We start from the raw sequence: 54,245 nt of genomic DNA, 5'->3' as shown, positions 1-54,245 counted from the left end.
TCCACACGACCACGCCGAACCTCGCCCGCGACATGGACCGGCTGCGGGAGGCCCTCGGCGTCGAGCGGATCTCGTACTACGGCACCTCGGGCGGCACGACCCTCGGCACCACCTACGCCTCGCTGTTCCCCGACCGCGTCGACCGGATGGTGCTCGACAGCGTGGACGACGACACCGTCGGCAGGCAGGCGGCCTTCCGGGCCGCCGACCGGGCGATCGACGCCCGGTTCGCGCAGCTCCCGCTGCCCGGCCCCGATCCGCGGGCCCGCTACCTCGCCCTGCTCGCGCGGCTGGACCGCGAGGTCGTGCTCTTCGACGGCGTCCGCGCCACCTCCGACGCGCTGCGCTCGCTCCTCGCCGCCGCCCTGCGGTCCGACGCCGCCGTCCCCCTCCTCGTCGACGCCGTCCGTCACCTGGACGGGCTGCCCGGCGCCCCGACCGAGGCCGAGCCGGCGCAGCGCCTCGGGCCCGAGCCCGCCCCCGATCCCGGCGCCGAACGCGTCGCCTCCGCCTTCCTGGGCATCACCTGCGCCGACCCGGACTGGTCCCACGACCCCGCCGACTACCGCGCCGCCGTGGCCGCGGACGCCGCCGCCTACCCGGTGAGCGGGGGCGCCCGCGCCGTGATCACGGCCTGCGCGTACTGGACCGGCCCCCCGACGCCGCGGGTCCCGCTCACCGACTCGGGCCCCCGGAACATCCTGATCCTGCAGAACGAGGTGGACCCCGCCACCCCGCTCGACGGCGCCCGTGCCACGCGCGCGGCCCTCGGAGACCGCCCGGCGATGATCACGACCGGAGTGGGTGGCCACGGGGTGCTGGGACGCTCGCCCTGCGCCACGGACGCGGCGGTCGCCTGGCTCGTCGGCGGCGAGCTCCCGCCCGGGGACCGGAGGTGCTAGGCCTCCCCTTCGCCCTGTCCGCTCAGCCGCGGACGGTCAACCCCACCCGCTGGAACTCCTTGAGGTCCGAGTAGCCGGTCTTGGCCATGGCCCGGCGCAAGGCGCCGAAGACGTCCACGGTGCCGTAGGGCGTGCTCGACGGCCCGAAGAGGACCTGCTCCAGGGTCCGGTCGCTCGGGGCGAACCCCGTGACGTCCGAGCGGGGCAGGCTCGGGTGGGCGGCGCTGGAGGTCCAGTACAGGCCGTCCGCCGGGGAGTCCGCGGAGTCGGCGAGCTGCTCGCCGAGCATCACCGCGTCCGCGCCGCAGGCGATGGCCTTCGCGACGTCCCCCGAGCCGTTGATGCCGCCGTCCGCGATCACGTGGACGTAGCGGCCGCCGGTCTCGTCGAGGTAGTCCCGGCGGGCCGCGGCCGCGTCGACCAGGGCGGTCGCCATCGGGACGCCGATGCCGAGCACCTCGTCCGTCGTGGTCGCGCTCGACTCGCCGTAGCCGACGATCACACCCGCCGCGCCGGTGCGCATGAGGTGCATCGCGGTGCGGTAGTCGCCGACCCCGCCCGCCACGACCGGGACGTCCAGGGAGTTGATGAACTCCTTGAGGTTCAGCGGCTCGCCCTTGCTGACGTGCTCGGCGGAGATGATCGTGCCCTGCACGAACAGGATCTCCACCCCGCCCGCCAACAGCGCCGGGGTGAGCTCGCGGGCGCGCTGCGGGCTGACCCGCGCCGCGACCGTGACCCCCGAGTCGCGGACAGTCCGCAGCGCCTCGGCGATCAGGTCCGGCTGGATGGGCGCCGAGTGCAGCTCCTGCAGCATCCGCACCGCGGCCGACGGGTCGTCCGAGTCCGCCGCCGCGACGACCTTGGCGAGCGCGCCCTCGGCATCGGCGTGGCGGGCCCAGATGCCCTCGGAGTTCAGCACGCCGAGGCCGCCGAGCTTGCCGACCGCCACCGCCGTGGCGGGCGAGACGACCGCGTCCGTGGGGTGGGTGACCAGCGGGATCTCGAACCGGTACGCGTCGAGCTGCCAGGCGGTGGAGACCTCCTTGGAGCTCCGGGTCCGCCGCGACGGCACGATCTCGACCTGACTCAGGTCGTAGGCACGACGGGCCTCTCGGCCCATCCCGATCTCCACGAGGTCACGCACGTTGCGAGACCCTATCTCGCGGCGTAGTTCGGCGCCTCGACGGTCATGGTGATGTCGTGCGGGTGGCTCTCCTTGAGCCCGGCCGCGGTGATCCGGACCAGCTGCGCCTGCTGCAGCTCCGCGATCGTGTTGGCACCCGCGTAGCCCATGCCGGACCGCAGCCCGCCGACGAGCTGGTGGATCACCGACGCCAGCGGGCCGCGGAACGGGATCCGGCCCTCGATGCCCTCGGGGACCAGCTTGTCCTCGCTGAGCACGTCGTCCTGGGCGTAGCGGTCCTTCGAGTACGACTTGCCGGAACCGCGGGACTGCATGGCGCCGAGCGAGCCCATGCCGCGGTAGGTCTTGTACTGCTTGCCGCCCACGAAGATCAGCTCGCCCGGGGACTCGGCCGTGCCCGCGAGCAGGCTGCCGAGCATCACCGTGGACGCGCCCGCGGCGATCGCCTTGGAGATGTCGCCCGAGTACTGGATGCCGCCGTCCGCGATCACCGGGACGCCCGCGGGCGCGCAGGCCCGCGCGGCCTCGTAGACCGCGGTGATCTGCGGCGCGCCGACCCCCGCGACCACGCGGGTGGTGCAGATCGACCCCGGCCCGACGCCGACCTTCACCGCGTCCGCCCCGGCCTCGACCAGCGCCTGGGCGCCCGCGAAGGTCGCCACGTTCCCGCCGACGACGTCCACCGACTCGCCGACCTCGGCGCGCAGCTTGGCCACGGTGTCCAGCACCCGCCGCGAGTGCCCGTGCGCGGTGTCGACCATCAGGACGTCCACCCCCGCGTCCACCAGGCCCATCGCGCGGGAGTACGCGTCCTCCCCCACGCCGACTGCGGCCCCGACGACCAGCCTGCCGTCCGGGTCCTTCGTGGCCAGCGGGTACTTCTCGGTCTTGTTGAAGTCCTTGATGGTGATCAGGCCGCGGAGCACGCCGCCGCCGTCGACGATCGGGAGCTTCTCCAGCTTGTGCCTGCGCAGCAGACCCAGCGCGGCCTCGGCGGTGACCCCGACGCGCGCGGTGATCAGCGGGGCCTTCGTCATCACCTCGTGCACCGGGCGCTCGAAGTCCACCTCGAACCGCATGTCCCGGTTGGTGATGATGCCGACGAGCTTGCCCTCGCCGTCGGTCACCGGGAGGCCGGAGATGCGGTACTTGCCGCACAGCTCGTCCACCTCGCGCAGCGTGGCGTCCGGCGAGCAGGTGACCGGGTCGGTGACCATGCCCGCCTCGGAGCGCTTGACGACCTCGACCTGCGTGGCCTGGTCCTCGGCCGAGAGGTTGCGGTGCAGGACCCCGAGGCCGCCCGCACGGGCCATCGCGATGGCCATCCGCGCCTCGGTCACCGTGTCCATGCCCGACGACACGATCGGCACCTTGATCCGCACGCGCCGGGACAGCTGGGTGGAGGTGTCGACCCCGCTGGGGATGACGTCCGACTCCGCGGGGAGCAGCAGCACGTCGTCGAAGGTCAGGCCGAGCATCGCGAACTTCGGCGGTAGTCCCGTGATCTCGCTCGTCATGGCTGGTCGTGCACCCTTCACCGACGTCTCACGCCCGGAGGGGGCGTCACACCATCCCATCGTATCCGCGCGAGACGGTCGTTCCGGGAGTCGCCCGCCACACCGAGTTGTCCACAGCCGGGGTGGTTGTCCACAGGCCTGTGGGTGGAGCGGTGGATACCCCGGCCGACGCGGTACCGTGTACGCGTGGCGTTCGACGGCCTACCCCCTGACCCCTTCGCGGGCGACCCCTACGACCCTGCCCTCTCCCTCGACGAGGAGGCGGGGCCCGAGGAGCACGACGAGCTGTCCGCCGCCGAGCGCGAGGAGGTCGTGGCCGACCTGGCCGACCTCGCCGTCTACCAGGCGCTGCTCGAGCACCGCGGGATCCGCGGGATCCTGGTCGACTGCGCCGACTGCGGCGAGCAGCACTTCCACGAGTGGAACCTGCTCCGCGCGAGCCTCCAGCAGCTGCTCGACGAGGGGCAGATGCGCCCGCACGAGCCCGCGTTCGACCCGGACCCGGCGCACTACGTCACCTGGGAGTACTGCCGCGGCTTCGCCGACGCGGCGCTGGGCGAGGACTGACCGCCCACCGAGCTCCGCGGGCCCCGACCGTTCGGTCGGGGCCCGCTGTCGTTCCGGGGCCCCGCGCCCGCCCGACGCCCATGATCCACACTCAGGGAGCGGGACGGTCGATTCCCGACCGAACCGCTCCCCACAGGTGGATCATGAGTGCGAGGCGGGCGGTGCCACCCCGGCCGGCCCGACGGTCACCCCGCCCACCACCCATGATCCACCCCCCGGGAGCCCGGCGGTCGAATCCCGACCGCCCTCCTCCCCACGAGCGGATCATGCGCGATCACGGACGGGTGAGCGGGGCGGGGCGGGTGACGAGGGCGCCGAGCTCGTCGAGCAGGGCGTGGGCGATCTGGTCGAACGGGCGGGACTCGGCAGGGTCGAGCCACCGGCCGAACGTCGCCCCGAAGACCATGACGGCGGTCCCGGCGGCGAGCGTGGCCGCCGGGTCGGGGATGCCGCGGTCCCGCAGGGCCGCGGTGAGCAGCCCCCCGATGGTGGCCAGCTTCGACAGCTCGCGCTCCTGCAGGGCGGGGTTGGCGTCGATGACGGCCTGGCGGGCGCGCGACCAGGGTCGGCGTTCGTCGGAGAAGAAGGAGGCGACGCCCTGCAGGGCGCCCGCCACCAGGTCGACCGGCGAGGCGTCGGCCGGGCAGCGGCGCACGCCGCCGAGGAACGCCTCGAGCAGCACCTCCTGGCCGTCGAACAGGACCTCGCGCTTGTCGCTGAAGTGTCGGTAGAAGGTGCGCTCGGTGACGCCCGCGGCCTCGGCGATCTCGGTCGCGGTGGTCTGCTCGAAACCGCGGGTGGCGAACAGCTCCAGCGCGGCCTCCTGCAGCCGTTCGCGCGTGCCGGGTCGCCACCGTGCCATGCTCCGATGATAGGCGATGACAGTCACTGACTTTGCGGCGTACAGTCGACGTCAGTCACTGACATCGGAGGACATCATGCGCGTTTTCGTCACCGGGGCCTCGGGCTGGATCGGGTCGGCCACCGTCACGGAGCTCCGCGCCGCGGGGCACGACGTCACGGGGCTCGCCCGGTCGGACGCCGCAGCGGCCGCGCTCGAGGGCAAGGGCGCGCGGGTGCTGCGCGGGGACCTGGACGACCTCGCCACGCTGCGGACCGGCGCCGAGACGGCCGAGGCCGTGGTCCACCTCGCCAACAAGCACGACTTCAGCGATCCCGCCGTGTCGAACCGCGCCGAGCGGGCCGCTGTGCAGACCTTCGGCGAGGTCCTGGCGGGCAGCGGCCGTCCGCTGCTCCTGGCCTCCGGCGTCGCCATGCTCGCCCAGGGCAGGCCCGCCACCGAGGCCGACCCCGCGCCGTTCCACGGCGTCGACTCGGCCCGTGGCGGGGCCGAGAACCTGGCGCTGGAGTTCGTGGAGCGCGGGGTGCACACGGTGAGCCTGCGGTTCGCCCCGACCGTGCACGGCGCTGGCGACCACGGGTTCATCTCGGTGATCACCGCGGTGGCCAGGGAGAAGGGGGTCGCGGCCTACCCGGGCGACGGGACGAACCGCTGGGCCGCGGTCCACCGCTCGGACGCCGCCCGGCTCGTCACGCTGGCGCTGGCGAAGGCCCCGGCCGGGTCGCGACTGCACGTCGTGGCCGAGGAGGGGGTGTCCACCAAGGACATCGCCGAGGCCATCGGCCGGGCCCACGGGCTGCCGGTCCGGTCGCTGCCCGCCGAGGAGGTCGGCGCGCACTTCGGCTGGATCGGGGGCTTCTTCGGGCTCGACCTGGCCGCGTCCAGCGACGCGACCCGCGAGCTCCTGGGCTGGACCCCGACCGGCCCGACCCTGATCGAGGACATCGACGGCGGCGGCTACTGACCGCCTGAACGCCGCGAAGGCCCCCGGACACCGGGGGCCTTCGTGGTCAGCTCGGGGTGGTCGTGGCCTCGGCGCTGTCCGAGGTCGTGGCCCCCATCGAGGTGGTGGACGTGCCGGGCGGCGGCGTGGTGGTCGTGGTGGCCGGGTCCTGCCCGCCCTCCGTGGTCGGCGGCCGCGTCGGCGGGCTCGTCTGGGTGGACGAGCTCGGCGGAGCCGGGTTGACGGCCGGGTTGCCCGCGACCCGCGGGTCCTGGGTCTCCGGGCCCGGCTTGGTCGGGTCGTTGCCCACCGGGCCGGAGGACGGCGGCGGCGCGCTCGGCGACTCCGACGTGCTGGACGCCGGGTTCGACGAGCTGGACTCGGCCGGGTCCTGGCTGCCCTCGGTGACCGGGGGCTTGGGCCGCGGGGTCCCGTTCTGCAACGGGGCCTGCGGGTCCACCGGGACGCCCGGGGGCGTCTCGGCAGCCTTCGCCGCGAGGAAGGTCTGCTCGGAGGCGAGGTAGGTGCGGCCCTCCTCCGGGCGGATCTGCTCCAACAGCGGCGCGAGCGCTGCCAGGTCCTGCTGCGCGCCCACGGTGTCCCCGCTGGCGAGCTTGGCGTTGACCTGCTGGATGCGCTGCTGGACCTCGACCTTGGCGACCTTCGAGTTCGCCGCGTCCTTGTAGAGCACCTGCGTGACCGGGAACAGCGCGTCACCCGGGTCCGCGCTCTGCGCGCCGATCGAGACGCCCGCGATGCTGAAGACCAGCAGCGCCGCCGCACCCGCGAGCGGGATGAGGTGCCTGCGCCTGCTCGACGGCCGGGCGGCCGGGGAGCCGGACTCGATTGCGGCGACCGCGGTGTCGAGGTCCATGAGCTGCGGGATGGGGTCGTCGTCGACCTCGGCCTTCCAGGCGGCCAGCATCGCGACGACCTTGTCGTCCGCGTCGTAGCCGTGCCTGCCGGGGGCCGAGACGGTCATCCCCGCGGCGAGCGCGCTGATCAGCTCGTCGTCCGCCTGGACGGCGACGAGGTCCAACGGCTCGTCGGCGAAGTCGTCGTCGAACTCGGGGCGCGATCCGCCCCTGCCGCCCACGGGGAACTGGATGGGCCGGTTGGGGATGCCGTGGGGCCGCCCGGAGCCGTTGTGGCCGTTGTGGCCGTTCGAGCCGCCGTTCGCACGGTGCCTACCGAAGGGGTGGTCGGGGCCACCGGGGTTGCGCGGGTCGCTCATCTCAGACCACCTCCTCTTCGGGCATGTTCTTGCGCAATCGGGCGAGTGCCCGGTGCTGGGCCACGCGGACGGCGCCGGGTGTGGACCCGACCGCGTCCGCAGTCTCCTCCGCACTCAGTCCCACGACCACCCGGAGGACGATGATCTCGCGCTGCTTCTCGGGGAGCTGGTCGAGCAGCCGCGACATCTGTTCGGAGAGCTCCACGCGCAGCGCTCGCTGCTCGGGGCCGTCTCCGTGGTCGGTGGAGTCGGGGACGTCCGCCACCGGCTCGGACTTGTTGCGCCCGGCGGCGCGATGGGCGTCGATCACCTTGTGCGAGGCGATCCCGTACACGAACGCCAGGAACGGGCGCCCTTGTACGCGGTATCCGGGCAAGGCCGTCAGCACGGCCAGACACACCTCCTGCGCGACGTCGTCCGCCGAGACGGACGACCGGTCCATCCGTCCGAGGCGCGCGCGGCAGTACCGCACGACCAAGGGCCGGATGGTGGCCAGTACACGTTCGACCGCTCCGCGGTCACCTGCCATGGCAGATGCCACCAGCTCGTCGAGAACGTCTGTCGGTTCACTCATCGCGCAGAGTCGTCCAGGCGTTACGCAGCATGTTCGTCTTCATCCGTTCGGTGAGGCCGACTACGGAGAGTGCTGAATCGACCTCAGTGCCGACCACCGTAGCGAAGCCCCGGGGGGATACGGGAACCGCTCTCACCGGTGTCGACGAGCGACCACGCTACTAGTTGCGGTCCGTAGACGCCGGGACGGCGATCTGCGCCGGGCGGTCGGCGAGCGGTCGACCGTCCGCGTGACGCACGCGCGGAGGGTGAGCGAGCAGTACCCGGACGAGTCGATCACTCGCGAGGACGCGCGGACCGGGCGTCGTCACGGTCCGCAGCCTCCCGGGGGCTCTGGCCCGCACCGGGGAGGCGATGTCGTCGGGCCCGCCGGGGCGAGGGCGGGCCTGGCCGTCGTCGGCGACGGCCGCTGTCGGCGGTGCGCACACCGCGCGGGTCCGCGGCGGCACGGCAGCCGGCCGTCGAACCCGATCCTCACCCACCGCGCCCGCGAACGGCGCGGTGGTCGTTGCCTCCCGGACCGGAGGTCCGGGCCGTGCGTGGCCTCCGCCTAGGAGACGAGACCGCGACGGAAGCCGTGGGCCACCGCCTGGGCGCGGTCACGGACGCCGAGCTTGCGGAACAGCCGCCGCGCGTGCGTCTTCACCGTGTCCTCGGAGAGGTAGAGCTCGCGGCCGATCTGGCCGTTGCTCTTGCCCTGGCTCATCCCGCGCAGCACCTGCAGCTCGCGCTCGGTGAGCTGCACGCCCGGGTCCGCCGGGGTGCGCGGGGTGGGCACGGCGGTCGACGCCAGCGTGTGGGCCAGCGCGGCGACCAGCTCCGGGCGGGACGCGTCCCACCGGAGGTAACCGCGTGCGCCGCCCGCGATGGCGGCGGCGATGCTGCCCGCGTCGTCCGGGGCGCCGAACACGATCACGTTCGCCTGGGGGTGGGCCGCGACCAGTCGCCTGGTCGCCTCCACCCCGGTGGGCACCGCACGCTGGGTGCCGACCAGGACGACGTCGACCGGCTGCCGGGAGAACCGGGCCAGCAACTCGTCCCCGTGGGCGACGCAATCGATCCGGTGCACTCCGGGCACCGCGGACATCACGCGGGTGAGACCTTCGCGGACGCTGCGACGATCGTCGCAGATGAGTACCGTCGTCACGACGATTCCTTCCTGCAGCTTCCTGCAGCCGGGTGATGTGTCACCCTCCGCATCGGCGAGTGACCGGACCACCTTGACACGATCAGGGCCACTTTGTGGCCTCCATTCGAGTCCCTTGCGCCGAGTGGCACTCGTCATGTGGGTGACTAGAGACCGAATGGAGTAATTACATTACCGCGAGCCTCTCAGGCTCCGACGCCGCCTCCCCCCATCAGGCGCCGCCCACGTGCTTCGGACCGATCGAGGATCACGCTCAGCGCAATACTCGCGGCGTGTCGCCGGCGTGGCGCGCCGTCGGGCGCACCGTTCGTCGATTCACGCACCTCTTCACGCCTCCGATCGTGGGACTCATCCGACCCGATCGGACGGATGGACGGTCGCCCCGGGACTCCCGGCGGACCACCGTCCGCCGTGGGGCAAACGATCACCGAAGGGTGAGGTTTCGCCCCGGAACGGCGCAGGGGTGACCGCACGCCCGGCGGGGCCGCGGTTCCGGCGTCCAGCGCGTCCGCCGCGTCCGCCGCCGCCAGCGACGCGGCCCAGCGGAGCGGGACGAGCCCGGCGTCGGCCGCCTGCGCGGCCACCGCGTCGAGGTCGGCGAGCGCGGCCGCGCGGGCCGTCGGGTCCGCCGCCCGCAGCCGCGCGGTCACTGCAGCGAGGAGCCGGGACTTCACCAGATGGCGGCGCGAGCCGGCGGCCGCGGACTCGGCGACGGCGGCCGCGGACTCCCGGGCGGCCGTGTCGAGGTCCCCGCGCGCCAGCGCCACCTCCGCCCGGACCCAGCGCAGCCGCACCCGGGGCCGCCAGCCGACCGCCCAGGTGTCCGCCCTGGTCAGGAGCCGATCGCTCGCGCCGAGATCGCCCTGCCCCAGCGCGTCGGCGGCCAGCCCGACGAGCGCGTCGGCCCGCGCGGAGCCCAGGTCGACGCAGAGGTCCGCACCGGGCTGTGGCAGGTCGGCCGCCGCCCCCGCACTCCCCTCCACCGCGAGGCCCAGCGCCCGCCCGTCGACGCGGGCGGCGCGGGCGTGGCCGCCCTGCTGGCGCAGGTGCGAGGCCCACGTCACCAGCGCGTGCGCCCGGATCACGACCGGTGTGCGCGGGTCGCGCACCAGTTCCTTGAGCAGGGCCGCCGCGGCGGCGTAGCGCCCCTGCCCGCCGAGGGCCACGGCCGCCGTCCAGCGCGCGAGCGGCTCCGCTCGTCCGGTCCCGACGACCGACACGCCGGGATGGGGCCCCATCGCGATCGCCCACCACGGGTTATCGGCCATATGGGTGGCAGGTCTCAGAGAGTGCGCCATGAAGCAACCCACATGGGCTAGTTCCTGTGGGTGACACCCAGGAAGACGCACAGGGTGTCGACGGCCTCGCTCAACGACCCCAGATGCGTGACGGACGCCGGGCTCGACTCCCACCCCGGCCCTGCGGTGAACGAGCGGAAGGCCGGACGGGTTCGGGGGAGCCCGTCGATCGCGGCGGGATCGGCCGTGCGCCGGTCCTGCGCCCAGAGCACGACGGCGGCGGGGGCGCTGCGTTGCACGGCCGCGACCAGCGCGTCGAGCGGGAGATCCGCTCCCAGGGGCCTGCACGGCACGCCGCACTCGGCGATGACCGCGGCGAGCACCGACAGCGGGAGGCTGTGTCGCTCCCCCGGCATGCAGGCCAACAGCACCGGCCGCACCTCGGCCGGCGGTCGGGGCGCGGCGAGCGCCCGCGCCCCGTAGACGGCGATCACCGCCTCGCTCACCAGGTGCTCGATCTCCACCCCCGCCCCGGTCGACTCCCACCGTTCGGCGATCGCGCCGAGCACGGGCCGGACCACGGTGTCCCAGGTGGGGACGAGGCCGTCCGCCGTCACGGCCTCGTCGACCAGCCTGCGGACCGCCGAGGCGTCCATCGCCAGCGCGGCCCGCCCGATCCCGCGGGCCCGCCTGCCCGCGCCGGCGAGCCGCAGCACGCTGCCCCCGACCCGGACCTGGTCGGCGACGCCCGGGGCGGCGCTGAGCAGGACCGGTGAGGACGGGGTGCTGCCCGACCCCAGCGCCAGCCGTGCCGCCTCGGCGGGGGTGACGCCCTGGAGCAGCGCCCGCTGCATGACCTCCAGCCGGGCCAGATCCGCCGGTCGGTACCGGCGGTGCGAGCCCGCCGTGTGGGCCGAGGGCCCGAGGCCGTAGCGGCGGTCCCAGGTCCGCAGCGTGGCCGGGGCGATCCCGAGCCGCCGCGCCACCGCCGCGACGGTGAGCCCGGGGGTGTCGGCGCCCGGACGCGGGGTATCCGGCTGCGTCGTCACCCGGACATCGTCCGGAGCCGACGCCCCCGGCGCAACTTTTCTCTTGAACAAGGTTTGGCGCGTTTCTAGGGTGGGCATCTCGGTGCTGAGCAACGGCGGCGTGTCGAACGGGGTGAGTGAGATGGCGGACATCAGGCGACTGCCCGGACCGGTCTCGGACATCTGGGACTGGCAGATGCAGGGAGCCTGCCGGGGTATGGACTCCGGCTTCTTCTTCCATCCCGAGGGCGAGCGCGGACCCGCGCGGGCCAACCGGGAGCAGCGGGCCAAGGAGATCTGCGAGACCTGCCCGGTGCTGGAGATGTGCAGACGGCACGCCCTGGAGGTGCAAGAGCCCTACGGCGTGTGGGGCGGCCTCTCGGAGCACGAGCGGGACCTGCTGATCCGCGGCCGCTCCCGCAGGCTGAAGGTCGACCGCGCGACGGTCTGACCGGCACCACCCCGCACGAACGCCGAAAGGGCGGGCGACCCGGAGGTCGCCCGCCCTTTCGTGTGGATGGACCTAGTGCCCGTGTCCGTGGCCGCCCGCGGCCGGAGCCGGCGGAGCCTCCTCGGGCTTGTCCACGACGGCGCTCTCGGTGGTGAGCACCATCCGCGCGATCGACGCGGCGTTGACCACGGCGTTGCGCGTGACCTTGACCGGGTCGATGACGCCGTCGGCCAGCAGGTCCGAGTAGGCCAGCGTGGCGGCGTTGAAGCCCTGCCCCCACGGCTGCTCGGCGACCTTGGCCGTGACCACGGCACCCTCGAGACCACCGTTGGCGGCGATCCAGTAGAGCGGCGCGGTCAGCGCCTTCTTGACGATCGCGACGCCGGTCGCCTCGTCACCCGCGAGCGACAGCTCGTCGAGCGCCTTGGCGGCCTGCACGAGCGCGGTGCCGCCGCCGGGGACGATGCCCTCCTCGACCGCCGCCCGGGTCGCCGCGACGGCGTCCTCGATGCGGTGCTTGCGCTCCTTGAGCGCGGTCTCGGTGGCCGCCCCGGCCTTGATCACCGCGACGCCGCCGGACAGCTTCGCGAGGCGCTCCTGGAGCTTCTCGCGGTCCCAGTCCGAGTCCGTCGACTCGATCTCGCCCTTGATCTGGGCGATGCGACCCTCGATGTCGGCGGCCTGGCCGCCGCCCTCGACGATGGTCGTGGCGTCCTTGGTGACGACGACCCGGCGCGCCTTGCCCAGCAGGTCCAGCCCGGCCTCGGACAGCTTGAGCCCGACCTCCGGGTTGATGACCTGACCGCCGGTGGCGATCGCGAGGTCGTCCATGAACGCCTTGCGGCGGTCGCCGAAGAACGGCGACTTGACCGCGGCGACCTTGACGGTCTTGCGGATCGAGTTGACCACCAGCGTGGACAGGGCCTCGCCCTCGACGTCCTCGGCGATGATCAGCAGCGGCTTGCCCTCGCCGAGCACCTTCTCCAGCAGCGGGAGCAGGTCCTGGATCGAGCTGATCTTGTCGCGGTGCAGCAGGATATAGGCGTCCTCGAGGACGGCCTCCATGCTCTCCGCGTCCGTGACGAAGTAGGGCGACAGGTAGCCCTTGTCGAACTGCAGGCCCTCGGTGATCTCGAGCTCGGTGGAGAGCGTGGAGCCCTCCTCGACCGTGATCACACCGTCCGAGCCGACGGAGCCGATCGCGTCCGCGATGAGCCGGCCGATCTCCTCCTCGCGGGAGGCGATGGTGCCGACCTGCGCGATGTGCTCGGCGCCGTTGACCGGGGTGGCCTTGGACAGCAGCCACTCCGAGACCTTGTCGGCCGCGGCGGCGATGCCCTTGCCCAGCGAGATCGGGTCCGCCCCGGCCGCCACGTTGCGCAGGCCCTCGCGGACCAGCGCCTGGGCCAGCACGGTGGCCGTGGTGGTGCCGTCGCCCGCGACGTCGTTCGTCTTGGTGGCGACGGTCTTCGCGAGCTGGGCCCCGAGGTTCTCGTACGGGTCCTCGAGGTCGATCTCGCGCGCGATGGTCACACCGTCGTTGGTGACGGTGGGCCCACCGAACTTCTTGTCGATGACGACGTGCCGGCCGCGCGGGCCGAGCGTCACCTTCACGGCGTCCGCGAGCTGGTTCACACCACGCTCGAGCGCACGCCGGGTGTCCTCGTCGAAGCTGATCTGCTTCGCCATCTACTGCCTCTCTCGAAGGTCGGAACGACACCGCCCCGACAGCCCGGAAGGCCGCCGGGGCGGAATCAGACGCGGAAGGTCAGTTGACGACCGCGAGCACGTCGCGAGCGGAGAGGATCAGGTACTCCTCGCCGTTGTACTTGACCTCGGTGCCGCCGTACTTCGAGTAGATGACGACGTCGCCCACGGCCACGTCGAGCGGCACGCGGTTGCCGTTGTCGTCGATCCGGCCGGGGCCGACCGCCAGGACCTTGCCCTCCTGGGGCTTCTCCTTGGCGGTGTCCGGGATGACGATGCCGGAGGCCGTGGTGGTCTCCGCCTCGCTGGCCTGGACGACGATCTTGTCCTCGAGCGGCTTGATGTTCGCCACGATGACCTCGCCTTTCTGGTGCTGAAGTCCGTCAGTGAAGTACCGACAGCCGACCAGGGGGCCCCGCCGTCGCGGGTGCCGGGGCAACCCGACCTGAACTGTGCGTTGGCACTCTACCCACGAGAGTGCCAGACCCTCAACAGGCCCGCCACCGTAGGCTCACGGCATGCCTTCGGTCTCCGGAATCGACGTCTCGCCCCTGTGCCTGGGCGCCAACGTCTTCGGTTGGTCCGCGGACGCCGACCAGTCGTTCGCCGTGCTCGACGCCTTCGCCGAGGCGCAGGGGACGTTCGTCGACACGGCGGACTCGTACATGTGGCGCGCACCCGGGAACTCCGGCGGGGAGTCCGAGACGATCCTGGGCGACTGGATGGCCGCCCGCGGCAACCGCGACCGCATGGTGATCGCGACGAAGGTCGGCAGCCTGCCGTCGCGCCCCGGGCTGGGTGGGGAGAACATCAAGGCCGCCTGCGAGGACTCGCTGCGCAGGCTGCGCACCGACCACATCGACCTCTACTACGCGCACCGCGACGACCCGGACACCGCGCAGGAGGAGACCCTCGACGCGTTCGACGCCCTCGTGCGGGAGGGCAAGGTCCGCGCGGTCGCGGCCTCCAACTTCTCCGCCGCGCGGCTGCGGGAGGCCCTGGAGATCTCCGACCGGGACGGGCTCACCCGCTACACGGCGGTCCAGCCGCACTACAACCTGATGGAGCGGGGCGAGTACGAGTCCTCCCTCGCCGATCTCGTCGCCGCCGAGGAGCTGGCCTGCTTCCCCTACTACGGCCTGGCCGCCGGGTTCCTGACCGGCAAGTACCGGGGCGCGGCGGTGGACTCGGTGCGGGCGCAGGGCGCCGCGAAGTACCTCGACGACCCGCGCGGGCCCGCCGTGCTGGCGGTGCTCGACGAGATCGCCGCGGGCCACGGGACCACCCAGGCCGCCGTCGCCCTCGCCTGGCTCGCCGCGCAGCCGACGGTGACCGCCCCGATCGCCAGCGCCCGCACGCCCGAGCAGCTGGCGGGCATCCTGCCCATGATCACCCTGGCCCTCACCGACGACGAGATCCGCCTGCTGTCCCACGTCAGCGCCTGACCCCGACCCGTGAGCGGCGATAGTCGCTATAGCGACTATCGCCGCTCACGGGGTCAGACCAGCACGTCCGTGACCGGCATGCTCGAGTTCGCGGGGATCCCGAGGTCGGAGGGCTGCGCGCCGGTGTGGACGAGGTGGGCGCCGAGCGCGGCGACCATCGCGCCGTTGTCCGTGCAGAGACCCGGGCGCGGGACCCGCAGGGTCAGGCCCGCGGCGGTGCAGCGCTCCTCGGCCATCTCCCGCAGCCGCGAGTTGGCCGCGACCCCGCCGCCGAGCAGCACCGTGTCCATGCCGAACTCCTGCGCGGCGCGGACCGCCTTCAGGGTCAGCACGTCGGTGACGGCCTCCTGGAAGCTCGCCGCGACGTCCGCGACCGGGACGTCGCCGTCCAGGGACTCGACGTAGCGGGCCACCGCCGTCTTGAGGCCGGAGAAGGAGAAGTCGTGTTTGGCGTCCCGCGGGCCGGTGAGCCCACGCGGGAAGCGGATGGCGTTCCGGTCGCCCTCGCGGGCGGCCTTGTCGATCCACGGGCCGCCGGGGAAGGGCAGGCCGAGCAGCCGGGCGACCTTGTCGAAGGCCTCGCCGGCGGCGTCGTCGATCGTGGAGCCCAGCGGCGTGACCGGCCCGGCGAGGTCGGGCACGGCGAGGATGCTGGAGTGGCCGCCGGAGACGAGCAGCGCGAGCGCGGGCGGCAGCGGTCCGTGCTGCACCGTGTCGACGGCGACGTGCGCGGCCAGGTGGTTCACCCCGTACAGCGGGACGTCCCACGCCGCGGCGTAGGCCTTGGCCGCCGCGACCCCGACGAGCAGCGCACCGGCGAGCCCGGGACCGGCGGTGACGGCGACGGCGTCGACGTCTCGCCCGGTCAGCCCCGCGGTGGTCAGGGCGCGGTGCACCGCCGGGACCATCGCCTGCAGGTGGGCCCGGGACGCCACCTCCGGCACCACGCCGCCGAACCGCGCGTGTTCCTCCACACTGGACGCGATCTCGTTCGCCAGCAGCTCGGGGACGCCGGAGTCCGGCATCCGCACGATCCCGACGCCGGTCTCGTCGCAGGAGGTCTCGATACCGAGGACGATCGTCACCGCGGGTCCCTCTTCATCGTGTAGGCGTCGGCCATGCTCGGCCGGTAGTAGCGCTTGCGGAGCCCGACCGTCTCGAACCCGGTCTTCTCGTACAGCCCGATGGCGGGCTCGTTGTCCGTCCTGACCTCGAGGAACACGGTCGCGTGCACCGCGTCGGCGGTGTGCAGGAGCGCGTCGAGCAGCGCCCGGCCGATGCCCTCCCCCTGGTGCGCCGGGTCGACGCCGATGGTGTGCACCTCGGCCTCGGCCTGCGGGGGGCCCGCGGTGAACCCGAGCCCCGCGTACCCGACGAGCTCGCCGTCGATCCGGGCGGCGAAGTACGGCAGGCCGCGGGACACCTCGTCCCGGAAGGCCTGGGCGGACCAGGGGTCGTCGCCCGGGAAGAGGATCTTCTCCAGCTCGGCGCAGCGTTCGGCGTCCGCGCGGTAGAGCGGGCCGATCACCGCGCGACCCGCTTCCGCTCCCCCGGCGGGACGGCGTCGGGTCGACGCAGGTAGAGCGGCTCCAGCGGGCCGGGCGCGCTGTGCAGCGGCGCCACCGCGACCAGGCCCGCGGGCGACGGGGTGGCCTCGTGGACCGGCAGGCCGAACCCGTCGGCCATCGTCCCGGCCGCGGCGACGAGCCGCAGGCCGGGGAGCCGCTCGCGCAGGGCGTCGGGCGACTCGACGGTGGGCCCGCTCAGCCGGGCGCCCTCGGCCTCGTAGGCGGCCCAGTAGACCTCGCGGCGCCGCGCGTCCGTGACGACGAGCAGGTTGCCGGTCAGCGGCCCGTCCGCGACCACGGCCGCGGCGATGGCGTCCAGCGAACAGACCCCGTGCACGGGGATCCCCAGCGCGTCACCGAGCGCGGCCGCGGTGACCATCCCGACCCGCAGCCCGGTGAAGGGTCCCGGCCCGGCCCCGACGACGACGGCGTCCAGCTCCCGCAGCGCCACCCCCGCCTCGGCGCACACGGCCTGCACCGCGGGCATCAGCAGCTCGCCGTGCTTGCGAGCGTCCGTCTCCACGCGCTCGGCCACGGTCACCCCGTCCCGCACCAGTCCGGCGGTGACGGCGGGGGTGGAGGTATCGAGCGCCAACACGAGCACGAACCCACCCTACGAGCCCCGGTGAACCGTCCGACCTCGCGGGCCGGGATGTCCGACTCGCTACCAGTGCTCGAGCAGGTTCGGCAGCTCGGCGAGGCGCTGGATCACCCCGTCCGGGGACACGTCCACCGGGACCTGCTGGTCCACCGGGATGTCGCTGTGCGGCACCAGGACCGCGCGCATGCCGATGCCCTTCGCCCCGCTGATGTCGTCGTAGGGACGGTCGCCGACGTAGACGCATCGCGCGGGGTCGGTGGCGCCGACCGCCGCGAGGGCCGCCTCGAACGCGGTGGGGTGCGGCTTGGTGAACTCGAGGTCGCTGCTCCAGGTGACGCCGTCGAAGTAGTGCAGCACCCCGTCCCGGCGCAGCCACTCCTCGTGCCACTCGCCCGGCCACATCGTCGAGGACAACACCCCGAGCTTGATCCCCCGCTCCTTCAGCGCGGCGAGCATGGGCGCGGCCTCGGGATCGGTGTGGGTGGCCTGCACCCAGAACTCCCGGTAGGCCTCCAGTGCCCGGCCGTGCAGCTCGGAGGAGGTGTCGACGGCGGCGTCCGCCAGCACCTCGCCGAGGTGGAAGGCCTTCGCCCCGTCCTTCACCGCGGCCCAGCGACCGGTGTCCGCCGCGGCGAGCGCGCTCGCGACCTCCCGGGCGAGCAGGGGGTCCTCGGCGTGCAGGATCGAGGTGTAGGTCTCCCAGCCGGCCCGGAAGTCCATGGTGATCCAGGGCGTGAGCGTGCCGCCCCAGTCGAAGACGACCGCCTCAACCACGGGTGACCCGTGCGACCCGCACGTCGTCCTCCCTGCGCTCGAGCTGCACGAGGACGTGGTGCTCGGCCAGCCGCTCCGCGACGCCCTCGCCCCATTCCACCACCACCACGGCCTCGGTGAGGTCGGTGTCGAGGTCCAGGTCGTCCAGCTCGGCGAACCCGCCCAGCCGGTAGGCGTCGACGTGCACCAGGGGCACTCCGGGCCCGCCCGGCAGCGGGGCGTGCTCCCGGGCGATCACGAAGGTCGGCGACGTGATCGGTCCCGCGACCTGCAGACCCCGGGCCAGGCCCCGGACCAGCGCGGTCTTGCCCGCCCCGAGGGGCCCGGACAGCACCACCAGGTCCCCGGCGTGGAGCGTGCGCCCCAGCTCCTCGCCGAACGCCTCCGTGTCCGCCGTCCCCGGCAGCTCGACGGCCGTGTCCGGTCCGTCCTCCCCGGTGATCACGCGCGCCTCCGTCCCGTCTCCTGCGGCAGCCGGGCGGCGGACCGCCGGATGAGGTCCTCGATGGCCGCCTCGACCTCCTCGTGGCGCTCCAGCATCGGCATGTGCCCGACCCCCTCCAGCTCCAGGAACTCCGCCTTCGGCAGCTCGGCGGCGATCAGCTCGCCGTGGGAGACGGGGATGACCTGGTCCGCGGTCCCGTGCACGACGAGCAGCTCGCACGTCGCCAACGCGGGCAGCGCGGCCACCCGGTCGTGGGTGCCGACGGTGCCCACGAAGTCCATCAGCGCGTCGACGGCGTTGGCGCTGATCATGGTGTCCACGAGGTCGACGAGGGCCTTGTCCACCTTCTGGTCGCCGAACGCGAACTTCCGCGTGATCGACCAGATGACGTCCCCGAGGGCCTTCCGCCCGGTCTCCACCAGCTTCGGCTGCAGCGCGGCCAGGGCCCCGAGTGCCCTGGTCGCGGGGTTGAACCGGGAGAGCAGGCTGCCGGAGAGCCCCGCTGAGCCCAGCTCGCCCGCGCTGGTCGACACCAGGCCCACGCCGAGCACCCGGTCGGTGAACAGCTGCGGGCGCTGCTCGGCCAACGCCATCAGGGTCATGCCGCCCATCGAGTGCCCGACCAGCACGAGCGGCCCCTCGGGCGCGAGGGCCCGGATGACCGCGTCCAGGTCCCGCCCGAGCTGCTCGATCGTGCAGCTGTCCTTCGGGGCGCGCTCGGAGCGGCCGAGGCTGCGCTGGTCGTAGAGCACGGTGCGGACCGCCGGATCGGTCATCCGCGGCAGGTCCCGGGCCTGGAAGTGCCAGGTGCGGCGGTCCAGGGCGAACCCGTGCACCAGCACCACCGTGAGCGCGGGGTCCCCGGTGCGGGGCGCGAGCTCCTCGCAGGCCAGCCGGATGCCGTCGTCCGCCATGACCGACGACGACGTCCGCGGCGGCTGCGCGCCCGGCTGCCCGCCCTCGGCGTCGAGCTCCCCCGCCAGGCGGCGCCGGTCCTTCGCGATCTCGTGCCGCTTGTGCGTGGCCACCCCGACGCCCACCGCGGCGCCGGCCGCCCCCGCGATGCCGCCCGCGACGCCGAGCGCCTGCCAGAGCTTGCGGCTGACCATGCTCATTCCTCCGAGTAGGTCCGCCGCACGCGGGTGCCGTGCACCCCGGTGGCGACCTCGTAGTGGATGGTGCCGAGCTCCGTCGCCCAGTCCTGTGCGGTCGGCCCCTCCGCGTGCGCGCCGAAGAGGACGGCGGTGTCCCCCTCGTGGACCTCGTCGTCTCCGCAGTCGACGACGACCTGGTCCATGCACACCCGCCCCACCACCGGGCGCACCCGCCCGGCGAGGCGCACCCGCATGCGGCCGCCCGCGTTCAGCAGGCGCGGCACCCCGTCCGCGTACCCGGCGGGGACCAGCGCGAGCGTGGTCTCCCGCTCGGTGGTGTGCTCGTGCCCGTAGGACACCCCCTCGCCCGCGGGCACCCGCTTGACCAGTGCGACGCGGGCGCGGAACTCCATCGCGGGCCGCAGCAGCGACTCGGGCACCGGCCGGTCCAGCGGATCCAGCCCGTACACCGCGATGCCGGGGCGGACGAGGTCGAGGTGCAGGTCGGGGCGGGTCATCGTGGCCGCGGAGTTGGCCAGGTGCCGGATCGGGGTGAAGCCGCGGGCGCGGGCCAGCTCCCAGGCCTCGTTCAGCCGTGCGAGCGCCCGGTCGACCGAGGGGTGGTCCGGCTGGTCGGCGTAGGCGAGGTGCGACCAGACGGCGACGACCTCGACCTGGTCACCCGCCTTCTCCACGGCGTCCAGCAGGGCGGGCCACTCCGCGGGCGGGCAGCCGTTCCGCGACAGCCCGGTGTCGATCTTCAGATGGATTCTGACCGGCCGGTCCGTGGTGGCGAGGATGCGGGCGAGGTGCCGCTCGGAGGCCACCGACAGGTCGATCCCGGCCTCGACGGCGGGCCCGAAGTCCTCGTCGACGAGATGGAGCCAGGACAGGATCGGCGCGGTGATCCCGGCGGCCCGCAGCTCCAGGGCCTCCTCGAGCGTGCACACGCCCAGCCAGGTCGCCCCGGCGGCCAGCGCGGCGCGCGAGACGGCCACGGCGCCGTGCCCGTAGCCGTCCGCCTTCACCACGACCATGGTCGCGGCACCCGACTCCGCGGCCGCTCCCGAGAGCAGCGCGACGTTGTGCCGGACGGCGGCGAGGTCGATGTGCGCCTCCAGGCGCGGGAGCGGGGCCACGTCCGCATTCTGACATCCGGTACCGACGGTCCACCCGCCTCGCGGCCCTACCGCCCGCGCACCTCGCTGATCGCCGCCGGAACGGTGTGCTGGATCACCGACGCGGGCGCCGGGACCGGCGCGCCCCCGGTGCGGTGTGCGGCGAGGGTCGCCGCCCGGGAGTGGACGAACGCCGCGCACCCCGCCGCCCACCAGGGTTCGAGGCCGGCGGCGAGCAGGGCGCCGATCAGCCCGGAGAGGACGTCGCCGGAGCCTGCCGTCGCCGCCCACGCGTCGTCCGAGGGGTGCACGAGCGCGCGCCCATCCGGGTCCGCGACGACCGTGGCGCTGCCCTTGAGCAGCACCGTCACCCCCAGCTCGGCGGCGGCCCGGCGGGCGGCGGCGACGCGGTCCGGCCCCACCTCGCCCGCGATCCGGGCGAACTCCCCGGCGTGCGGGGTGAGCACGATCGGCCGCCCGGCGAGGCGTCGGCGCAGGTCCGCGTGCCGGGCGAGGAGGGTGATCGCGTCCGCGTCGATGCAGGTCGGGACGTCCCGGTCGAGGACGGCCCCGAGGAGGGCGCGGCCCGCGTCGTCGGTCCCGATGCCCGGGCCCACGGTCCAGGCCTGGGTGCGCCCGGCCTCCTCGATCGAGTCGGTGGCGACCACCTCGGGCCAGGACTGGCCGACCCGTTCCCGCGCCGAGCCCGCGAACCGGACCATCCCGCTGGTGGCGAGCACCGCGGCGCCGGTCGCGAGGACGGCCGCGCCCGGGTAGGTCGCGGAGCCTGCGGCGATCCCGACCACGCCCTGGGTGTACTTGTCGTCCGTGGGGCCGGGGATCGGCCAGCGGGCGCCGACGTCCGCGGCCTCGAGGACCCAGGCGTGCGGCTCACCCTGGGCGCGCACCCCGATGTCGATCACCGTGACCTCGCCGCACCGGGGGCGGGCGAGCGCGTGCACCGGCTTGAGGCCGCCGAACGCGACCGTGCGGTGCGCGGTGACGGCGGGGCCGTCCGTGGCGCCGGTGTCCGCGTCCACGCCGCTGGGCAGGTCCACGGCGACGACGGGGGCGCGCGCCGCCTCGACCAGGCTCGCCGCAGGCTCCCGCAGGCCACCCCGACCGGAGATCCCCACGATCCCGTCGACGAGCACGTCCGCCGAGGTCACGGCCTCACGGGCGGTCTCGGTGTCGGCGGACACCACGCGCCCGCGCGCCCGGCGCAGCGCGGCGAGGCCGCGCGGATGGGCACGCTCCGGGTTCGTCAGGACCGCGGTGACCGCGATCCCGGCCCGGCGCAGCTCCACGCCCGCCCAGAGCGCGTCGCCGCCGTTGTCGCCGGACCCGACGAGCAGGGTGACCCGCCTGCGCCCCGCGAGCACCCGCCGGACCTCTCGGGCCAGCCCGTGGGCCGCACGACGCATGAGGCCGTCCGCCGGCATCTCTGCCAGGAGGACGGCCTCGGCGTCGCGGGTCTGCTGCGCGGTCCAGACGGGGTGCACCCCGCCATTAGACCTCGTTGATGTTGAACTTGACGTCCGAGCCGTCGACGGCGGTGACCGTGGCCACGACGTCGAAGTTGCGCACCGGGCTCTCCACGGTGCAGGTCAGCGTGGCGCCGACCTTCGCGTCCAGGTCGGACGGGCAGTCCACCTTCGTGGGGTCCGTCTGCAGCTGCTCCTTCACCATGGAGGTGATCTCGGACTGCACGTCCTCGCTCGAGACGCTCATGCTGCAGGCGGACAGCCCCAGGAGCAGGCCCCCGGCGGCGACCGTCGTGCCGATGATGCGGGCGATCCTGGCGTTCATGTCTGGTCCCTCGTGTCGGTCCTCGCCGGAGGTGTTCCGGCCTGGTCAGAACGCTATTTCGCCGAGGGCTCCCGGACAGGAGTGGTGCCACCACACCCGGCGGGCGGGTCACCCACCCTTCCCGGGTACGGGTTCGGCGCCCGGCGGGCCGCGGCGGTAGGTTTCCAGTCGTGGCCAGGACCAGCACGTTCACCCGTCCGCCCGCTCTGCGGAACACGAAGGACGCGCTCGAGCAGCTCTCCCGGCCCGGGCCGAACGAGGTGCTGCGCGGGGACCTCGGACTGATCGGGACGCCGGGCGTGGTGTTCGCGCCCGCGTCGGGGCTCGGGCTGCCCGCAGTGGTGTTCGGGCACGACTGGATGCAGCCGACGTCGCGGTACGCCGAGCTGCTGCGCCATCTCGCCTCGTGGGGGATCGTCGCCGCCGCACCCGGGTCGCAGGGCAGCCCCCTCCCCTCGGTGTCGCGGTTGTCCGCGGACCTGCGCACCACGCTCGAGGTGTGCGTGGGGGTCCGGCTCGGCGACGGGGACATCAGCGTCGACTCGCGGCGGACCGCGCTGGCCGGGCACGGGATCGGGGCCTCGGCGGCGCTGCTCGCCGCGGCCGGGCACCCCAAGGTGGCGGCGGTCGTCGCGATCGCGGCCTCGCAGACCCGGCCCTCCCCGGTCGAGGCCGCCAAGGCGATCTCCGTGCCGGGGCTGCACATCGTGGCGGGGAACGACACCGTCGCCCCGGCCGCGGGCCACGCCGAACAGATCGCGGAGGCCTACGCCGGGCCGCACTGGATCCGCACCCTGCCGAAGGCGGGCCACACGGACTTCCTCTCCGGGGTCCACTGGTCGGACCTGGTCCTCTCCGGCGGCCCGAGCACCAAGGTGCGCCGGGTCACCCGCGCGCTGGTCACCGCCTTCCTGCTCAAGGAGCTCTGCGGCGAGGACCGCGTCGACGACCTGGTGGACGGCAAGGTGGGCGGCACGATCCTCTCCGCCCACCCCTGACCGCCCCGCCCGAACCCCGCGAGTCCCCGCTTTCGGACACGCGAGTCCCCGGTATCGGCGCGAGCCGCGCCTGTGCTCGTTCGCGATCGTGAACGAGCGCGGTCGTTGTCGCCCGCCTGCCGAACGGGCGCGGGATCATCGCCGCGTGACGTCCGACCTCCGCCTCGACCCCGCCGGTGTCGCGGCCGCCGCCGCCCGCGCCTCAATGCTCGCCGACGACCTGGAGGTCCTCGCCCGCCGGGCCGCGGAGACCATCGGGGCGACCGATCTGCCCGACGCGCTCGCCGGCGCCCAGCGGATGCTGCACGACACCGCCGCGGTACTGCGCCGGACGGCGGCAGGCGCGGCGGAGGCGGACACGCTGGCAGCGCGGGCGTTCGGCGATCTGCGGCGATGAGGGACTCGGGGGACGCCCTGGCCCGGGAGCTGGCGGCCGCGGCCGCCGAGGCTGCCCGGGTCAGCAGGCTGATCAGCGACAGCTGGTGGGACGACCGCGGTCGCGAGCTGGCCGACAGTGTCGCGCGGGTCGGACACGATCTGGACGTCCAGGCCCGGCGCGCCGCCCGGGTCGCCGAGGAGATCGCCGCCGCGCTGACCTCGGCGCCGACGGCACTACGACTCCCGAGTTCGAATGTCCGCCGCGAGAACGACGACCGCGGCGTCCGCCTCCCGCTGTTCGACGACGGCGACCCGGACCGCGCACCGTCCTGATCGTGTCCTGCGCTCCGGCCGCTCCCGGACATCACGTCCGCAGCGCCCGAGTGTCGGACTCGCGTGTCCGAACGCGGGGACTCGCGGGTGGGTCAGGCCTCGGCGACCACGGCGGCGAGGGCCGTGGCGATGCGGTCGGCGGTGTCCTGGGTCGGGGCCTCCACCATCACCCGCACCAGCTGCTCGGTGCCGGAGGGGCGGAGCAGGACGCGGCCGGTGGAGCCGAGCTCGGCCTCGGCGCGCGCGACCGCGGCAGCGACCGCGGGTGAGGCCGCGACCGCCTCCTTGTCCGCGACGGCCACGTTCTGCAACACCTGCGGCAGGACCGTCACGACGCTCGCGAGATCGGCCAGCGAGCGGCCCGTCGACGCCATGCGCGCCATCAGCCGCAGGGCCGTGAGCAGGCCGTCGCCGGTCGTCGCGTGGCCCGGCAGGACGACGTGCCCGGACTGCTCCCCGCCCAGGCTGAAGCCGTGTTCGCGCAGGTCCTCCAGCACGTACCGGTCCCCGACGGCGGTGGTGCGCAGCGTGATCCCGGCCTCGGACATCGCGATCCGCAGGCCCAGGTTGCTCATCACCGTGGCGACGAGCGTGTCCTCGACGAGCTCGCCCGCCTCCCGCATCGCCAGCGCGAGCACCGCCATGACCTGGTCGCCGTCCACGATCCGGCCGGTGGCGTCGACGGCGAGACAGCGGTCGGCGTCACCGTCGTGGGCGATGCCCAGGTCCGCGCGCTCGCGCACCACGGCCTCGCACAGCGACTCCATGTGCGTGGACCCGACGCCGGCGTTGATGTTCAGCCCGTCCGGCGACGCGTGCAGCGCCACGACCGACGCCCCCGCCTTCGCGTAGGCGGCGGGCGCGGCCTCGGACGCGGCCCCGTGCGCACAGTCGACGACCACGCGCAGCCCCGCCAGCGACGTCGGCGTGCTCGCGAGCAGGTGGGCCAGGTACCGGTCGAGGGCGTCCGGCAGGTCCCGCACCCGGCCGATGTCCGCGCCGGTCGGGCGGGCCCCGCCCGCCGCGAGGCCCTGCTCGATCTCGAGCTCGAGGGCGTCCGGCAGCTTGTGCCCGCCCGCGGCGAAGAGCTTGATGCCGTTGTCCGGCATGGCGTTGTGCGAGGCGGAGATCATCACGCCCAGGTCGGCGCCGAGGGTGCCGACGAGGTGGGCGACCGCGGGCGTGGGCAGCACGCCGAGGCGCACCGCGTCGGCCCCGGCGGAGGCGAGGCCCGCGCACACCGCGGCCTCGAGCATCTCACCGCTGGCGCGGGGGTCCCGCCCGACCAGCACGGCCGGTCGGTCCTTCCCGGAGGCGAGCACGCGGGCGGCCGAGGCGGAAACGGCAACGGCGAGCTCCGGAGTGAGGAGCTCGCCGTTGGCCAGGCCTCGGACGCCGTCGGTTCCGAAGAGTCGACGCATCCGGGTCGTGATCAGCGCTTCGAGTACTGAGGCGCCTTGCGGGCCTTCTTGAGGCCGTACTTCTTGCGCTCGGTGGCGCGGGCGTCCCGGGTGAGGAAGCCGGCCTTCTTCAGCGGCGGGCGGTCCTCGGAGTCCAGCTCGACCAGCGCGCGGGCGATGGCCAGGCGCAGCGCACCGGCCTGGCCGGAGGTGCCGCCGCCGTGCAGGTTGGCGAAGATGTCGAACCGCTCGGTCTTCTCGACCGTGACCAGCGGCTCCTTGATGAGCTGCTGGTGGAGCTTGTTCGGGAAGTAGGTCTCGAGCGACTTGCCGTTCAGCGTGAAGTTGCCGGAACCGGCGACCAGGCGGACCCGGACCACGGCCTCCTTGCGGCGACCCACGGTCTGGACCGGGCGGTCGAGCACGATCGGGGCCTCGACCGCGAACTCGTCCGCGACGGCGTCGGTCTCGTCGCCCGACTCGAACGCGGCGGCGTCGCCGATGGTGTAGTCCAGGCTCTCGCCCGCGGCGGCCTCGTCGGAGACGTAGACCTCCTGCTCGGCAGCGCTGTCCTCGGGGGTGCTCACGCTCTGTCCCTCTTCGTTGCTCGGGTTGGTCACTGCGCGACCTGGGTGATCTCGAACGGCTGCGGCTTCTGCGCCTCGTGCGGGTGCGACGGGCCGGCGTAGACCTTGAGCTTCTTCGCCATCGCCCGGCCGAGCCGGTTGTGCGGCAGCATGCCCTTGATGGCCTTCTCGACCAGGCGGTCCGGGTGCGAGTCGATCATCTCGCCGACCGAGCGCTGCTTGAGCCCGCCCGGGAAGCCGGAGTGGCGGTAGACGAACTTGTCGTCCCGCTTCTTGCCCGAGACCGAGATCTTCTCCGCGTTGATGATCACGACGAAGTCGCCGGTGTCCATGTGCGGGGCGTAGGTGGGCTTGTGCTTGCCGCGCAGGAGCGTGGCAGCGTGGGTGGCCAGGCGACCGAGCACCACGTCGGTGGCGTCGATCACGTGCCAGGCACGGGTGATCTCGCCGGGCTTGGGGCTGTACGTGGGCACGGGTCTACCTCGTCGTTCTCGGGCTCGGAGCTGCCTGAAAAGTCAGTCTCTGTCTCTCGTGCGTCGGTGCGGACGCCGACCGATCACCCTGGGGGGCGACGGCACGGGTCTCCACCCGTCGCACATCGAACAGTCAGGTTACCCGCCGCCTTCGAGCGAGGTCAAAAGACCCCCTCCTGGTGACGAACTCCCTGCTCGGACGAGGGTACGCGGCCCTCGTCCGAGCCGCGGAGCCGGGTCGGGCGCAGCGGCTCACGCCCACCGCTGCGCGTTGGCCTGCTCGACCTGTCGGTAGCCGTCGTTGGCCCGGCCCAGCGCGGTGCCGATCCGGGCGAGCACGGCGGCGAGGTCCGCCGCGGCGGTGTCCCACTGCCGCTGCCGGGCCGCGTAGTCGGTGGCCGCCCGGCCCTCCCAGGTCGCGACGAGCGGGGCGAGCTCGCGCCTGAGGTCGTCCAGCCGGGCGGCGATCGACGCCGCCGTGCCCGCCACCGCCGTCTGGGCGGCCGCGAGCTCCGCGAACGTGACTCGGATCTCCACGGCGCTCAGCCCAGGGCCGCGCGGATCGCGGACAGCCCGGCGGAGCCGTCCTCCTCGGCGCGGGCGTAGCTCACCCCGGACCCGACGATCGCCTCGCCGATGCCGCGCAGCGCCGCGGACAAGGCGCGCGCGTCGGCGTCCCACCGGGCCATGAGTCCCTCGAACGCGAGCGCCGCCTCCCCGCGCCACGCCCCGGCCAGCGGTGCGAGCTGCCCGCGCAGCGCCGCGAGCTGGGCCTGGACCTGGTCGTCGGTCGCGAGGACCTGGCGGCCCGCGCGCGCCATCTCCTCCGTGGTCGTGCCGAATCCGCCTGCCATGACGGCTCCTCTCGTCGGGTGGGGGGAGCCTCGCGCGCCGGGCCGCCGCCCGGGCCCGAACGCACGGAAGGCGTTAGCGATCGCGAACGAGGGAGTCCCGGACGACGGCGCACGCCTGCGCCGCCGCGCGGCAGCCGACGGCGAGCTGGTCGGTCCGGTCGAACCGCACCCACCACTCGACGTCACCCTCCCGGTAGCGCGTCCACTCCCCCTCGGTCCACAGCGCGAGGCCGGGCGGCGCCAGCGCCCGCAGCTCGGCCGCCGCCCGGGCGGGCTCGACGTCCGCGTCGTACCCCAGCGGGGTCCGCTCGACGACGATCGCCGCCGTCGCATCGGGCTGTCCGGCCGGGGCGAGCAGGACCCGCCGCAGCTCGGGGGCGCCGCCGGCGTGGACCCATCCCGGCGGGACGGCGAGGCGGTAGCCGTGCGCGACGAGCCCGTCGGCGGGCACCGGCAGCAGGGTCCCGAGGCCGAGCAGCGCGACGGCGGCGAGCAGCCCCGCGGCGACGGCGAGGACCCGGGGCGTCCGGGAGCGCGGTGGGGGCGCGGGGAGGGCGACCGCCGCCCCCGCGAGGTCGGCGGGCGCCGGGCCCGACTCGAGCGGGGTCGTCTCGAGCGGCGTCTCGACCAGCGTCGACTCGACCAGCGCCGACTCGAGCAGCGCCGTCTCCGGCCGTTCGGCCACCCGCACCGGACCGACGCCCGCCGCGTCGCAGAGCTCGGCGAGCAGCGGGGTGCGCGCCACGCCGCCGACCAGCAGCAGCGGCCGTCCCCGCGGGAGCCGGGCGACGATCGCGGCGAGGACCGGGGCGAGCGCGGCGCCGAGCTCCTCCCGCGTGACGCGCACCGGGCCCGCCGCGGTGTCCACGGTTGCCGCGGGACACAGCGACAGGGCCTCGCGGACCGCTCGCGCCTCCGCCTCGGGAAGCCCCGGAAGCGCCGCACGCCCCCGACCGATCCGCTCCGCCACGAGCTCCTGCACCGCCCGGTCGAGGTCCCGGCCGCCCAGCGGGATCGCCGCGACCACCCGGCCGTCGTGCCGCACGCGGGTCCCGCCGGCGCCGAGGTCCACGACCATCCCCGGCGGCCCCGCCGCCGCGACCACGCGCGCACCGGGTCGGAAGGCCGTCGCCTGCACGCCCGCGGGGAGCACACCCAGCAGCTCCACCCGCCCGTCGCGGACCTCGGCGACCCGCCGCCCGTCGACCACCAGCACGCTCACCGGCCCTCCCCTCGTGAGCGGCGATCGTCGCCCTGGCGACGATCGCCGCTCACGGCTCCCGCCACCCGAGCTGCACCGGCCGGGTGCCCGCCCGGTCCACCCACACCCCGCGCCCCGGGGGTTGGGCGCTCGCGCGGACCGAGCCGACCAGCGGCCCCTCGTCCGGCGAACCGTGCAGCACGATCGCGGGCCCGCCCAGCTCCCGCAGCCGTGCGAGCACCGGGTCGAACAGGGCCCGGGAGGCACCCGCGACCCGGCGGGTCAGGACGACGTGCAGGCCGAGGTCCGCGCCGTCGGCGAGCAGCTCGGCCAAGGGCGCCAACGGGTTCGTCGCCGCGCCGGGCGGGACCGCGAGGTCGTGGTCGTCGACGAGGACCCAGACCTCGGGCCCGCTCCACCAGTCCCGCGCCCGGAGCCGCTCGGCGGTGACCTCGGGGCCCGGCCTGCGCCGGGTCAGCGAGGCGACCAGGTCACCGACGGCCGCCGCGATGGCCGTGGGCGTGACCGCGTGCTCCAGGACGTGATCGGCGGGCAGCGCACCGAGCAGGGCGCGGCGCGGGTCGATCGCGACGATCCGCGCGTCGGTCCGCGCCACCCGGTCCGCGACGAGGCGGAGCAGCCCGGTCTTGCCGCTGCCCGGGTCGCCGAGGCAGAGCAGGTGTCCGGCGCCGAGCGGGACGGGGTCCCCCGCCTCGTCGACGCCGATCGCGTCGGGCGGCAGGGCGTCCGCGGCGATCCGGGCCGGGAGCACCCGGACCGGCGGGAAGGCGGGACCGGGGGCGACCGGCGCGGTGCCGTGGGCGAGCACCATGGCGTCTCCGTCGGGGGCGAGCCCGTGGCCGGGCCGGGCCGGGACCGCGGCCGCCCGACGGCGGTCCACATCGGAGTCCCCCGGCTCGCCCAGCCGCAGCTCCAGCCGCAGCCCGAGCTGGTCGCGCACCGCGGGCCGCAGCTCACCCCAGCGGGACACCGACACCGCGAGGTGGACGCCGTAGGCCAGCCCGCGGTGGGCGATCGCGGCGATCCATCCCGCCGCCTCGTCGGCCGCGGCCCATCCCCCCGCCCAGTCCGCGGTGGACGCCGCGAGCCCGTCGACTACGAGCAGGACGTCGGTGGCGGGCTCGCCGAACGACTCGCCCGCCGCCCGCCGGGCCCGGAACTGCGCGACCGACCCGATCCCCTCGGCCCGGAACAGCCCCTCGCGCCGCGCGAGGACGCCCGCCACCTCCGCGAGGACCCGGCGCACCCGGTCGGGCTCGGCGCGCCCCGCGACCGTGCCGACGTGCGGGAGGTCCTCGAGCGCGGCGAGCGCTCCGCCGCCGAGGTCGAGGACGTGCACACCCAGCTCGGTCGGGTCGTGGGCGCGGGCGAACGCCCGGACGAGCGTCGCGAGCGCGGTGGACTTCCCCGACCGCGGCCCGCCCGCGACGGCGACGTGCCCCGCCGGCCCGGCCAGGTCGACGACGAGCGGGTCCCGCCGCTGCCGCGCGGGCCGGTCGACCAGACCGACCGCCACCCGCAGCCCGGAGCCGACCGGGAGGTCGGCGAGCGCGGGTGAGACGTCGAGCGGCGGGAGCCAGACCCGGTGTGCCGCAGGGCCGCCGAGTGCCGTCACCGCCGCGACGGCGGTCGTCAGCACCGAGTCCTCGACCGCCTCCTCGCGCGGTGCGGGCGCGGCCACCGGGGCGGCGGTGAACCGGTGGATCCGCCGCGCGCCCGCCCGGACCCGCCGGGTCCCGCCGGAGACGAAGGCCCCGCGGAAGCGCACCAGCTGGTCGGTGCCCGCCGCGAGGATCGCCGAGCCGGGGGTGGGGGGCAGGGCGTGGGCGTCCGGCACGCCGAGGACCGCCCGGGACTCCGAGGCCGAGAACGTCCGCAGCGCGATCCGGTACGACAGGTGGGACTCCAGCCCCCGCAACCGGCCCTCGTCGAGCCGCTGGGACGCCAACAGCAGGTGCAGCCCCAGCGAGCGACCCAGCCGACCGACGGTCACGAACAGGTCCACCAGCTCCGGGCGCCGGGCCACGAGCTCGGAGAACTCGTCGACCACGATCATCAGCACGGGCAGCGGGGCCAGGCCGGGGTCGGCGAGGCGGGCCGCCTCGTACTCGGCGATCCCGGCGAGGTTCCCGGCGGCCCGCAGTAGCTCCTGGCGCCGGGTGATCTCGCCGCTGACCGCGTCCGCCATGCGGTCGACCAGGGTCAGCTCGTCGGCGAGGTTCGTGATGACCGCCGAGACGTGCGGCAGCCCGGTGAGCCCCAGGAAGGTCGCGCCGCCCTTGAAGTCGACGAGCACGAGGTTCAGCTCGTCCGGCCCGTGCGCGAGGACCAGGCCGACCACGAGCGCCCGCAGCAGCTCGCTCTTACCCGAGCCGGTGGCGCCCACGCAGAGCCCGTGCGGGCCGCTCCCGCCGAGCGCGGACTCCTTGAGGTCCAACAGGAGCGGGCGACCGACGTCGTCGACGCCCAGCGGCACCCGCATCCGGTCCGCGGCCGAGCGCCCGGCCCGCAGCGCCGCCACGCCCGCCGGCCCGGGACCGGGCAGACCCAGCAGGTCGAGCAGGCCGTGGGCGGTGTGCCCCGGGCGCCGTTCGGCGCCCTCGGGCCGGTACCGCGCGAGCCGCCGGGCCGCCGCCAGCGCCTCGTCGGCGGTCAGCGCGTCGAGGGTCTCGACGGGCGCGGGGTCGGCGAGTCGCACCCGGACCACCGACGGGCCCTCGCGGCGTCCGGCCGCGACCCCGACCCGCAGCACCCCGACCCCGTCGGCCGCGGCCCACGCCCCGGGGCCCTCCGGCCCGTCGACCACGACGAGCAGCTGCCGGGGCTCCGGGTCGGCGGCCCACCACCGCCGGAGGACGTCCGGGTCGCCGGTCAGCATCCGGACGGGGCCCAGCGCATCCTGCTCGACCGCGTGGGCCGTGTGCGGCAACCACTTCACCCAGTCCCATGCGGAGTCGCCGAGCACCGCGACGCGGGCGTCGGCGGGCGAGTGCCACAGCGCGAACCCCACGACGAGGGCGCGGGCGACCGCCCGGGCCCGCTCCGGTGGCCCGTCCAGCCACACCGGGGCCCGCAGGTCGACGGCGACCGGCAGCCCGGGGACCACCGAGTGGTGCGCGAGCAGGCGCCGGATAGCCTGCGCCGCAACGGGTTCGACGCCGTCCACAGGCCCGGTGCGGGGCGCGACCAGCGGGGTGGCGAGGCGCTGCGGGCCGAGCCCGATCCGGACGTGGGCGAAGTCGTCGTCCGCCGGGTCGCGCTCCCAGAGCCTGCCCGCGGCGAGCACCTCCGGCCACGCGGTGACGGGGGGATGGACGTGCTCGACCGCGCGGCGCTGGGTCGCGGCGACCGCCCGCGCCCGCCTGCGCAACCCGGCGAGGTAGCGGAGGTAGTCGCGGCGGTCCTCGTCGAGGGAGGCGGTCCGTTCGGCGCCGCGGGCGGTCCCGCCGCCCACCAGCATCCCGACCGACGACATCGCGAACATCCCGCCGAACACCCACGACGTGGGGTGCTGGACCCCCATCACCGCGACGATCCCGGCCGAGCCGAGGAGCATCGCGACCGGCAGCGCGCGGGCGAGCACACCGGGCGGGACCGCGCGCTCCGGCTCCGGCGGCGGCTCCAGGTGCAGCTCCCCCGACGGCACGGGCGGCACGTCGCGCCGTCTCCTGCGCACCGCGATCGTGCCCATCTCGCCCCCAGTGTCGCCAAAACGCCCCGCGCGGGTGCCCGGTCCGCCGATACTGCGGCAGACCCCCGCTCCCGCGAGGCGTTTTGGAGGAACCGGTGGAGGGTTACCGGCGGGTGACGGTGCTCGGGCCGCGGTCCACGGTGGACGTCGCGCTGCCCGCGGACGTCGCCGTGGCGGAGCTGGCGCCGATGCTCGTCGAGCTGTTCGACGAGCCGCCGTCCGGCGCGCCCGCGCCCTGGCGGCTGGACGGTGTCGCGGGCGCACCGCTGCCGCCCTCGGCCACACTCGCCCAGCTCGGTGTGCTGGACGGGGAGCTGCTCCGGATCGGCCCGGCCCGCCCGGCCCCCGCCCCGCCGCGCTTCGACGACCTGCCGGAGGCGCTGGCCGCCGCGGTCGCCGACCGGGCCGGGGGCGCGGACCCGACACCGGCCTTCGCCTGCCTGGCCGCGGCGCTGGTCCTGGCCCTCGGGCTGGCCGGCCTGCGGTCGGACCCGACCTGGTCGGTCGTCGGCGCCGTGCTCGGTCTGCTCACCTCCGCTGCGCTGCTGACGGCCGTGGCGCGGACGATCACCCGCGAGCCGGACGCCGGCCGCGCCGGACCGGAGGGCGGGCGCCCCGGACCGGGCGATGGACCGGACGACGTCCACCCCGGACCCGAGTCGCTGACCGGCGCGGCCGGACCCGCCGCGGGCCGCCCCGCGCGCACCGCCTGGGCACTGGCAGCGGTTCCGCTCGCCGCGGCAGCCGGGTGGCTGGCACTCCCCGGCCCGGCCGGACCGCTGGGCGCCGCGGTGGCTGCCGCGCTCGCGGCGTTCGCGGCGCAGGCCGTGCTCCGGGTCGTGGCGCCCGCGGTCCTCGCGGTCTTTCTCGTCCTGTCGACGACAGCACTGGGAGCCGCGTTCGCGCTGGTCAGTGGAGCCTCACCGGCGGGCGTCGGGACCGCGACGGCGTTGTTCGCGCTGCTCGCGGCCCCGCTGGCGCCGCGGTGGGCGCTCGGTCTGGCGGGCCTGAACCCGGCGGGCGGGCCGCCCGACGGCGCCGTCGCGCTCGCGCGCGGCCACCTCGCCGCGCTGATCCTCGCGGTCGCGACCCTCGTCGCGGGCGGCGCGGTGCTCGCCGCCACCGGCTCCGGCTGGTGGGGGCCCGCGTTCGGGGTCGTCTGCAGCGTCGTGCTCGCCCTGCGGGCGCGCGGCTTCGCCGCCGCCGTGCCCGCGCGGGCCCAGCAGGGCGCCGCCGTGCTCGCGGCCGCGGCGATCGCGGTGGTGGCGCCGGGCCCGCCGGGGCTCCGCCTCGCCGCGCTGGCGGTGGGACTCGGCGGGCTGCTCGTCGTCGCCACGGTGTCCCGGCCACCGCTGGGGCCGGTCGCCCGGCGGACGGTGGATCTCGCCGAGCTCGCGCTGACCGCCCTCGCCGTGCCCCTCGCCGTCCTCGCGCTGGACCTGTTCTCCCTGGTCCGCGGCTCATGATCACCCTCCGGTCGCTGGCCGCGGTGCTGCTCGCGCTCGGACCTCTCGCACCCGGCCCCGCGCCCGGGCCCGCGGACGGGCTGCGGCAGGTCACCGAGTGCGTGGCGCCGGGGAGCACCGGAGGGGGCGGCGGGCTCGCGTTGCGCGAGGTCCACGCCCTCGCCGACGGCGCCGGGGTGCGGGTCGCGGTGATCGACACCGGGGTCGCGCCGCATCCGCGGCTGGCCGCGCTGACCGGCGGCGGCGACTACCTGACCGGCGGCGACGGCCTCACCGACTGCGACGGCCACGGCACCGCGGTCGCCGGGGTCCTCGCCGCCACCCCCAGCCCGGAGGACGACGTCGTCGGGGTCGCGCCGGGGGTCGAGGTGGTGTCGATCCGCCAGGCCAGCCCGTCGTTCACGGTGCCCGTGGGGGACGGCGCCCGGGCGGCGGGGGACACGGCCACGCTCGCCGCGGCGCTCGGGCGGGCGGTGCGGCTCGGTGCCTCGGTGGTGACGGTCAGCGAGACCGTCTGCCTGGACGCGGCACGCGCGGAGGCCGTCGGACGGCCGTTGGCGGCGGCGCTGCGGGCGGCGGCGGAGGCGGACGTCCTCGTGGTCGCCGCCGCGGGCAACGTCGGCTCCGGCGGCTGCACCGGCGCCCCCGGGGAGGTCCCGCTCCCCGCGGGCGTGGGGACCGCGGCGGGCGGTCCGCTCGCCGACGGCGTGCTCGTCGTCGGCGCCACCACGCCCGACGACGCTCCCGCGGCCTTCACCGTCCGCGGGCCGTGGGTCGATCTGGCCGCCCGCGGCACCGCGCTGCGCTCGCTCGCCGCGGGGGGCGGCCTGACCGCGCCGACCCTGCAGGGCACGAGCCTGGCGGTGCCGGTGGTCGCCGGGGCGGCCGCGCTCGTCCGGCAGCGCTTCCCGGGCCTGTCCGCCGCCGCGGTCGCCGACCGCCTCGTCGCGACGGCCCGCGTCCCGGCCGCCGACCCGGAGGCGGTCGGGGCGGGGGTCGTCGACCCGCTCGCGGCCCTGACCGCGCTGCCCCGGCCCGGTACCGCCGCCGATCCGGTGGCCCCCCGCCCCGCCGCGGCCCCGGCCGTCCCGCGACCGCGGGTCCCGACCTGGGTCCCGCTGCTCGCGGTGGCGGCGGTGTCCGCCCTGGTCGCCGCGCTGCCGTTGCTCGCCCGGCGCCTGCGTTCCTGAGCGGTCAGCCTGCCCCGACGGCCTGGGCCAGGTCGACGGTGCCGCCCCGGGGCAGCAGGCGGAGCAGGCTCTCGGGGACCTCGGGGAGCGCAGGCGGCAGACCGAGGGCGGCGGCCGTGGCCGCGTCCGCCACGCCGTAGGCGACGCCGGCGGCCGAGACCAGCCACACCGTTCCGCCGCCCGTCGGCGAGGTCGACCGGACGGCGCCCGCCCCCGCCACCAGCACGCCGTCGACCCGCGCGGCACCGGCCGCGATCGGCGGCTCCCCCGCGCTCAGCCCCCAGCGCCCCGACCAGGTCGCGCACACCGGTCCGGTCGGTTCCTCCCACGTCGGCGCGGCGCCGGGCCAAGCCGCGACGGGCAGGACGCTGCGCTGGGGCGCCTCGGCCACCACGGCGGGCGCCACCTCCCGCGGTCCGGCCCCGCCGCGCGCCCGGAGGACCTCGGCGACGGTCGCGGGCACCTCCTGCACCCCGCCGGGCAGCACCGCGTACAGGCGCACCCGGCCGTCGACGCCGGTGGTGCTCAGCACGTCCCCGGGCCGGCCCGGTACGGCGGCGGGGCCCGCTCCCCCGGCGACCTCGGGGAGGGCGAACGCGGGCCCCTCCGGGAGGGCGGACAGGACGGCCGCGGGGACCGTCACCGGCGCCCGGGCGCCGAGCCCCAACGCGGTGCGCACGGACTCGTCCCCGACCGGGTGCCGCACGCCGTCCACCACGGCGACCGTGTCGCCGCCCGGCGTCCGCGCCCAGAGCGCCCGCACCGGTTCGCCGCCGCCGGTCGCCGCGCCCGCCAGGACCACCACCCCGTCGGGGCCGTCGCACACGCCCCAGCCGCCCGGCATCGGGGCGGGCCGCACCCCGGTGGCTCCCGACACCGCGGCGGGCGGGGTGCGCGCGGCGGTGGCGAGCACCTCGTCCGGCACCAGTCGCGGCTCTCCGGGCGGCTGCCCCGCCGCGGCCAGGACCAGGCGGGCCGCGACGGCGTCCACCACCGGGACGAGCCGCTCGGGGTCGCGCAGCACGGCGAACACCGCCCCCGACGGCGTCCCGACCACGATGGACTCCCGCGACCACTCGGGCCGCGGCGCGAACGCGGCGTACACGGCCACCGCGACCAGGCCCAGCACCGCCAGCACGGCGCCGACCAGGGTGGCGCGCCGCTGGGACCGCAGCTGCTCGTGCAGCGGCACGGGGTCCGCGCGGACCAGTGCCGCCTCCAGCCGGCGCAGACCGTAGCGGTGGGCGTCGGCCTGGTCCCTGGTCGCGGGTGGGCGGGGAATCATGACGGCGCGGGTGGGCGGGGGATCATGACGGCACGGGACGGCGGGGGATCACCACCGCCGGACGGTAGCCCGCAGGGACCGCTCCCCGGGGCGGAACGGAACTATTCGGCGACCCCGATGTCCTCGTTCCAGAGCTCCGGCCGCGCGGCGATGAAGTCCTCCATCAGCCCGACGCAGCGCGGGTCGTCGAGCACGGTGACCGTCACGCCGTGCTCGGCGAGCCAGTCGTGCCCGCCGTGGAAGGTCCGCGCCTCGCCGATGACCACCGCGCCGATGCCGAACTGGCGGATCAGGCCGCTGCAGTACCAGCACGGCGAGAGGGTGGTGACCATCGTGGTGCGCCGGTAGTCCCGCTGGCGGCCCGCGTTCCGGAAGGCCGCCGTCTCCCCGTGGACCGACGGGTCGTCGTCCTGGACCCGACGGTTGTGGCCGCGGCCCAACACCTCGCCGTCCGGCCCCAGGAGCGCGGCCCCGATCGGGATCCCGCCCGACGCCAGCCCCGCCCGGGCCTCCTCCAACGCGATCTCCAGCCCATGGTTCATGGCACGAACGTAATACCCTGGCGGCGTGGAACCAGCGGACCTCGACCTCCTCCGCCGGTACGAACCGATCCTGCGCTACACCCACGGCGAGCTGTTCCTGCCGATCGCCGTGGACGACTACGTCGCCCGCTGCTCGCTCTGGGACGAGCGGGACACCCCGGTCGTGCCCGCCGGGGAGCTCACCCTGGAGTCGCTGGCCGAGCAGGGGCGTCGGCGCCGCGAGCACCGGATGCACCTGCGGTTCGTGCAGAAGTCCCTGCGCGCCAAGGAGGTCCGCCGCTGGCGGCGCACGGACCGGCCGCGGGTCGGCGGGATCGGGCGGTTCGCCGCGGTGGGGGTGATCGCCCGGCTGATCGACGTCCTGCTGCGGCTGTCGCTGCTGGTGCGCGGCAAGGTCCCGAACGGCCTGGTCGCGGCGGCCCACCAGGGCAGCAAGGACCTGCACGGGGCGACCTACTACGGGCGGGTCGTGCGCAGCGCGGGCTATACCGTGCTGCAGTACTGGTACTTCTACGCCTTCAACGACTGGCGCTCGACCTTCCACGGGGTCAACGACCACGAGGCCGACTGGGAGAACGTCTGCGTCTACCTCGTCCCGGGCGAGAACGGCGGCGAGAACGAGCTCGTGCCCGCCTGGGTCGCGGGTTCCTCGCACGACCACACCGGGGACGACCTGCGCCGCCGCTGGGACGACCCGCTGCTGGACCGGTCCGGTGACCACCCGGTCCTCTACCCCGGCGCGGGCTCGCACTCGCACGCGTTCGTCGCCGGGGACTACGTCGTCAGCGTCGGGCTGCCCGCGCTGCGGGCGGTCCTGCGCACGATCCAGCGGATGCGCCGCTGGCTGATGCCGTTCGCGCCCGAGCCGGGCACCGGCAGCTTCGACATCCCGTTCATCGACTACGCCCGGGGCGACGGCGTCGCGCTCACCGCGTGGACCCGGGTCCCGGTGGACGACGGCACCCCCTGGATCCGGGACTACCGGGGCCTGTGGGGCCTGGACACGAAGGACTCCTTCGGCGGCGAGCGGGCGCCCGCGGGACCCCGCTACGAGCGCGACGGGTCGGTCCGCCGCTCCTGGGCGGACCCGCTCGGCTGGGCGGGCCTGGACAAGGTGCCCGCCACCGCGGACGAGGAGGTCGCCGCGCTCGAGGAGCGGATGAAGCTCCTGCAGGTCCGGGTGGACGAGCTGGAGACCGAGATCGCGGGCGAACGGCTCGCGGTCCGCGGGCTGTACGCCGAGATCCGTTCGCTCACCGCCCACACCGACGCCGCCCCCGGCCGCCCCGCGCACCTCGAGGAGCTGCGCGCCCGCGAGACGGCCCTGGCGGGGCTCGTCGCCGAGCGGGTGCGACTCACCGAGGAGATCGACGTCCAGTCCGACCGGCTCGCCCGCCCCCGCCCGCCGGGCCCGCCGGACGCCCATCTGAACCGCCCGCACCTGCCCTACGTGGTGCCCGCGGACCTCCGCTCGCGCTTCCTGCGGGTCTGGGCCGCGCTGTCCATCCCGGTGCTCATCGGCGGGCTCGGCGCGCTGCTCTACTGGCCGCACCTGTCCACGCTGCTGTGGTTCGCGGTGGGGCTCGTCGCGTTCGCGATCGTCGAGTCGGTGGCGCGGCGGCGCTCCGTCGAGTTCGCCGCCAGCCTGGCAGGCCTCGCGATCACCGCGTTGGTGGTGACGGGCCTGGTGATCGCCCTGCTGAGCGGCTGGAAGATCGTGCTGGCGGGCTCACTGGCCCTGGCCGCGCTGCTCCTGCTGGTGGTCAACGTCCGCGAGCTCCGCGGCCGCTGACGCGCCGTTCACCGGGTGCGGACGTTGCGGGTGATCTCGGTGCGCGCCGCGAGCTCGGCGTCGGCGGGGTAGTCCACACCCACCAGCGTCAGGCCGTGGGCGGGGGCGACCGGGATGCCGGACTCGCGCTCCCGGCGGGCCAGCAGCGAGGCCGGCCAGTCGACCGGCTTGCGGCCCCGGCCCACCTCCAGCATCGCGCCCACGAGGCTGCGGACCATGCTGTGGCAGAAGGCGTCCGCCGAGACCTGTGCGGTCAGCACACCGTCCGCCGCGGACCAGGTGAACCGCTCCAGCCCCCGGACCGTGGTGGCGCCCTCGCGATGCTTGCAGTAGGCCGCGAAGTCGTGTTCGCCCACCAGCAGGGCCGAGGCGGCGTTGACCGCCTCCAGACTCACCGGGTACGGCCAGGACATGGTGTCGCGGGCGCGCAGCGGATCCGCACCCCACGGGGTCACGGCGACGCGGTACGCGTAGTGGCGGCGCAGGGCCGCGAACCGGGCGTCGAACGCGGGGGGCACGGGCGTCACGGCGCGCACCCGGACGTCCGACGGGAGGATCCGGGCCAGCCGCCGCACCAGCCAGACCGGGTCGAGGGAGTCGTCGAGATCCGCGTGCACGACCTGGCCCGACGCGTGCACCCCGGCGTCCGTCCGGCCGGCGACGGTCAGCGAGACCTCGGCGCGCAGGACCCGGGACAGCGCGTCCGTCAGCACGCCCTGCACGGTCCGCAGACCGGGCTGGACCGCCCAGCCGGAGAAGTCCGTGCCGTCGTAGGAGACGTCCAGGCGAAAGCGAGCGAGCCCGCCGTCCGGGAGGACGGCGGGCTCGTTCACAGGGGAGGACTCACTCAGAGTCGGTCTCCTGCTGGGACTTCGGCAGCGAGAAACCGGCGGCCTCGGCGGCCTCGGGGGTGGCGAACCAGACCTCGGCCACGGTGCGGTCGTAGTGCGACGAACCGGGGACGTGGTACAGCATCGAGTCCGCGTTGCCCTTGATCTCGAAGCCCTCGGGGGCCTCGGCCGGGTCCTCCAGCGGGGCGTGGCTGCCCTCGCCGTAGGGCGCCTCGTTGGTCGACGCCGACTCCTCGACCTCCGCAACCTGCAGTGCCTCGGCGGCCTCGGTCGAGTCCGTCTGAGCGGCCTCGATCTTCTCCTCGGTCACCTCGGGCTCGGCGGTGGTGGCCGCCTGCGAGGCCGCGGCCCGGCGAGCACGGTTGGCCTCGTCGGTGACGGTCTTCTGCTGGATCAGCTCGATCACGGCCATGGGGGCGTTGTCGCCCTTGCGCGGCATGGTCTTGGTGATCCGGGTGTAGCCACCGTTGCGGTCCGCGTAGAACGGGCCGATCTCCTCGACGAGCCGGTGCACGACCGACTTGTCGCGGATGACCTTCATGATCTGACGGCGGTTGTGCAGGTCGCCCTGCTTCGCCTTCGTGATCAGCCGCTCGGCGTACGGACGGAGCCGCCGGGCCTTGGCCTCGGTGGTGGTGATCCGGCCGTGCTGGAACAGCGCGGTCGCCAGGTTGGCCAGGATCAGCCGCTGGTGAGCGGGCGACCCGCCGAGGCGGGCACCCTTGGTGGGCTGAGGCATGGCTACAACTGCTCCGTTTCTGCGTAGTCCTGGCCGTCGTCGCCGAACGGGTCGGCGTCGTAGCCACCGTCGCTGCCGTAGTCGGAGGCAGCGGCGGACGGGTCGAACCCGGGCGGGCTGTCCTTCAGGGCGAGGCCGAGGCCGACGAGCTTCATCTTGACCTCGTCGATCGACTTCGCGCCGAAGTTGCGGATGTCCAGCAGGTCCGCCTCGCTGCGCCCGACGAGCTCACCCACGGTGTGGATGCCCTCGCGCTTGAGGCAGTTGTAGGACCGGACGGTGAGGTCCAGCTCCTCGATCGGCATCGCGAAGGCCGCGATGGTGTCCGCCTCCTGCGGCGACGGACCGATCTCGATGCCCTCGGCGTCGACGTTCAGCTCGCGGGCGAGGCCGAACAGCTCGACGAGGGTCTTGCCCGCCGACGCCAGCGCGTCACGCGGGCCGATGCTGGGCTTGGTCTCGACGTCCAGCACCAGCTTGTCGAAGTCCGTGCGCTGCTCGACACGGGTGGCCTCGACCTTGTAGGTCACCTTGAGCACCGGCGAGTAGATCGAGTCGACCGGGATGCGGCCGATCTCGGCGCCGGTGGCCTTGTTCTGCATGGCCGGGACGTAGCCACGACCCCGCTCGACGACGAGCTCCACCTCGAGGCGGCCCTTGTCGTTCAGCGTGGCGATGTGCAGGTCCGGGTTGTGCACGGTGACGCCGGCCGGGGGGACGATGTCCCCCGCGGTGACCGCGCCGGGGCCCTGCTTGCGCAGGTACATCGTGACCGGCTCGTCCTCCTCGGAGGAGACCACCAGCTCCTTGAGGTTCAGGATGATGTCGGTGACGTCCTCCTTCACCCCCGGGACCGTGGTGAACTCGTGGAGCACGCCGTCGATGCGGATGCTGGTCACGGCCGCGCCCGGGATGGACGACAGCAGCGTGCGGCGGAGCGAGTTGCCGAGTGTGTAGCCGAAGCCGGGCTCGAGCGGCTCGATGACGAACCGCGACCGGGTCTCGGTGACCGAGTCCTCGGTGAGGGTGGGGCGCTGAGAGATCAGCACGGTGTGACTCCTTCGTAGGCCGCGACACCCACTATTTGATGCCGCAGTGAGCCCCCCGCCCCACTGCAGGGCGGGGGGACCGGACGCACGCGCCCGGGGGATACAGCCTTACTTCGAGTAGAGCTCGACGATCAGCTGCTCGGTGACCTGCGTGTCGATCTGCGCCCGCTCCGGGAGCTGGTGCACGAGGATCCGCAGGGTCGACGGCACGACCTGCAGCCAGGCCGGCACCGGACGGTCGCCGACGAGCTCCTTGGCGATCACGAACGGGTCCAGCGCCATGCTCTTCGGCTTGACGTCGATGATGTCGTACTGCGAGACGCGGAAGCTGGGGATGTTCACCTTCTGGCCGTTGACCAGGAAGTGCCCGTGGTTCACCAGCTGGCGCGCCATCCGCCGGGTGCGCGCGAGGCCCGCCCGGTAGACGACGTTGTCCAGCCGCGACTCGAGGATGCGGAGCAGCTCGTCACCGGTCTTGCCGGAACGGCGGTTCGCCTCCTCGTAGTAGCTGCGGAACTGCTTCTCCAGCACGCCGTAGGCGAAGCGCGCCTTCTGCTTCTCCTGCATCTGCAGGAGGTACTCGGTCTCCTTGATCCGGATCCGGCCGTGCTGACCGGGCGGGTAAGGGCGACGCTCGAACGCCTGGTCGCCGCCGACGAGGTCGACCTTCAGTCGGCGGGACTTGCGAGTCATGGGTCCGGTGTAACGAGCCATGAGTTGTTACTCCCTTTCCCTTAGACCCGGCGCCGCTTGGGCGGGCGGCATCCGTTGTGCGGCTGGGGGGTGACGTCCGAGATCGTCCCGACCTCGAGGCCTGCGGCCTGGAGCGAACGGATCGCGGTCTCGCGGCCCGAACCCGGGCCCTTGACGAAGACGTCGACCTTCTTCATGCCGTGCTCGGCCGCCTTGCGGGCGGCGGACTCGGCGGCCATCTGCGCCGCGAACGGCGTGGACTTGCGCGAGCCCTTGAAGCCGACGTGACCGGCCGAGGCCCACGCGATGACGGCACCGGTCGGGTCCGTGATGGACACGATGGTGTTGTTGAACGTCGACTTGATGTGGGCGTGGCCCAGCGCGACGTTCTTCTTCTCCTTGCGGCGGACCTTCTTGGGTCCCGCCGCACCACGGGTGCGGGGCGGCATTACTTCTTACCTGCCTTCTTCTTACCGGCGACCGTCTTCTTCGGGCCCTTGCGGCCGCGCGCGTTGGTCTTGGTGCGCTGGCCACGGACCGGAAGTCCGCGACGGTGCCGGATGCCCTGGTAGCACCCGATCTCGATCTTGCGCCGGATGTCGGCCTGGACCTCGCGGCGGAGGTCACCCTCGACGCGGAGGTTCGCCTCGATGTACTCGCGGAGCGAGGCGAGCTGCTCGTCGGTCAGGTCCTTGCTGCGCAGGTCCTTGCTGATGTCCGTCGCAGCCAGGATCTCGAGGGAGCGGGAACGCCCGATCCCGTAGATGTAGGTCAGTGCGACCTCCATCCGCTTGTCGCGGGGGAGGTCGACACCAGAGAGTCGTGCCATGCGGCTGGTGTCTCCTTGTGTCGTGCCGGGTACTCCCGACGGCCGTCCGGGGTGACTGGCCCCGGCTCCGGCCCGGTACCGGAGGTGTACCGCCCCTCGTCTGGGACGGCAGGTCCGTCGGGTTCCTCTGTTGAGCTGTGCCTTACCGCTTCAAGCGGTGATCAGCCCTGGCGCTGCTTGTGGCGCAGGTTCTCGCAGATCACCATGACCCGCCCGTGACGGCGGATCACCTTGCACTTGTCGCAGATCGGCTTGACGCTCGGCTTGACCTTCACGTCTGTCGATCCTTCTGGTCGTGAGTCGTCACTTGTAGCGGTAGACGATGCGGCCGCGGGAGAGGTCGTACGGAGAGAGCTCCACGACCACCCGGTCCTCAGGGAGGATTCGGATGTAGTGCTGCCGCATCTTCCCGCTGATGTGCGCGAGGACTCGGTGCCCGTTCTCCAGCTCCACGCGGAACATCGCGTTCGGCAGGGGTTCGACGACCCGGCCCTCGACCTCGATCGCCCCGTCCTTCTTGGCCATAGCCTCCGCGTTCCGTGACAGGTTTCCTGTGGGTGGTGCAGGCACGCAGGGCAGCGGGGGCGGGACCAGAGGGCACGAGACACGACCGGAACCGGCGCCACACGGCGCGCCGATGGTCCAGTGTACGTGTGCTTGACGGCACGTGCGCAGAGGGGGTACACGCGCCCGAGACCGAGGGGGATCGGCGGGGGATCCGCGGGGAATCGGCTTGACCTCGACCCCGGTGCAGGTGGTCCAGTATGCCCGTGACGACCGGTACGTCCCGCCTCCCCCGCGCGCTGCGCCCCTTCCGGCACCGCGACTACGCGCTGCTCGCCGCGTCCATGGCGGCGAGCCTGTTCGCCAGCGGGTTGTGGATCGTCGCGCTCGTCTACCAGGTCATCGAGCTCGGCGGCGGGCCCGCGCAGCTGTCGCTGGTGAGCGCGGCCGCGGCCACCGGGCTGCTGCTGTCGGTGCTGCTGGGCGGGGTGGCCGCGGACCGGATCTCCCGACGGCTGCTGCTCCGGCTCGTCGAGACCGTCCGGATCGCGATGGCCGGGCTGGCCGCCGGGCTCGCCCTGACCGGCACGCTGGAGCTGTGGAGCCTCGCCGCCGTCGCGTTCGTGGTCGGCGCGGCCGAGGCCTTCTTCTTCCCCGCCTACTCCGCCGTCCTCCCCACGCTGCTGCCCGCCGACGAGCTGCTGGCGGCCAACGGCCTGGAGGGCATCCTGCGCCCGGTCGCGATGTACGCGGCGGGGCCCGCGCTCGCGGGTGTGCTGGTCGCCGGGTTCGGGCCGGGGTACGCCCTCGGCGGCGCCGCGGCGGGCTACCTCCTCGCCCTGGTCCCGCTGCTGTTCATGCGGGTGCCGCCGGAGACCGAACGGGAGCCGTCGTCGGTCCTGTCCGACCTCGGCGAGGGATTCCGCTACTTCCTGCACACCGGCTGGCTGTTCGCCACGCTGCTGTTCGCCGTGCTCCTCGTGCTGCTGGTGATCGGGCCGATCGAGGTGCTGCTGCCCTTCGCGGTCCGGGACCAGACGGCGTCCGGGCCGGGCGGGTACGCCCTGGTGCTCGCCCTGTTCGGGGCGGGCGGCGCGGTGGGTTCCCTGCTCGCCAGCGTCGGCCGCATGCCGCGCCGCTATCTGACCGTGATGATCCTGCTGTGGGGCGTGGGCGGGGTCCCGCTGGCCCTCGTCGGGTTCGCCGACCAGCTGTGGACGATGGGCGCGATCGTCGCCGTCGTGGGTGCCGCGCACGGCGCCGCGATGGTCATCTGGGGCACGCTGCTCCAGCGTCGGGTGCCGCCGCACCTGCTCGGCCGGGTCTCCAGCCTGGACTTCTTCGTGTCCCTGGCCCTGATGCCGGTGTCGACCGCACTCGCGGGCCCGGTCGGCGAGGCCGTCGGCATCCCGACGACGTTCCTCCTCGCCGGTCTCGTGCCCCTCCCCCTGGCCGTCCTCGCCCTGCTGATCTGGCGCCTGCCGAAGGACGAGCTCGCCCACCCGCTGTGACCTGCGCCGTCGGCACTCGTGCGTGGTAAGTGGTGCTGGAGCACCACTTACCGCTCACAGGCGGCGGGGCCGCTACGCCGGGAGGGTCAGGACGCTGTGGCCGCGCTCGGTGACGGCGACGGTGTGCTCCCAGTGCACCGCACGCGAGCCGGACTCCGTGACGACCGTCCAGCCGTCCTCGAGCTCGCGGGTCTCCGGGTCGCCCGCGGTGAGCATCGGCTCGATCGCCAGCGCCATGCCGGGGACGAGCTTCGGGCCCTTGCCCGGCTCGCCGTGGTTGGGCAGGAACGGGTCCATGTGCATCGAGGTGCCGATGCCGTGACCGCCGTACTCGGCGACGATCCCGTAGTCCGCCCGGTCCGCGATGGCGGCGGCCTTGCAGGCCTCCTGGATCGCGTAGGAGATGTCGGTGAGGCGCCCGCCGGGGCGGACCGCCTCGATGCCCGCCCACATCGCGGCCTCGCAGGCCTTCGACAGGGCCAGGTCGGCCTCGGACACGCTGCCGACGGCGATGGTCACGGCCGAGTCGCCGTGCCACCCGTCGAGGATCGCCCCGCAGTCGACGGAGATCAGGTCCCCCTCGGCGAGCACGTCGCTCGCCGAGGGGATCCCGTGGACGATCCGGTCGTTCACCGACGCGCAGATGCTCGCCGGGAAGCCGTGGTAACCGAGGAAGGACGGGACGGCGCCCGCGTCGCGGATGACCTGCTCGGCCACCGCGTCGAGCTCGGCGGTCGAGACGCCGGGCTTGGCCTGCTCCGAGACCGCCGCCAGCGCGGCCGCGACGACCGCACCGGCCGCGCGCATCGCCTCGATCTCGGTCGGGCTCTTGAGCTCGATGTCGCGCCCCCGCAGTCGTGCCAGCGCGCCCAGCACGCCGCCTCGTCGTCCAGCCAACTCGGTCGGTGCCCCTACTTGTCGAGTGCCGCGGTGACGCGGTCGGTGACCTCGGAGACCTCGCCGACGGCGTCCACCACGACGAGCCGGTCGGCGTAGTACTCCAGCAGCGGCGCGGTCTCGCTCCGGTACACCTGCTGCCGGTTGCGGATGACGTCCTCGGTGTCGTCCGAGCGCCCCCGACCGAGCAGCCGCTGCACGAGCTCCTCGTCCGGGACCTCGAACTGCACGACGGCGTCCAGCTCGACGCCGAGGCCGCCGAGGATCTCCGCCAGGGAGTCCGCCTGCGACACCGTGCGCGGGAACCCGTCGAGGATGAAGCCCTTCGCGGTGTCGGAGTCCGCCAGGCGGTCCTTCACCATGCCGACGGTCACCGAGTCCGGGACCAGGTCGCCCGCGTCCATGTACTTCTTGGCCTCGAGGCCGAGCGGCGTCTCGTCCTTCAGGTTGGCGCGGAAGAGGTCGCCCGTGGAGATGTGGGGGATGTCGAGGGTCTCCGCGAGGCGCGCGGCCTGGGTGCCCTTCCCGGCTCCGGGCGGGCCGACGAGAACGAGTCGCACTGGGTACTCGACCTCCTAGCTTTCTGCTCCTGGGCCACCGACGGTGGCGGCGTACGCGAGTCCCGGAGGCCTGAGGGCCGCGGGCCTGTCGATGATGCAACTTCGACGGCCTGTCGAACAAGGCCCCCTGATCGCACTCTAACGCAGGAAACCCTCGTAGTTCCGCTGCATCAGCTGGCTCTCGATCTGCTTCACGGTGTCCAGCCCGACCCCGACCATGATCAGCACCGCGGTGCCGCCGAAGGGGAAGTTCTGGTTCTGACCCGAGCCCGTGACGCCCAGGAAGAAGTTCGGCAGGACCGCGATGATGCCCAGGTAGAGCGAGCCGGGGAGGGTAATCCGGCTGAGCACGAAGTTCAGGTACTCCGCGGTCGGACGACCGGGCCTGATGCCGGGGATGAAGCCCCCGAACTTCTTCATCTCGTCCGCCCGTTCCTCCGGGTTGAACGTGATGCCCACGTAGAAGTAGGTGAAGAAGATGATGAGCGCGACGTACAGGAGGATGTGCAGCCAGTTGGACTGGTCGACCAGGTAGGTCTGCACGAACTGCTGGAACCAGCCGCCGTCGTTCCCGACGAGCCGGGCCACGAGGTCCGGCAGGTACAGCAGCGAGGATCCGAAGATCACCGGGATGACGCCCGCCTGGTTGACCTTCAGCGGCAGGTACGTCGACGTGCCGCCGTACATCCGCCGCCCGACCATCCGCTTGGCGTACTGGACCGGGATGCGGCGCTGCCCCTGCTCCACGAAGACGACGCTGACGATGATCGCTAGGCCGAACACGCAGACGCCCGCGAAGACGAGCGGGCCCGCGTTGTTCAGGATGTTCATGCCCTCGGCCGGGATGCGGTGCGCGATCGAGGCGAAGATCAGCAACGACATGCCGTTGCCGACGCCCTTCTCCGTGACCTGCTCGCCCAGCCACATGACGATGGCCGTGCCCGCCGTCATCACGATGACGATGACCGCGAGGTTGAAGACCGAGTCGTCCGGGATGATGCCCGGGCAGTTGCCCAGCAACGCACCGGAGTTCGCCAGCGACACGATGCCCGTGGCCTGCAGGATCGCCAGGGCGATCGTGAGGTAGCGGGTGTACTGCGTCAGCTTGTTCTGGCCGGACTGGCCTTCCTTCTTCAGCGCCTCGAACCGCGGGATGACCACGGTGAGCAGCTGGATGATGATCGACGCCGTGATGTACGGCATGATCCCCAGCGCGAGGATGGACAGCTGCAGCAGCGCGCCGCCGGAGAACAGGTTGATCAGCGAGTAGATGCCCGCGTTCTCACTGCCCTCGACCTGCCGGAGACACTCCTGCACGTTCGGGTAGGACACGCCGGGCGACGGGATGTTCGCCCCCAGCCGGTAGACGGCCACGACCCCGAGGGTGAAGAGGATCTTCTTCCGGAGATCCGGGGTCGTGAGGGCCGCCCGGAAAGCGCTGAGCACCTCGGTGATCCTCCTGGTCTGCCCATGAACCTGGGCGGGAACCGACTCTAACAGCGACGACGCCGCCCGTTCGGCGGCCCCTCAGGGGGCCGGACCGTACGGACGGCGTCGCCGGTGGTACTGCCTCAGAGCGCGGTGACGGAGCCGCCCGCGGCCTCGATCTTCTCCTTGGCGGAGCCGGAGAAGGCGTTGGCGGACACGGTCAGCTTGACACCGTCGAGCTCGCCGTTGCCGAGGACCTTGACCGGCTGGCCCTTGCGGACCGCACCGGCCTCGACGAGGGCCTCGGGGGTGACCTCGCCGCCCTTCGGGAAGAGCACGGCCAGGTCGCCGACGTTCACGACCTGGAACTCGGTCCGGAACCGGTTCTTGAAGCCCTTGAGCTTGGGCAGCCGCATGTGCAGCGGCATCTGCCCGCCCTCGAAGGCCGGGGACACGGTCTTGCGGGCCTTGGTGCCCTTGGTACCGCGACCGGCCGTCTTGCCCTTGGAGCCCTCACCACGACCCACGCGGGTCTTGGCGGTCTTGGCCCCGGGGGCCGGACGCAGGTGGTGAACCTTGATCGAGTCGCTCATCAGGACTTCACCTCCTCCACGGTCACCAGGTGACGCACGGTGTTGATCAGCCCGCGGACCTGCTGCGTGTCCGGCCACTCCTGGGACTGGCGGATCTTGCGCAGGCCGAGGGCCTTCAGGGACTCACGCTGGTTGCGCTGCCCGCCGATGGCGGACTTGACCTGCGTGACGATCAGCTTCTTGTCGGCCATCACGCCCTCGCAGCCTGGGCCGCCTCGGCCCGTGCACGCAGCATGGAGGCCGGGGCGACGTCCTCGAGCGGTAGCCCGCGGCGGGCCGCCACCTCCTCCGGACGCTGGATCTGCTTCAGCGCGGCCACCGTGGCGTGCACGATGTTGATCGCGTTGTCCGAGCCCAGCGACTTGGACAGGATGTCGTGGATGCCCGCGCACTCCAGCACCGCGCGGACCGGGCCACCGGCGATGACACCGGTACCGGGGCTGGCCGGGCGCAGCATGACCACGCCCGCCGCCGCCTCGCCCTGGACCCGGTGCACGATCGTGCCGCCGATGCGGGGGACGCGGAAGAAGTTCTTCTTCGCCTCCTCGACACCCTTGGCGATCGCGGCCGGGACCTCCTTGGCCTTGCCGTAGCCCACGCCGACCAGGCCGTCGCCGTCGCCGACGATCATGAGGGCGGTGAAGCTGAAGCGACGACCACCCTTCACGACCTTGGCGACACGGTTGATCGTGACGAGTCGCTCGATGTACGGGGTCTTGTCCTGGGCCGCCCCGCCACGGCCTCCGTCACGGCGGTCCCGACGGTCGTTGCCACCAGAGTTCTGGCCGCCGCCGGGTCCACCGCCCTCGCGCCGCGTACGTCCCGGCATCAGACGGTCCCTTCCATCTCGAACTTGTGCATCAGAACTTCAGGCCTCCCTCGCGGGCGGCGTCGGCGAGGGCCGCGATCCGACCGTGGTAGCCGAAGCCACCGTGGTCGAACACGACCGCCTCGACGCCTGCGGCCTTGGCCCGCTCGGCGATGAGCTCGCCGACCTTCGCGGCCTTGGCCTTCTTGTCGCCCTCGAGGGCGGCGACGTCCGCGTCGAGCGTCGAGGCGTGGGCCAGCGTGTGGCCCGCGACGTCGTCGATCAGCTGGACGTGCAGGTGGCGGGAGCTCCGCTTGACCGCGAGGCGCGGACGGGCGGGGCTGCCGCTGATCTTCTTGCGCAGCCGGGCGTGCCGGCGGGTGACCCCACGCCGACGGGTGGCGGACACCCGCGAACCGGTGCGCTTCTTGGCGTTCGCAGAAATCGTCTCGGCCATCACTTACCCGTCTTCCCGACCTTGCGGCGGACGTTCTCGCCGGCGTACCGCACGCCCTTGCCCTTGTAGGGCTCCGGCTTGCGGATCTTGCGGATGTTCGCCGCGGTCTCGCCGACCAGCTGCTTGTCGATCCCGGAGACCGAGAACTTGGTCGGCGACTCGACGGCGAAGGAGATCCCCTCGGCCGGCTCGACGACGACCGGGTGCGAGAAGCCCAGGGCGAACTCGAGGTTCTGACCCTTGAGCGCCACGCGGTAACCGACGCCGACGATCTCGAGCTTCTTCTCGTAGCCCTTGGTGACGCCCTCGACGAGGTTGTTCACCAGGGTGCGGGACAGGCCGTGGTAGGCCTTGGTCTTGCGCTCGTCGTCAGGCCGCTCGACCTGCACGACGCCGTCCTCGAGCACGACCGTGATCGGCGCGATGACGGTGTGGGACAAGGTGCCCTTCGGGCCCTTGACGGTGACGGTCTGGCCGTCGATCTTCACGTCGACACCGGCCGGAACGGTGATCGGCAGCTTCCCGATGCGGGACATTCGCTACTCCCCTCTCACCAGACGTAGGCGAGGACTTCCCCGCCCACGCCGCTCCGGTACGCCTGCTTGTCGGTCATGAGGCCCTGGCTCGTCGAGATGATCGCGATGCCCAGGCCACCGAGGACGCGCGGCAGGTTGGTCGACTTCGCGTAGACCCGCAGGCCCGGCTTCGAGACCCGGCGGAGCCCGGCGACGCTGCGCTCGCGGTTCCGGCCGTACTTCAGCTCGACAACCAGGGACTTGCCGACCTCGGCGTCCTCGGTGTGGTGGCTCGCGATGTAGCCCTCCTTCTGCAGGATCTCCGCAATGGCGACCTTCAGCTTGGAGTGCGGCATCGTGACCTGGTCGTGATAGGCCGAGTTCGCGTTCCGCAGACGCGTGAGCATGTCTGCGATCGGATCGGTCATCGTCATAGTCGGTGTCTCTTCCCCGCCGTGGTTCCCCGGCTCGGGCCGGGGCCTACGGCGAACGAAACGACAGCTGGTGTGTTTACCAGCTGCTCTTGCGGACGCCCGGCAGCTCGCCGGCGTGGGCCATCTCGCGGACGCACACGCGGCACAGGCCGAACTTGCGCAGGACCGCACGCGGACGCCCGCACTTCTGGCAGCGGGTGTACCCGCGCACCTTGAACTTCGGGGCCTTGGCGGCCTTGATCTTGAGCGCCTTCTTCGCCATCTGCTCAGTTCTCCTTGAAGGGGAAGCCGAGGCGGCGCAGGAGCGCCCGGCCTTCCTCGTCCGTGGTCGCCGTGGTCACGACGGTGATGTCCATGCCACGCGGCCGGTCGATCGAGTCCGGGTCGATCTCGTGGAACATGCTCTGCTCCGTGAGACCGAAGGTGTAGTTGCCACGCCCGTCGAACTGCGTGCCGGACAGGCCACGGAAGTCGCGGATGCGCGGCAGCGCGATGGTCAGCAGCCGGTCCAGGAACTCCCACATCCGGTCGTTGCGGAGGGTGACCTTCGCGCCGATCGGCATGCCTTCACGCAGCTTGAACTGCGCGATGGACTTGGTGGCCCGGCGGACCTGCGGCTTCTGCCCGGTGATGGTGGCCAGGTCCCGCACGGCACCGTCGATCAGCTTCGAGTCACGGGCGGCGTCTCCGACACCCATGTTCACGACGACCTTGACGACGCCCGGGATCTGCATGACGTTGCCATAGGAGAACTGCTCCTGCAGCTCGCCCTTGATCTCGTCGAGGTAGCGCTGCTTGAGGCGCGGGTTGACCTTCTCAGCCGTGGTCATCTCAGATCTCCTTCCCGGACTTGCGGGAGATCCGGACGCGACGGGCCTTGGCCCCGTCCTCGCCCTCGACCAGCTTCTTGCCGACGCGCGTCGGCGTGCCGTCCGAGTCGACGACCATCACGTTCGAGACGTGGATGGGCGCCTCCTGGGTGACGATCCCGCCGGACTGCGCGCCCCGCTGGTTCTGGCTCACCCGCGTGTGCTTCTTGATCCGGTTCACGCCCTCGACGAGGACCCGGTCACGCTCGGGGTAGGCCTGGATGACCTTGCCCTTGGCGCCCTTGTCCTTGCCGGCGATGACGAGAACCGTGTCGCCCTTCTTGACCTTCATCTCACAACACCTCCGGGGCGAGGGAGATGATCTTCATGAACTTCTTGTCGCGAAGCTCGCGACCGACCGGACCGAAGATGCGGGTCCCCCGCGGCTCGCCGTTGTCCTTGATCAGGACGGCGGCGTTCTCGTCGAACCGGATGTAGCTGCCGTCCGGACGACGCTTCTCCTTGACGGTGCGAACGATGACGGCCTTGACGACGTCACCGCGCTTCACACCGGCGGCCGGGATCGCGTCCTTCACGGTGGCGACGATGGTGTCGCCGATGCCCGCGTAGCGCCGCGCCGAACCGCCCAGCACCCGGATGCACAGGATCTCCTTGGCACCGGTGTTGTCGGCGACGCGCAGCCGCGACTCCTGCTGGATCACTTCGCCTTCTCCAGGATCTCGACCAGCCGCCACCGCTTGGTGGCGGACAGCGGCCGGGTCTCCATCAGCCGGACGCGGTCGCCGACGCCGGCCGTGTTGGCCTCGTCGTGCGCCTTGACCTTGCTGGTCCGCCGGATGACCTTGCCGTACAGCGGGTGCTTCACGCGGTCCTCGAGGGTGACCACGATGGTCTTGTCCATCTTGTCGGACACGACCAGGCCCTCACGGACCTTCCGCTCCCCGCGCGTCTTCTCGTCGCTCATGCCGCGCCCTCATCGTCGCTCGGTGCGGCCGACAGACCCAGCTCGCGCTCGCGCATGACCGTGTAGATCCGCGCGATGTCGTGCCGGACGGTACGCAGCCGCCGGTTGTTGTCCAGCTGCCCGGTCGCCATCTGGAATCGGAGGTTGAACAGCTCCTCCTTGGACTCCTTGACCCGCAGCACGAGCTCCTCGTCGGTCAGCTCACGCAGCTCGGCAGCAGTGGTGGCCGCCATCAGATGTCACCACCCTCACGGGTCACGATCCGGCACTTCATGGGCAGCTTGTGGATCGCGCGGCGCAGGGCCTCGCGGGCAAGCTCCTCGTTGGGGTAGCTCATCTCGAAGAGCACCCGGCCGGGCTTGACGTTGGTCACCCACTTCTCGGGCGAGCCCTTACCGGAACCCATGCGGGTCTCGGCGGGCTTCTTGGTCAGCGGGCGGTCCGGGAAGACGTTGATCCAGACCTTGCCACCACGCTTGATGTGCCGGTTGATCGCGATACGCGCCGACTCGATCTGGCGGTTGGTGACGTAGGCCGGCTCGAGCGCCTGGATCCCGAAGTCGCCGAACGTGACCCGGGTGCCACCGGTGGACATCCCCGTCCGGTGCGGACGGTGCTGCTTGCGGTGCTTCACCTTGCGGGGGATCAGCATGGCTCAGTTCTCCCCAGAGGTCTCGGCCGGAGCCGCAGGAGCCTCGGTCGCGGTGGCGGTGCCGCCACCGGACTGCTCGGCCGCTGCGCGCCCGGCGTCCGTGCTGGTCGCCGTGGTGCCCGAGGCACCGGAGCGACGGCGGGCCGGACGCTCGCGGCGCGGGCCACGGCCCGGCGCCTCGGCGGCGGCCGGGGCGCCCTCGCGGCGACCGCCGACGACGTCACCCTTGTAGATCCACACCTTCACGCCGATGCGGCCGAAGGTGGTGCGGGCCTCGAACAGGCCGTAGTCGATGTCCGCGCGCAGCGTGTGCAGCGGGACGCGACCCTCCCGGTAGAACTCCGAACGCGACATCTCCGCGCCGCCGAGACGGCCGGAGCACTGCACCCGGATGCCCTTGACCTGCGGCGAGCGCATGGCCGACTGGATGGCCTTGCGCATCGCGCGCCGGAAGGCGACACGGTTGGACAGCTGCTCCGCGACACCCTGCGCCACGAGCTGCGCGGTCGACTCCGAGTTCTTGACCTCGAGGATGTTCAGCTGCACCTGCTTCTTGGTGAGCTTCTCGAGGCTGCTGCGGATCCGGTCGGCCTCGGCGCCGCGGCGCCCGATCACGATGCCCGGGCGCGCAGTGTGGATGTCCACCCGCACGCGGTCCCGGGTGCGCTCGATCTCGACCTTGGCGATGCCGGCCCGCTCCATGCCCTTGGAGAGCATGCGGCGGATCTCGACGTCTTCCTTCACGTACTCCGCGTACTGCTTGTCCGCGTACCAGCGCGAGCTCCAGTCCGTGGTGATACCCAGGCGGAAGCCGTGCGGATTGATCTTCTGACCCATCAGCGGGCCCTCCCCTTCGCAGCACCACGACGGGCGGTCTTCGCCGGGGCGGACTCGACCTCGATCGTGATGTGGCTCGTCCGCTTGCGGATGCGGTACGCACGCCCCTGGGCGCGCGGCCGGATCCGCTTCAGCGTCGGGCCCTCGTCGACCATGGCGACGGCGACCACGAGGGTCTCCGGGTCCATGTCGAAGTTGTTCTCGGCGTTCGCCGCGGCGGACGCCACGACCTTCGCCACGGGCTCCGCCGCGGCCTGCGGCGAGTACCGCAGGATCGCGAGGGCCTCGTTCACCGGCAGGCCGCGGACCAGGTCCACGACACGACGGCACTTGGTCGGCGACATGCGCACGAACCGCGCCTTGGCCAGCGCTCGAGCGGGCTCGAGCGCGGCGTCGGCGGTGCTGCTGGCTGTGTCGGCCATGCTGTTCTCCACCTCTCCTTACGCTGCTACTCGGTCCGCTTAGCGCCGACGCGCTTTGCGGTCGTCCTTGATGTGGCCACGGAACGTGCGGGTGGGAGCGAACTCCCCCAGCTTGTGGCCGACCATCGAGTCGGACACGAACACCGGGACGTGCTTGCGCCCGTCGTGCACGGCGATCGTGTGGCCGATCATGTCCGGGATGATGGTGGACCGTCGGCTCCAGGTGCGGATGACGGTCTTCTTGCCGGACTCGTTGAGGGCGTCCACCTTCTTGAGCAGGTGGTCGTCGAC

General features: G+C 73.6%; 67 protein-coding genes (2 of these 67 running past the window's edge). 12 read left to right on the top strand and 55 right to left on the bottom strand.

The features are described from left to right. Positions 1-902, top strand: partial view of an alpha/beta fold hydrolase gene (locus BLS43_RS04625; protein ID WP_342741131.1) — the 3' portion only. Its footprint begins 319 nt before the window's first position; only the last 902 of its 1,221 coding nucleotides appear in the window; its start codon lies off the left edge, out of view; it ends in the stop codon at positions 900-902. 22 nt (positions 903-924) lie between these two features. Here BLS43_RS04625 and BLS43_RS04620 read toward each other — a convergent pair whose 3' ends face one another. After that, the gene (locus tag BLS43_RS04620; protein WP_093077138.1) at positions 925-2,049 is read right to left on the bottom strand and encodes a GuaB3 family IMP dehydrogenase-related protein; all 1,125 of its coding nucleotides are present in this window, start codon (positions 2,047-2,049) and stop codon (positions 925-927) included. A gap of 11 nt (positions 2,050-2,060) precedes the next feature. Beyond that, positions 2,061-3,566, bottom strand: coding sequence for an IMP dehydrogenase (guaB, locus tag BLS43_RS04615; protein WP_093077135.1), 1,506 nt, complete (start codon positions 3,564-3,566; stop codon positions 2,061-2,063). A gap of 186 nt (positions 3,567-3,752) precedes the next feature. On the opposite strand from guaB, the gene BLS43_RS04610 reads away from it, so the two are divergent. Then, entirely contained in the window at positions 3,753-4,133 is a 381-nt protein-coding gene (locus tag BLS43_RS04610; protein WP_093077132.1) for a DUF5319 domain-containing protein, read from the top strand. A gap of 274 nt (positions 4,134-4,407) precedes the next feature. On the opposite strand, the gene BLS43_RS04605 is transcribed toward BLS43_RS04610, so the two are convergent. Further along, positions 4,408-4,995, bottom strand: coding sequence for a TetR/AcrR family transcriptional regulator (locus BLS43_RS04605; RefSeq protein ID WP_093077129.1), 588 nt, complete (start codon positions 4,993-4,995; stop codon positions 4,408-4,410). A gap of 76 nt (positions 4,996-5,071) precedes the next feature. Here BLS43_RS04605 and BLS43_RS04600 point away from each other — a divergent pair, with 76 nt between their 5' ends. Next, entirely contained in the window at positions 5,072-5,959 is an 888-nt protein-coding gene (locus BLS43_RS04600) for an SDR family oxidoreductase (RefSeq protein WP_093077126.1), read from the top strand. Positions 5,960-6,005: 46 nt separating this feature from the next. Here BLS43_RS04600 and BLS43_RS04595 read toward each other — a convergent pair whose 3' ends face one another. The 5 genes from BLS43_RS04595 to BLS43_RS04575 form a co-directional block, all read right to left on the bottom strand. Next, complete coding sequence (locus BLS43_RS04595; RefSeq protein ID WP_093077123.1) at positions 6,006-7,172, bottom strand: anti-sigma-D factor RsdA; 1,167 nt, start codon at positions 7,170-7,172, stop codon at positions 6,006-6,008. 1 nt (position 7,173) lies between these two features. Beyond that, positions 7,174-7,746, bottom strand: a complete 573-nt coding sequence (locus BLS43_RS04590; RefSeq protein WP_093077120.1) for a sigma-70 family RNA polymerase sigma factor — start codon at positions 7,744-7,746, stop codon at positions 7,174-7,176. A 549-nt stretch (positions 7,747-8,295) separates the two neighbouring features. Then, positions 8,296-8,892, bottom strand: coding sequence for a response regulator transcription factor (locus BLS43_RS04585; protein ID WP_013677394.1), 597 nt, complete (start codon positions 8,890-8,892; stop codon positions 8,296-8,298). 185 nt (positions 8,893-9,077) lie between these two features. Further along, complete coding sequence (locus tag BLS43_RS04580) at positions 9,078-10,112, bottom strand: hypothetical protein (protein ID WP_143029937.1); 1,035 nt, start codon at positions 10,110-10,112, stop codon at positions 9,078-9,080. 95 nt (positions 10,113-10,207) lie between these two features. Beyond that, on the bottom strand, positions 10,208-11,179 hold the full coding sequence (locus BLS43_RS04575; RefSeq protein ID WP_245707286.1) for a MerR family transcriptional regulator: 972 nt from the start codon (positions 11,177-11,179) through the stop codon (positions 10,208-10,210). 121 nt (positions 11,180-11,300) lie between these two features. On the opposite strand from BLS43_RS04575, the gene BLS43_RS04570 reads away from it, so the two are divergent. Further along, positions 11,301-11,609: a WhiB family transcriptional regulator gene (locus BLS43_RS04570; protein ID WP_093077484.1), complete on the top strand. Its 309-nt coding sequence runs from the start codon at positions 11,301-11,303 to the stop codon at positions 11,607-11,609. Positions 11,610-11,681: 72 nt separating this feature from the next. On the opposite strand, the gene groL is transcribed toward BLS43_RS04570, so the two are convergent. After that, positions 11,682-13,298: a chaperonin GroEL gene (groL, locus tag BLS43_RS04565; RefSeq protein WP_093077111.1), complete on the bottom strand. Its 1,617-nt coding sequence runs from the start codon at positions 13,296-13,298 to the stop codon at positions 11,682-11,684. 79 nt (positions 13,299-13,377) lie between these two features. Further along, positions 13,378-13,671, bottom strand: a complete 294-nt coding sequence (gene groES / locus BLS43_RS04560) for a co-chaperone GroES (protein WP_093077482.1) — start codon at positions 13,669-13,671, stop codon at positions 13,378-13,380. 163 nt (positions 13,672-13,834) lie between these two features. On the opposite strand from groES, the gene BLS43_RS04555 reads away from it, so the two are divergent. Next, complete coding sequence (locus BLS43_RS04555; RefSeq protein WP_093077108.1) at positions 13,835-14,761, top strand: aldo/keto reductase; 927 nt, start codon at positions 13,835-13,837, stop codon at positions 14,759-14,761. A gap of 53 nt (positions 14,762-14,814) precedes the next feature. Here BLS43_RS04555 and tsaD read toward each other — a convergent pair whose 3' ends face one another. From tsaD to BLS43_RS04510, 9 genes are read right to left on the bottom strand one after another with little or no spacing between them, the layout of a single operon-like run. After that, positions 14,815-15,846 carry a tRNA (adenosine(37)-N6)-threonylcarbamoyltransferase complex transferase subunit TsaD gene (gene tsaD / locus BLS43_RS04550; protein WP_093077105.1) on the bottom strand — a complete coding sequence of 344 codons (1,032 nt, stop codon included), beginning with the start codon at positions 15,844-15,846 and terminating at the stop codon, positions 14,815-14,817. Next, complete coding sequence (gene rimI / locus BLS43_RS04545) at positions 15,843-16,289, bottom strand: ribosomal protein S18-alanine N-acetyltransferase (protein WP_093077102.1); 447 nt, start codon at positions 16,287-16,289, stop codon at positions 15,843-15,845. The genes tsaD and rimI overlap by 4 nt, the downstream gene beginning before the upstream one ends. Beyond that, positions 16,286-16,933 (bottom strand): tRNA (adenosine(37)-N6)-threonylcarbamoyltransferase complex dimerization subunit type 1 TsaB, encoded by a 648-nt coding sequence (tsaB, locus tag BLS43_RS04540; RefSeq protein ID WP_093077100.1) that lies wholly within the window; start codon positions 16,931-16,933, stop codon positions 16,286-16,288. The genes rimI and tsaB overlap by 4 nt, the downstream gene beginning before the upstream one ends. Before the next feature lie 60 nt (positions 16,934-16,993). Further along, the gene (locus BLS43_RS04535) at positions 16,994-17,704 is read right to left on the bottom strand and encodes an HAD family hydrolase (RefSeq protein ID WP_093077097.1); all 711 of its coding nucleotides are present in this window, start codon (positions 17,702-17,704) and stop codon (positions 16,994-16,996) included. Beyond that, positions 17,697-18,149 (bottom strand): tRNA (adenosine(37)-N6)-threonylcarbamoyltransferase complex ATPase subunit type 1 TsaE, encoded by a 453-nt coding sequence (tsaE, locus tag BLS43_RS04530; RefSeq protein WP_245707285.1) that lies wholly within the window; start codon positions 18,147-18,149, stop codon positions 17,697-17,699. Before tsaE ends, BLS43_RS04535 begins: the two co-directional genes overlap by 8 nt. Continuing rightward, on the bottom strand, positions 18,146-19,264 hold the full coding sequence (locus BLS43_RS04525) for an alpha/beta fold hydrolase (RefSeq protein ID WP_245707284.1): 1,119 nt from the start codon (positions 19,262-19,264) through the stop codon (positions 18,146-18,148). The genes tsaE and BLS43_RS04525 overlap by 4 nt, the downstream gene beginning before the upstream one ends. Then, the gene (gene alr / locus BLS43_RS04520) at positions 19,261-20,382 is read right to left on the bottom strand and encodes an alanine racemase (RefSeq protein ID WP_093077091.1); all 1,122 of its coding nucleotides are present in this window, start codon (positions 20,380-20,382) and stop codon (positions 19,261-19,263) included. Before alr ends, BLS43_RS04525 begins: the two co-directional genes overlap by 4 nt. A gap of 47 nt (positions 20,383-20,429) precedes the next feature. Further along, on the bottom strand, positions 20,430-21,863 hold the full coding sequence (locus BLS43_RS04515; RefSeq protein WP_093077088.1) for an NAD(P)H-hydrate dehydratase: 1,434 nt from the start codon (positions 21,861-21,863) through the stop codon (positions 20,430-20,432). Between the two features lie 7 nt (positions 21,864-21,870). After that, positions 21,871-22,170: a DUF4333 domain-containing protein gene (locus BLS43_RS04510; RefSeq protein ID WP_093077085.1), complete on the bottom strand. Its 300-nt coding sequence runs from the start codon at positions 22,168-22,170 to the stop codon at positions 21,871-21,873. A 170-nt stretch (positions 22,171-22,340) separates the two neighbouring features. Here BLS43_RS04510 and BLS43_RS04505 point away from each other — a divergent pair, with 170 nt between their 5' ends. The 3 genes from BLS43_RS04505 (at position 22,341) to BLS43_RS04495 (ending at position 23,879) form a co-directional block, all read left to right on the top strand. Continuing rightward, positions 22,341-23,168: a dienelactone hydrolase family protein gene (locus tag BLS43_RS04505; protein ID WP_093077083.1), complete on the top strand. Its 828-nt coding sequence runs from the start codon at positions 22,341-22,343 to the stop codon at positions 23,166-23,168. Between the two features lie 145 nt (positions 23,169-23,313). Further along, complete coding sequence (locus BLS43_RS04500; protein ID WP_093077080.1) at positions 23,314-23,565, top strand: hypothetical protein; 252 nt, start codon at positions 23,314-23,316, stop codon at positions 23,563-23,565. Further along, positions 23,562-23,879 carry a hypothetical protein gene (locus BLS43_RS04495; protein ID WP_093077077.1) on the top strand — a complete coding sequence of 106 codons (318 nt, stop codon included), beginning with the start codon at positions 23,562-23,564 and terminating at the stop codon, positions 23,877-23,879. The genes BLS43_RS04500 and BLS43_RS04495 overlap by 4 nt, the downstream gene beginning before the upstream one ends. A gap of 92 nt (positions 23,880-23,971) precedes the next feature. Here BLS43_RS04495 and glmM read toward each other — a convergent pair whose 3' ends face one another. From glmM to eccCa, 7 genes are all read right to left on the bottom strand, one after another. Then, entirely contained in the window at positions 23,972-25,300 is a 1,329-nt protein-coding gene (gene glmM, locus BLS43_RS04490) for a phosphoglucosamine mutase (RefSeq protein ID WP_093077074.1), read from the bottom strand. Positions 25,301-25,311: 11 nt separating this feature from the next. Then, positions 25,312-25,866 carry a 30S ribosomal protein S9 gene (gene rpsI / locus BLS43_RS04485; RefSeq protein ID WP_093077477.1) on the bottom strand — a complete coding sequence of 185 codons (555 nt, stop codon included), beginning with the start codon at positions 25,864-25,866 and terminating at the stop codon, positions 25,312-25,314. A 29-nt stretch (positions 25,867-25,895) separates the two neighbouring features. Then, a complete protein-coding gene (rplM, locus tag BLS43_RS04480; RefSeq protein WP_093077071.1) occupies positions 25,896-26,339 on the bottom strand; it encodes a 50S ribosomal protein L13 in 444 nt (147 codons plus the stop codon). 252 nt (positions 26,340-26,591) lie between these two features. After that, positions 26,592-26,876, bottom strand: coding sequence for a WXG100 family type VII secretion target (locus BLS43_RS04475; RefSeq protein WP_093077068.1), 285 nt, complete (start codon positions 26,874-26,876; stop codon positions 26,592-26,594). 5 nt (positions 26,877-26,881) lie between these two features. Beyond that, positions 26,882-27,193, bottom strand: a complete 312-nt coding sequence (locus BLS43_RS29815; protein ID WP_093077065.1) for a WXG100 family type VII secretion target — start codon at positions 27,191-27,193, stop codon at positions 26,882-26,884. Between the two features lie 73 nt (positions 27,194-27,266). Then, a complete protein-coding gene (locus BLS43_RS29810; protein ID WP_093077062.1) occupies positions 27,267-28,415 on the bottom strand; it encodes an Hsp70 family protein in 1,149 nt (382 codons plus the stop codon). Between the two features lie 49 nt (positions 28,416-28,464). Beyond that, positions 28,465-32,106: a type VII secretion protein EccCa gene (eccCa, locus tag BLS43_RS04460; RefSeq protein ID WP_093077059.1), complete on the bottom strand. Its 3,642-nt coding sequence runs from the start codon at positions 32,104-32,106 to the stop codon at positions 28,465-28,467. A gap of 95 nt (positions 32,107-32,201) precedes the next feature. Here eccCa and BLS43_RS04455 point away from each other — a divergent pair, with 95 nt between their 5' ends. Next, positions 32,202-33,572 (top strand): EsaB/YukD family protein, encoded by a 1,371-nt coding sequence (locus BLS43_RS04455; RefSeq protein ID WP_176921158.1) that lies wholly within the window; start codon positions 32,202-32,204, stop codon positions 33,570-33,572. Continuing rightward, positions 33,569-34,762: a S8 family serine peptidase gene (locus BLS43_RS04450; protein ID WP_093077053.1), complete on the top strand. Its 1,194-nt coding sequence runs from the start codon at positions 33,569-33,571 to the stop codon at positions 34,760-34,762. Before BLS43_RS04455 ends, BLS43_RS04450 begins: the two co-directional genes overlap by 4 nt. 4 nt (positions 34,763-34,766) lie before the next feature. Here BLS43_RS04450 and eccB read toward each other — a convergent pair whose 3' ends face one another. Together eccB and BLS43_RS04440 are read right to left on the bottom strand one after the other, a co-directional pair. Beyond that, positions 34,767-36,047, bottom strand: coding sequence for a type VII secretion protein EccB (gene eccB / locus BLS43_RS04445; RefSeq protein ID WP_093077050.1), 1,281 nt, complete (start codon positions 36,045-36,047; stop codon positions 34,767-34,769). Between the two features lie 101 nt (positions 36,048-36,148). Next, positions 36,149-36,589 (bottom strand): nucleoside deaminase, encoded by a 441-nt coding sequence (locus BLS43_RS04440; protein ID WP_093077047.1) that lies wholly within the window; start codon positions 36,587-36,589, stop codon positions 36,149-36,151. A gap of 25 nt (positions 36,590-36,614) precedes the next feature. Here BLS43_RS04440 and BLS43_RS04435 point away from each other — a divergent pair, with 25 nt between their 5' ends. After that, a complete protein-coding gene (locus BLS43_RS04435) occupies positions 36,615-38,381 on the top strand; it encodes a hypothetical protein (RefSeq protein ID WP_093077044.1) in 1,767 nt (588 codons plus the stop codon). Positions 38,382-38,389: 8 nt separating this feature from the next. Here BLS43_RS04435 and truA read toward each other — a convergent pair whose 3' ends face one another. The 8 genes from truA to infA form a co-directional block, all read right to left on the bottom strand. Beyond that, positions 38,390-39,214: a tRNA pseudouridine(38-40) synthase TruA gene (gene truA / locus BLS43_RS04430; protein WP_245707283.1), complete on the bottom strand. Its 825-nt coding sequence runs from the start codon at positions 39,212-39,214 to the stop codon at positions 38,390-38,392. A 10-nt stretch (positions 39,215-39,224) separates the two neighbouring features. Further along, positions 39,225-39,971 carry a 50S ribosomal protein L17, sunset domain variant gene (rplQ, locus tag BLS43_RS04425; RefSeq protein ID WP_093077042.1) on the bottom strand — a complete coding sequence of 249 codons (747 nt, stop codon included), beginning with the start codon at positions 39,969-39,971 and terminating at the stop codon, positions 39,225-39,227. Between the two features lie 2 nt (positions 39,972-39,973). Beyond that, entirely contained in the window at positions 39,974-41,020 is a 1,047-nt protein-coding gene (locus BLS43_RS04420) for a DNA-directed RNA polymerase subunit alpha (RefSeq protein ID WP_093077039.1), read from the bottom strand. Between the two features lie 108 nt (positions 41,021-41,128). Continuing rightward, a complete protein-coding gene (rpsD, locus tag BLS43_RS04415) occupies positions 41,129-41,734 on the bottom strand; it encodes a 30S ribosomal protein S4 (RefSeq protein ID WP_093077037.1) in 606 nt (201 codons plus the stop codon). A gap of 20 nt (positions 41,735-41,754) precedes the next feature. After that, positions 41,755-42,162: a 30S ribosomal protein S11 gene (rpsK, locus tag BLS43_RS04410; RefSeq protein WP_093077035.1), complete on the bottom strand. Its 408-nt coding sequence runs from the start codon at positions 42,160-42,162 to the stop codon at positions 41,755-41,757. After that, complete coding sequence (gene rpsM, locus BLS43_RS04405) at positions 42,162-42,542, bottom strand: 30S ribosomal protein S13 (RefSeq protein ID WP_093077032.1); 381 nt, start codon at positions 42,540-42,542, stop codon at positions 42,162-42,164. The genes rpsK and rpsM overlap by 1 nt, the downstream gene beginning before the upstream one ends. A 161-nt stretch (positions 42,543-42,703) precedes the next feature. Further along, entirely contained in the window at positions 42,704-42,817 is a 114-nt protein-coding gene (rpmJ, locus tag BLS43_RS04400) for a 50S ribosomal protein L36 (protein ID WP_015883600.1), read from the bottom strand. 28 nt (positions 42,818-42,845) lie between these two features. Then, the gene (infA, locus tag BLS43_RS04395) at positions 42,846-43,067 is read right to left on the bottom strand and encodes a translation initiation factor IF-1 (RefSeq protein ID WP_010228514.1); all 222 of its coding nucleotides are present in this window, start codon (positions 43,065-43,067) and stop codon (positions 42,846-42,848) included. Positions 43,068-43,306: 239 nt separating this feature from the next. Between infA and BLS43_RS04390 the strand changes: the two genes are divergently transcribed. After that, the gene (locus BLS43_RS04390; RefSeq protein WP_093077029.1) at positions 43,307-44,557 is read left to right on the top strand and encodes an MFS transporter; all 1,251 of its coding nucleotides are present in this window, start codon (positions 43,307-43,309) and stop codon (positions 44,555-44,557) included. A 72-nt stretch (positions 44,558-44,629) separates the two neighbouring features. Here BLS43_RS04390 and map read toward each other — a convergent pair whose 3' ends face one another. The 19 genes from map to rpsS form a co-directional block, all read right to left on the bottom strand. Then, positions 44,630-45,430 carry a type I methionyl aminopeptidase gene (gene map, locus BLS43_RS04385; protein WP_093077472.1) on the bottom strand — a complete coding sequence of 267 codons (801 nt, stop codon included), beginning with the start codon at positions 45,428-45,430 and terminating at the stop codon, positions 44,630-44,632. 38 nt (positions 45,431-45,468) lie between these two features. Further along, entirely contained in the window at positions 45,469-46,014 is a 546-nt protein-coding gene (locus BLS43_RS04380; RefSeq protein ID WP_093077026.1) for an adenylate kinase, read from the bottom strand. Positions 46,015-46,152: 138 nt separating this feature from the next. Then, a complete protein-coding gene (gene secY / locus BLS43_RS04375) occupies positions 46,153-47,460 on the bottom strand; it encodes a preprotein translocase subunit SecY (protein ID WP_093077023.1) in 1,308 nt (435 codons plus the stop codon). Positions 47,461-47,585: 125 nt separating this feature from the next. Continuing rightward, positions 47,586-48,035 (bottom strand): 50S ribosomal protein L15, encoded by a 450-nt coding sequence (gene rplO / locus BLS43_RS04370; RefSeq protein ID WP_093077020.1) that lies wholly within the window; start codon positions 48,033-48,035, stop codon positions 47,586-47,588. Further along, positions 48,035-48,226, bottom strand: coding sequence for a 50S ribosomal protein L30 (gene rpmD, locus BLS43_RS04365; RefSeq protein WP_093077017.1), 192 nt, complete (start codon positions 48,224-48,226; stop codon positions 48,035-48,037). The genes rplO and rpmD overlap by 1 nt, the downstream gene beginning before the upstream one ends. Then, positions 48,226-48,864, bottom strand: a complete 639-nt coding sequence (gene rpsE / locus BLS43_RS04360) for a 30S ribosomal protein S5 (protein WP_093077015.1) — start codon at positions 48,862-48,864, stop codon at positions 48,226-48,228. The genes rpmD and rpsE overlap by 1 nt, the downstream gene beginning before the upstream one ends. Positions 48,865-48,895: 31 nt before the next feature. Continuing rightward, a complete protein-coding gene (rplR, locus tag BLS43_RS04355; protein WP_093077012.1) occupies positions 48,896-49,300 on the bottom strand; it encodes a 50S ribosomal protein L18 in 405 nt (134 codons plus the stop codon). Beyond that, positions 49,300-49,836 (bottom strand): 50S ribosomal protein L6, encoded by a 537-nt coding sequence (gene rplF, locus BLS43_RS04350; protein ID WP_093077010.1) that lies wholly within the window; start codon positions 49,834-49,836, stop codon positions 49,300-49,302. Before rplF ends, rplR begins: the two co-directional genes overlap by 1 nt. A 14-nt stretch (positions 49,837-49,850) precedes the next feature. Further along, positions 49,851-50,249: a 30S ribosomal protein S8 gene (rpsH, locus tag BLS43_RS04345; protein ID WP_093077008.1), complete on the bottom strand. Its 399-nt coding sequence runs from the start codon at positions 50,247-50,249 to the stop codon at positions 49,851-49,853. A 76-nt stretch (positions 50,250-50,325) separates the two neighbouring features. Further along, the gene (locus BLS43_RS04340; RefSeq protein WP_093077005.1) at positions 50,326-50,511 is read right to left on the bottom strand and encodes a type Z 30S ribosomal protein S14; all 186 of its coding nucleotides are present in this window, start codon (positions 50,509-50,511) and stop codon (positions 50,326-50,328) included. Positions 50,512-50,515: 4 nt separating this feature from the next. Continuing rightward, positions 50,516-51,079, bottom strand: a complete 564-nt coding sequence (gene rplE / locus BLS43_RS04335; RefSeq protein ID WP_093077003.1) for a 50S ribosomal protein L5 — start codon at positions 51,077-51,079, stop codon at positions 50,516-50,518. Between the two features lies 1 nt (position 51,080). Next, positions 51,081-51,410 carry a 50S ribosomal protein L24 gene (rplX, locus tag BLS43_RS04330; protein ID WP_093077000.1) on the bottom strand — a complete coding sequence of 110 codons (330 nt, stop codon included), beginning with the start codon at positions 51,408-51,410 and terminating at the stop codon, positions 51,081-51,083. 1 nt (position 51,411) lies between these two features. Next, positions 51,412-51,780 (bottom strand): 50S ribosomal protein L14, encoded by a 369-nt coding sequence (gene rplN / locus BLS43_RS04325; protein ID WP_093076997.1) that lies wholly within the window; start codon positions 51,778-51,780, stop codon positions 51,412-51,414. Next, positions 51,777-52,043, bottom strand: coding sequence for a 30S ribosomal protein S17 (rpsQ, locus tag BLS43_RS04320; RefSeq protein WP_093076994.1), 267 nt, complete (start codon positions 52,041-52,043; stop codon positions 51,777-51,779). Before rpsQ ends, rplN begins: the two co-directional genes overlap by 4 nt. Further along, positions 52,040-52,276 carry a 50S ribosomal protein L29 gene (gene rpmC / locus BLS43_RS04315; RefSeq protein WP_093076991.1) on the bottom strand — a complete coding sequence of 79 codons (237 nt, stop codon included), beginning with the start codon at positions 52,274-52,276 and terminating at the stop codon, positions 52,040-52,042. The genes rpsQ and rpmC overlap by 4 nt, the downstream gene beginning before the upstream one ends. Then, positions 52,276-52,695: a 50S ribosomal protein L16 gene (gene rplP, locus BLS43_RS04310; RefSeq protein WP_093076989.1), complete on the bottom strand. Its 420-nt coding sequence runs from the start codon at positions 52,693-52,695 to the stop codon at positions 52,276-52,278. The genes rpmC and rplP overlap by 1 nt, the downstream gene beginning before the upstream one ends. A 3-nt stretch (positions 52,696-52,698) precedes the next feature. Continuing rightward, the gene (gene rpsC / locus BLS43_RS04305) at positions 52,699-53,532 is read right to left on the bottom strand and encodes a 30S ribosomal protein S3 (protein ID WP_093076986.1); all 834 of its coding nucleotides are present in this window, start codon (positions 53,530-53,532) and stop codon (positions 52,699-52,701) included. Then, on the bottom strand, positions 53,532-53,954 hold the full coding sequence (gene rplV / locus BLS43_RS04300; RefSeq protein ID WP_093077470.1) for a 50S ribosomal protein L22: 423 nt from the start codon (positions 53,952-53,954) through the stop codon (positions 53,532-53,534). Before rplV ends, rpsC begins: the two co-directional genes overlap by 1 nt. Positions 53,955-53,993: 39 nt before the next feature. Then, on the bottom strand, positions 53,994-54,245 hold the 3' portion of the coding sequence (gene rpsS, locus BLS43_RS04295) for a 30S ribosomal protein S19 (RefSeq protein WP_020622935.1). 30 nt of this gene lie beyond the right edge of the window; 252 of the gene's 282 nt are visible here — the last part of the coding sequence; the start codon falls outside the window, past its right edge; it ends in the stop codon at positions 53,994-53,996.

The organism is Pseudonocardia oroxyli (assembly GCF_900102195.1).
GTDB lineage: Bacteria > Actinomycetota > Actinomycetes > Mycobacteriales > Pseudonocardiaceae > Pseudonocardia > Pseudonocardia oroxyli.
The sequence above is the reverse complement of the archived record's forward strand: the minus strand, read 5'-3'. Positions and strand labels throughout refer to the sequence as shown.

Bases quoted from the DNA above. Each gene is read 5' to 3' on its own strand.
- guaB (WP_093077135.1), bottom strand. From the start codon at position 3,566: ATGACGAGCGAGATCACGGGACTACCGCCGAAGTTCGCGATGCTCGGC.
- BLS43_RS04605 (WP_093077129.1), bottom strand. From the start codon at position 4,995: ATGGCACGGTGGCGACCCGGCACGCGCGAACGGCTGCAGGAGGCCGCG.
- BLS43_RS04600 (WP_093077126.1), top strand. From the start codon at position 5,072: ATGCGCGTTTTCGTCACCGGGGCCTCGGGCTGGATCGGGTCGGCCACC.
- BLS43_RS04595 (WP_093077123.1), bottom strand. From the start codon at position 7,172: ATGAGCGACCCGCGCAACCCCGGTGGCCCCGACCACCCCTTCGGTAGG.
- BLS43_RS04590 (WP_093077120.1), bottom strand. From the start codon at position 7,746: ATGAGTGAACCGACAGACGTTCTCGACGAGCTGGTGGCATCTGCCATG.
- BLS43_RS04570 (WP_093077484.1), top strand. From the start codon at position 11,301: ATGGCGGACATCAGGCGACTGCCCGGACCGGTCTCGGACATCTGGGAC.
- groL (WP_093077111.1), bottom strand. From the start codon at position 13,298: ATGGCGAAGCAGATCAGCTTCGACGAGGACACCCGGCGTGCGCTCGAG.
- BLS43_RS04555 (WP_093077108.1), top strand. From the start codon at position 13,835: ATGCCTTCGGTCTCCGGAATCGACGTCTCGCCCCTGTGCCTGGGCGCC.
- BLS43_RS04525 (WP_245707284.1), bottom strand. From the start codon at position 19,264: ATGAGCATGGTCAGCCGCAAGCTCTGGCAGGCGCTCGGCGTCGCGGGC.
- BLS43_RS04510 (WP_093077085.1), bottom strand. From the start codon at position 22,170: ATGAACGCCAGGATCGCCCGCATCATCGGCACGACGGTCGCCGCCGGG.
- BLS43_RS04495 (WP_093077077.1), top strand. From the start codon at position 23,562: ATGAGGGACTCGGGGGACGCCCTGGCCCGGGAGCTGGCGGCCGCGGCC.
- glmM (WP_093077074.1), bottom strand. From the start codon at position 25,300: ATGCGTCGACTCTTCGGAACCGACGGCGTCCGAGGCCTGGCCAACGGC.
- BLS43_RS29815 (WP_093077065.1), bottom strand. From the start codon at position 27,193: ATGGCAGGCGGATTCGGCACGACCACGGAGGAGATGGCGCGCGCGGGC.
- eccCa (WP_093077059.1), bottom strand. From the start codon at position 32,106: ATGGGCACGATCGCGGTGCGCAGGAGACGGCGCGACGTGCCGCCCGTG.
- BLS43_RS04450 (WP_093077053.1), top strand. From the start codon at position 33,569: ATGATCACCCTCCGGTCGCTGGCCGCGGTGCTGCTCGCGCTCGGACCT.
- eccB (WP_093077050.1), bottom strand. From the start codon at position 36,047: ATGATTCCCCGCCCACCCGCGACCAGGGACCAGGCCGACGCCCACCGC.
- BLS43_RS04440 (WP_093077047.1), bottom strand. From the start codon at position 36,589: ATGAACCATGGGCTGGAGATCGCGTTGGAGGAGGCCCGGGCGGGGCTG.
- rplQ (WP_093077042.1), bottom strand. From the start codon at position 39,971: ATGCCTCAGCCCACCAAGGGTGCCCGCCTCGGCGGGTCGCCCGCTCAC.
- rpsD (WP_093077037.1), bottom strand. From the start codon at position 41,734: ATGGCTCGTTACACCGGACCCATGACTCGCAAGTCCCGCCGACTGAAG.
- rpsK (WP_093077035.1), bottom strand. From the start codon at position 42,162: ATGCCGCCCCGCACCCGTGGTGCGGCGGGACCCAAGAAGGTCCGCCGC.
- rpsM (WP_093077032.1), bottom strand. From the start codon at position 42,542: ATGGCACGACTCTCTGGTGTCGACCTCCCCCGCGACAAGCGGATGGAG.
- infA (WP_010228514.1), bottom strand. From the start codon at position 43,067: ATGGCCAAGAAGGACGGGGCGATCGAGGTCGAGGGCCGGGTCGTCGAA.
- BLS43_RS04390 (WP_093077029.1), top strand. From the start codon at position 43,307: ATGCCCGTGACGACCGGTACGTCCCGCCTCCCCCGCGCGCTGCGCCCC.
- rplO (WP_093077020.1), bottom strand. From the start codon at position 48,035: ATGAGCGACTCGATCAAGGTTCACCACCTGCGTCCGGCCCCCGGGGCC.
- rpmD (WP_093077017.1), bottom strand. From the start codon at position 48,226: ATGGCCGACAAGAAGCTGATCGTCACGCAGGTCAAGTCCGCCATCGGC.
- rpsE (WP_093077015.1), bottom strand. From the start codon at position 48,864: ATGCCGGGACGTACGCGGCGCGAGGGCGGTGGACCCGGCGGCGGCCAG.
- rplR (WP_093077012.1), bottom strand. From the start codon at position 49,300: ATGGCCGAGACGATTTCTGCGAACGCCAAGAAGCGCACCGGTTCGCGG.
- rplF (WP_093077010.1), bottom strand. From the start codon at position 49,836: ATGTCCCGCATCGGGAAGCTGCCGATCACCGTTCCGGCCGGTGTCGAC.
- rpsH (WP_093077008.1), bottom strand. From the start codon at position 50,249: ATGACGATGACCGATCCGATCGCAGACATGCTCACGCGTCTGCGGAAC.
- BLS43_RS04340 (WP_093077005.1), bottom strand. From the start codon at position 50,511: ATGGCGAAGAAGGCGCTCAAGATCAAGGCCGCCAAGGCCCCGAAGTTC.
- rplE (WP_093077003.1), bottom strand. From the start codon at position 51,079: ATGACCACGGCTGAGAAGGTCAACCCGCGCCTCAAGCAGCGCTACCTC.
- rplX (WP_093077000.1), bottom strand. From the start codon at position 51,410: ATGAAGGTCAAGAAGGGCGACACGGTTCTCGTCATCGCCGGCAAGGAC.
- rpsQ (WP_093076994.1), bottom strand. From the start codon at position 52,043: ATGAGCGACGAGAAGACGCGCGGGGAGCGGAAGGTCCGTGAGGGCCTG.
- rpmC (WP_093076991.1), bottom strand. From the start codon at position 52,276: ATGGCGGCCACCACTGCTGCCGAGCTGCGTGAGCTGACCGACGAGGAG.
- rplP (WP_093076989.1), bottom strand. From the start codon at position 52,695: ATGCTGATCCCCCGCAAGGTGAAGCACCGCAAGCAGCACCGTCCGCAC.
- rpsC (WP_093076986.1), bottom strand. From the start codon at position 53,532: ATGGGTCAGAAGATCAATCCGCACGGCTTCCGCCTGGGTATCACCACG.
- rplV (WP_093077470.1), bottom strand. From the start codon at position 53,954: ATGGCCGACACAGCCAGCAGCACCGCCGACGCCGCGCTCGAGCCCGCT.